This window comes from Flavobacterium piscisymbiosum (genome assembly GCF_020905295.1).
Taxonomy (GTDB): domain Bacteria; phylum Bacteroidota; class Bacteroidia; order Flavobacteriales; family Flavobacteriaceae; genus Flavobacterium; species Flavobacterium piscisymbiosum.
This window is the reverse complement of the sequence record NZ_JAJJMM010000001.1, coordinates 5708871-5766541: the sequence shown is the minus strand read 5'-3', so window position 1 is coordinate 5766541 and position 57671 is coordinate 5708871. Positions and strand designations below refer to the sequence as shown.

Annotated in this window: 43 protein-coding genes (2 of these 43 cut by a window edge); 18 read left to right on the top strand and 25 right to left on the bottom strand. The window is 35.5% G+C overall.

Annotated elements, in window-relative coordinates; all coding sequences use genetic code 11:
• The 12 genes from LNP81_RS24245 to LNP81_RS24190 form a co-directional block, all read right to left on the bottom strand.
• Positions 1–1461, bottom strand: partial view of an arylsulfatase gene (locus LNP81_RS24245; protein WP_230039843.1) — the 5' portion only. Its footprint begins 186 nt before the window's first position; the window shows 1461 of its 1647 coding nt (coding positions 1–1461); the start codon lies at positions 1459–1461; its stop codon lies beyond the left edge, outside the window.
• A gap of 470 nt (positions 1462–1931) precedes the next feature.
• Positions 1932–3194: a YeiH family protein gene (locus tag LNP81_RS24240; protein ID WP_230039841.1), complete on the bottom strand. Its 1263-nt coding sequence runs from the start codon at positions 3192–3194 to the stop codon at positions 1932–1934.
• A 234-nt stretch (positions 3195–3428) separates the two neighbouring features.
• On the bottom strand, positions 3429–5045 hold the full coding sequence (locus LNP81_RS24235; protein ID WP_230039839.1) for a sulfatase-like hydrolase/transferase: 1617 nt from the start codon (positions 5043–5045) through the stop codon (positions 3429–3431).
• Positions 5046–5358: 313 nt separating this feature from the next.
• The gene (locus tag LNP81_RS24230) at positions 5359–6078 is read right to left on the bottom strand and encodes a rhodanese-like domain-containing protein (protein ID WP_230039837.1); all 720 of its coding nucleotides are present in this window, start codon (positions 6076–6078) and stop codon (positions 5359–5361) included.
• A 10-nt stretch (positions 6079–6088) separates the two neighbouring features.
• Positions 6089–8041: an alkyl/aryl-sulfatase gene (locus LNP81_RS24225; RefSeq protein ID WP_230039835.1), complete on the bottom strand. Its 1953-nt coding sequence runs from the start codon at positions 8039–8041 to the stop codon at positions 6089–6091.
• A gap of 8 nt (positions 8042–8049) precedes the next feature.
• Positions 8050–9120: a sterol desaturase family protein gene (locus tag LNP81_RS24220; RefSeq protein ID WP_230039833.1), complete on the bottom strand. Its 1071-nt coding sequence runs from the start codon at positions 9118–9120 to the stop codon at positions 8050–8052.
• Positions 9121–9485: 365 nt separating this feature from the next.
• A complete protein-coding gene (locus LNP81_RS24215) occupies positions 9486–10079 on the bottom strand; it encodes a DUF1214 domain-containing protein (protein WP_230039832.1) in 594 nt (197 codons plus the stop codon).
• Positions 10080–10525: 446 nt separating this feature from the next.
• Positions 10526–11077 (bottom strand): DUF1254 domain-containing protein, encoded by a 552-nt coding sequence (locus LNP81_RS24210; protein ID WP_230039831.1) that lies wholly within the window; start codon positions 11075–11077, stop codon positions 10526–10528.
• Positions 11078–11146: 69 nt separating this feature from the next.
• Positions 11147–13072 carry an arylsulfatase gene (locus LNP81_RS24205; protein WP_230039830.1) on the bottom strand — a complete coding sequence of 642 codons (1926 nt, stop codon included), beginning with the start codon at positions 13070–13072 and terminating at the stop codon, positions 11147–11149.
• Between the two features lie 43 nt (positions 13073–13115).
• Positions 13116–14684 carry an arylsulfatase gene (locus tag LNP81_RS24200; protein WP_230039829.1) on the bottom strand — a complete coding sequence of 523 codons (1569 nt, stop codon included), beginning with the start codon at positions 14682–14684 and terminating at the stop codon, positions 13116–13118.
• A 27-nt stretch (positions 14685–14711) separates the two neighbouring features.
• Positions 14712–16184 carry a RagB/SusD family nutrient uptake outer membrane protein gene (locus LNP81_RS24195; RefSeq protein ID WP_230039828.1) on the bottom strand — a complete coding sequence of 491 codons (1473 nt, stop codon included), beginning with the start codon at positions 16182–16184 and terminating at the stop codon, positions 14712–14714.
• Positions 16185–16200: 16 nt separating this feature from the next.
• Positions 16201–19332 (bottom strand): SusC/RagA family TonB-linked outer membrane protein, encoded by a 3132-nt coding sequence (locus LNP81_RS24190; RefSeq protein WP_230039827.1) that lies wholly within the window; start codon positions 19330–19332, stop codon positions 16201–16203.
• 1291 nt (positions 19333–20623) lie between these two features.
• Here LNP81_RS24190 and LNP81_RS24185 point away from each other — a divergent pair.
• The 16 genes from LNP81_RS24185 (at position 20624) to moaA (ending at position 36281) form a co-directional block, all read left to right on the top strand.
• On the top strand, positions 20624–22099 hold the full coding sequence (locus LNP81_RS24185) for an MFS transporter (RefSeq protein ID WP_230039826.1): 1476 nt from the start codon (positions 20624–20626) through the stop codon (positions 22097–22099).
• Between the two features lie 28 nt (positions 22100–22127).
• Positions 22128–23720 (top strand): magnesium transporter MgtE N-terminal domain-containing protein, encoded by a 1593-nt coding sequence (locus tag LNP81_RS24180; protein WP_230039824.1) that lies wholly within the window; start codon positions 22128–22130, stop codon positions 23718–23720.
• 27 nt (positions 23721–23747) lie between these two features.
• A complete protein-coding gene (locus LNP81_RS24175) occupies positions 23748–24800 on the top strand; it encodes an MFS transporter (protein WP_230039821.1) in 1053 nt (350 codons plus the stop codon).
• 157 nt (positions 24801–24957) lie between these two features.
• Positions 24958–27174 carry a molybdopterin oxidoreductase family protein gene (locus LNP81_RS24170; RefSeq protein WP_230039819.1) on the top strand — a complete coding sequence of 739 codons (2217 nt, stop codon included), beginning with the start codon at positions 24958–24960 and terminating at the stop codon, positions 27172–27174.
• Positions 27175–27193: 19 nt separating this feature from the next.
• A complete protein-coding gene (locus LNP81_RS24165) occupies positions 27194–27763 on the top strand; it encodes a 4Fe-4S dicluster domain-containing protein (RefSeq protein WP_230039817.1) in 570 nt (189 codons plus the stop codon).
• 10 nt (positions 27764–27773) lie between these two features.
• Positions 27774–28292 carry a QcrA and Rieske domain-containing protein gene (locus LNP81_RS24160; protein WP_230039814.1) on the top strand — a complete coding sequence of 173 codons (519 nt, stop codon included), beginning with the start codon at positions 27774–27776 and terminating at the stop codon, positions 28290–28292.
• A gap of 18 nt (positions 28293–28310) precedes the next feature.
• Complete coding sequence (locus tag LNP81_RS24155; protein ID WP_230039812.1) at positions 28311–28568, top strand: DUF6755 family protein; 258 nt, start codon at positions 28311–28313, stop codon at positions 28566–28568.
• A gap of 169 nt (positions 28569–28737) precedes the next feature.
• Complete coding sequence (locus LNP81_RS24150; RefSeq protein ID WP_230039810.1) at positions 28738–29910, top strand: molybdopterin molybdotransferase MoeA; 1173 nt, start codon at positions 28738–28740, stop codon at positions 29908–29910.
• 146 nt (positions 29911–30056) lie between these two features.
• Entirely contained in the window at positions 30057–30803 is a 747-nt protein-coding gene (locus LNP81_RS24145; protein ID WP_230039808.1) for a sulfite exporter TauE/SafE family protein, read from the top strand.
• Between the two features lie 220 nt (positions 30804–31023).
• Positions 31024–31596: a molybdenum cofactor guanylyltransferase gene (locus LNP81_RS24140; protein WP_230039806.1), complete on the top strand. Its 573-nt coding sequence runs from the start codon at positions 31024–31026 to the stop codon at positions 31594–31596.
• Positions 31597–31601: 5 nt separating this feature from the next.
• Positions 31602–32393 carry a uroporphyrinogen-III C-methyltransferase gene (cobA, locus tag LNP81_RS24135; RefSeq protein ID WP_230039804.1) on the top strand — a complete coding sequence of 264 codons (792 nt, stop codon included), beginning with the start codon at positions 31602–31604 and terminating at the stop codon, positions 32391–32393.
• Positions 32393–32629, top strand: a complete 237-nt coding sequence (locus LNP81_RS24130) for a MoaD/ThiS family protein (RefSeq protein WP_230039802.1) — start codon at positions 32393–32395, stop codon at positions 32627–32629. Before cobA ends, LNP81_RS24130 begins: the two co-directional genes overlap by 1 nt.
• A gap of 11 nt (positions 32630–32640) precedes the next feature.
• Positions 32641–33711, top strand: a complete 1071-nt coding sequence (gene moeB, locus LNP81_RS24125) for a HesA/MoeB/ThiF family protein (protein ID WP_230039800.1) — start codon at positions 32641–32643, stop codon at positions 33709–33711.
• 231 nt (positions 33712–33942) lie between these two features.
• Positions 33943–34380 carry a molybdenum cofactor biosynthesis protein MoaE gene (locus tag LNP81_RS24120; RefSeq protein WP_072972525.1) on the top strand — a complete coding sequence of 146 codons (438 nt, stop codon included), beginning with the start codon at positions 33943–33945 and terminating at the stop codon, positions 34378–34380.
• Positions 34373–35287, top strand: a complete 915-nt coding sequence (moaCB, locus tag LNP81_RS24115) for a bifunctional molybdenum cofactor biosynthesis protein MoaC/MoaB (protein ID WP_230039798.1) — start codon at positions 34373–34375, stop codon at positions 35285–35287. Before LNP81_RS24120 ends, moaCB begins: the two co-directional genes overlap by 8 nt.
• A complete protein-coding gene (gene moaA / locus LNP81_RS24110; RefSeq protein WP_230039796.1) occupies positions 35274–36281 on the top strand; it encodes a GTP 3',8-cyclase MoaA in 1008 nt (335 codons plus the stop codon). Before moaCB ends, moaA begins: the two co-directional genes overlap by 14 nt.
• A gap of 184 nt (positions 36282–36465) precedes the next feature.
• Here moaA and LNP81_RS24105 read toward each other — a convergent pair whose 3' ends face one another.
• From LNP81_RS24105 to LNP81_RS24095, 3 genes are all read right to left on the bottom strand, one after another.
• Positions 36466–37104, bottom strand: coding sequence for a hypothetical protein (locus LNP81_RS24105; RefSeq protein WP_230039794.1), 639 nt, complete (start codon positions 37102–37104; stop codon positions 36466–36468).
• A 378-nt stretch (positions 37105–37482) separates the two neighbouring features.
• Positions 37483–38913: a rubredoxin gene (locus tag LNP81_RS24100; protein WP_230039792.1), complete on the bottom strand. Its 1431-nt coding sequence runs from the start codon at positions 38911–38913 to the stop codon at positions 37483–37485.
• A gap of 324 nt (positions 38914–39237) precedes the next feature.
• The gene (locus tag LNP81_RS24095; RefSeq protein WP_230039790.1) at positions 39238–42756 is read right to left on the bottom strand and encodes a nitrate reductase; all 3519 of its coding nucleotides are present in this window, start codon (positions 42754–42756) and stop codon (positions 39238–39240) included.
• Positions 42757–42939: 183 nt separating this feature from the next.
• Between LNP81_RS24095 and LNP81_RS24090 the strand changes: the two genes are divergently transcribed.
• Positions 42940–43650 carry a Crp/Fnr family transcriptional regulator gene (locus LNP81_RS24090; RefSeq protein WP_230039788.1) on the top strand — a complete coding sequence of 237 codons (711 nt, stop codon included), beginning with the start codon at positions 42940–42942 and terminating at the stop codon, positions 43648–43650.
• A gap of 77 nt (positions 43651–43727) precedes the next feature.
• Here the strand turns inward: LNP81_RS24090 and LNP81_RS24085 are convergent, their stop codons facing one another.
• The 9 genes from LNP81_RS24085 to nirB all read right to left on the bottom strand — a co-directional run bounded on the left by LNP81_RS24085 (position 43728) and on the right by nirB (position 55857).
• On the bottom strand, positions 43728–44498 hold the full coding sequence (locus LNP81_RS24085; protein ID WP_230039786.1) for an alpha/beta hydrolase: 771 nt from the start codon (positions 44496–44498) through the stop codon (positions 43728–43730).
• A gap of 257 nt (positions 44499–44755) precedes the next feature.
• Positions 44756–45379 carry a class I SAM-dependent methyltransferase gene (locus tag LNP81_RS24080; RefSeq protein WP_230039784.1) on the bottom strand — a complete coding sequence of 208 codons (624 nt, stop codon included), beginning with the start codon at positions 45377–45379 and terminating at the stop codon, positions 44756–44758.
• 200 nt (positions 45380–45579) lie between these two features.
• A complete protein-coding gene (locus tag LNP81_RS24075; RefSeq protein WP_230039782.1) occupies positions 45580–46842 on the bottom strand; it encodes an alginate export family protein in 1263 nt (420 codons plus the stop codon).
• A gap of 104 nt (positions 46843–46946) precedes the next feature.
• On the bottom strand, positions 46947–48425 hold the full coding sequence (locus LNP81_RS24070) for an MFS transporter (RefSeq protein ID WP_230039781.1): 1479 nt from the start codon (positions 48423–48425) through the stop codon (positions 46947–46949).
• Positions 48426–48520: 95 nt separating this feature from the next.
• Positions 48521–49180: a response regulator transcription factor gene (locus LNP81_RS24065; protein ID WP_230039780.1), complete on the bottom strand. Its 660-nt coding sequence runs from the start codon at positions 49178–49180 to the stop codon at positions 48521–48523.
• Positions 49181–50025: 845 nt separating this feature from the next.
• Positions 50026–51831 (bottom strand): PAS domain-containing sensor histidine kinase, encoded by a 1806-nt coding sequence (locus tag LNP81_RS24060; protein WP_230039779.1) that lies wholly within the window; start codon positions 51829–51831, stop codon positions 50026–50028.
• A gap of 65 nt (positions 51832–51896) precedes the next feature.
• The gene (locus LNP81_RS24055; RefSeq protein WP_230040951.1) at positions 51897–52481 is read right to left on the bottom strand and encodes a DUF4202 domain-containing protein; all 585 of its coding nucleotides are present in this window, start codon (positions 52479–52481) and stop codon (positions 51897–51899) included.
• 220 nt (positions 52482–52701) lie between these two features.
• Positions 52702–53079 (bottom strand): nitrite reductase small subunit NirD, encoded by a 378-nt coding sequence (nirD, locus tag LNP81_RS24050; RefSeq protein WP_230039778.1) that lies wholly within the window; start codon positions 53077–53079, stop codon positions 52702–52704.
• Positions 53080–53343: 264 nt separating this feature from the next.
• A complete protein-coding gene (nirB, locus tag LNP81_RS24045; RefSeq protein ID WP_230039777.1) occupies positions 53344–55857 on the bottom strand; it encodes a nitrite reductase large subunit NirB in 2514 nt (837 codons plus the stop codon).
• A gap of 267 nt (positions 55858–56124) precedes the next feature.
• Here nirB and LNP81_RS24040 point away from each other — a divergent pair, with 267 nt between their 5' ends.
• Complete coding sequence (locus tag LNP81_RS24040; RefSeq protein WP_230039776.1) at positions 56125–56907, top strand: META domain-containing protein; 783 nt, start codon at positions 56125–56127, stop codon at positions 56905–56907.
• Between the two features lie 228 nt (positions 56908–57135).
• Here LNP81_RS24040 and LNP81_RS24035 read toward each other — a convergent pair whose 3' ends face one another.
• Positions 57136–57671: the 3' portion of a DUF2130 domain-containing protein gene (locus LNP81_RS24035; RefSeq protein ID WP_230039775.1), read on the bottom strand. It continues 742 nt past the right edge of the window; only the last 536 of its 1278 coding nucleotides appear in the window; its start codon lies off the right edge, out of view — the gene reads right to left on this strand; its stop codon occupies positions 57136–57138.

Genomic DNA, 57671 nt, shown 5'->3' with positions numbered 1-57671 from the left:
TTCGTACGAAGGATAAGTCGAAACCAGTTTCCATTTGCCATCTCTTACGGCTCTGTTGCCCGCTCTTTCCCAAAATAATGGTGCGCCTCTATCGACCTGTGAAACATTATTAAATAAAACAGGCAACAAACTGCTCCCAACCAAAGGGTTTGTCGTCACACCATTATACTGTTTGGGATATTCAATTCCTGCCAATTCATAAAAAGTAGGAGCAAGGTCAATAATATGTCCCGTTCCTTTATCGATTCGGCCAGCTTTTATTTTTGATGGAAACCACGCAATAAACGGCGAACTGAATCCGCCTTCGTGCATGTTATTTTTGTATTGCTGCAACGGAGTATTCGATAAATAAGCCCAGTTTTGTTCCTGATAATCAAAGGATCCCGAAGTTCCAACTGGCCCATCATTTCTTACTAAACCTCTTCCTAACGGATTATAAGTATTGAAACCGCCTTGAGCACCATTATCCGAAATGCAAATAATCAGCGTGTTTTTGTCTTTCTTCAACGCTTTTAATTTCTCCAAAACTTTCCCCACATTCTGATCCATATTATCGACCAGAGCGGCGTAAACTTCCATTTTGGCTTTCCAGAATTGCTTTTCGTCATACGTTAATTTACTCCATTCCGGCACTTCAGGATCTCGTGCAGAAACCGTTTGATTGGCGGGTAAAATACCGTTTGCTTTTAGTTTTTCAATTCTTTTTTCTCTTAAAATATCCCAGCCTTCATCAAATTTCCCTCTGTATTTGGCAATGTCAACAGGTTTTGCCTGTAATGGCCAATGCGGAGCCGTAAACGCTAAATACAAAAAGAACGGTTTATTTTCTTTATTTTGTTCGTCTAAGAAAGTCACGGCATTATTCCCAATTTCATCTGTAAAATAATACGAATCATCTTTAGGGTGTAACTCTTCATTATTACGAATCAGTTTTACAGGATAAGGTGTTTTCCCAAAAGGCAAAGGTTTGGTATCAAAATAGTTCGATGCTCCTTTCAGGATGCCGTAAAATTTATCAAATCCTCTTTGATTGGGCCACTGCGCCTGATCTTCAGAACCTACGTGCCATTTTCCTGAAAGCAAAGTGCTGTAACCACCGGAACGAAAAACTTCTCCCAATGTCAGAGATTCTTTGTTGAGATAACCCTGATAAGCCGGCAATCCTAAATTAACATCAAAAAATCCCATTCCGGCTTTGTGCTGATATTGCCCAGTAAGCAAAGAACCGCGTGTTGGTGCACAAATCGAGTTATTGTAAAATTCGCGTAAGCGTAAACCTTCACTGGCTAATTTATCGAGATTGGGTGTTTTAATTTCGGAACCATAATTCCCTAAATCAGAATATCCCATATCATCGACCATTATTAAAATGATATTGGGTTTTTCAGCAGTTGTTTTGTTTTGTGCATTTAAAGCCACTACAGCAAGTAGAAGGTTTAGTGTAATAAGTGTTTTTTTCATTATTGTTGATATTTTAAAGTGTCGAAAATTATATTGTAGGGATGGATTTTAATCCATTCTTCTCATTTTTGTCATCCGGGATTTTTATAATAAAACCTAATCTTTTTTTAGGAGCTAATCCCGCTATCCGTTCCAATCTTTTGTGTCCGCCGTGGCGGACACAAAAGGATTTCCACTTCTATCGGGGCTAGGCCAATCATAGTTTGTCATCCCGAAGGAACGAGGGATCTCCGCAAGAAACTCCGCAAAGATTAGCGACAATCGTTGTCGAGCTACTTGTGTGTCCTTCGACTTCGCTCAGGATGACAATGATTGTGGTTACTTTTGTCTAAATCATTGAATTTTAACTTTGACATAGTTCTCGAGTTCAAAATCTGGTTCTACATTCCCATAGCTATGTGTTTTATTACGAGTGAAACGACTTTTTTAAACACTCCAAAAAGCTATGTCTCTATGTGTTTAAAAAAAAATCATTTCCCAAACAGTAAAAAAGCAATAATCAACGTAATAATCACATTGAATAATTGTGCGATTAAAAACGCATACAAAGGTTTTCTGCTATTATTACTCAGTAAATCTTTAAAGTTGGTTTCCAAACCAATACTCGTAAAAGCAAGTGCAAACCAAATTCCCTGAAGATTTTTCAAACTGTCTTTTACAGCATCTCTGGTTTCAGCAGTAAGCAGGAAAGAGAAGAGCAAAGAAGCAGCAATAAAACCAATTACAAACTTTGGAAAACGTTCCCAAATAACACTCAAAGTAGGTTTTGATTCTATGGCTTCCGCCGAATTGTTATGCGTATACGTCCAATAAACGGATATGGCAAAAGCAGCGATTCCTAACAATACATTCTGCGAAAATTTTACAATCGTACTAATCTTCAAAGCCGTTTCGCCAACCAAAGATCCGGAAGCTACAACGGCACCTGATGTATCGATACTTCCGCCTAACCAGGCTCCGGTAACTTCTTCGGGAAAATTGAAATATTTGGCAATTATGGGCATGAAAATCATCATAGGGATTGCAGTTACCAGCACAATCGAGATTACGTAAGACAGTTTTTTCGAATCTCCTTTTATAGCTCCCGAAGTAGCGATTGCTGCAGAAACACCACAAATAGAAACCGCGCTCGAAATCATCATGGTCAATTCATCATCGACTTTTAATTTTTTACACAACCAAAAAGCAAAATACCAAACGGATAAAACAACTACCAAAGCCTGAATTAATCCTAAAGAACCTGCTTTTAGAATATCCGAGAAAATAACACTCGTTCCCAGTAACACCAATCCAATTTTGACAAATACTTCTGTCGAAAGTGCTGATTTGAACCAATCCGGAAGTTTGAAGAAATTCCCAATCGCTAAACCAATTCCCAAACTAAAAATTACAGCTTCGAGATTTAGTCCTTTTACTTCGGTATTTCCGGCAATAATCAGGGCAAGAACAGTCAGGATATAAACAACAGGAAATCCTAATAAAAAGTATTTTACTGATTTACCTATTAAAAAAGCACCTAAAGTTCCGATGGAAATCAGGTATAAAAACTGTAATCTGAGGACTTTTAGGTTTTCAAGATCGAAGACATCATGAAATAAATCGGTTCCTGTTGACCATTTGAAAACGGGAACTTCGGGAAGAAAAACAAAAAGGGAAATCCCGATGATGATAAATCCGAGAATTACGACGGTCCAGTCTTCGTGAATGTTGAATTGTTTGGTTGGGGTTGACATTGTATTATTTTATTATCCTAACAGGTTTTAAATCCCGAGGCTTCGGGACTGCTAGGTTATTGTTGTGTAATTAACATTGGCTTTAGCCGAACTTTTATATTTGGCTAAAGCCCTGAAATATTATTAAATCTAATCTCCAGCTAAAGCTGGAGGCTATTCAAAAAATCGAATTAAAAGATATTCTGAATTAAACCCGACAGGTTTTTAAAACCTGTCGGGTTTGTATGATGTTAACTATAAATCGACAAAATATTTTTGTTTGCCAAAATCGAATTCATAATGGGTTAGATTTGGCCATAAAGGTTTCACCAAACCTTTTTCCCAGTTTTTTAAGGCAACATGTAATTCTTTTACTTTTTCAGGATTTTGTTGAGCCAAATCGGTTGTTTCAGACTTGTCATTTGCTAAATTATAAAGCCATTCTTCGTGCGTTTTTCCGCTGATAATTAGTTTCCAGTCACCGCTTCTGATGGCTTTTGCATCGCCGGAACGCCAATATAAAGTCTTGTGCGCTTCTTTATTTTCATTGACCGTACTTACAAGATCAACGCCATCATAAACGCGGTCTTTTGGTAAATCAGAATGTATGGCTGCGGCAATTGTAGCAAAAATATCCAACGTACTTACGGGAGTTTTATAAATAGTATGCGGTTTGATTTTTCCCTTCCACGAAAGTGCAAACGGAACATTTACGCCGCCTTCGAAATGAGAAAATTTTCCGGCTTTTAATGGTGCGTTTGTGGTAGCAAAAGTATAATCGGCGCCACCGTTGTCGCTGGCAAAAATGATTAGAGTGTTATCTTCCAGACCTTCTTTTTTAACTTTTGCCCTGATTCTTCCCACGGCATCATCTAAGGCGCTGATCATGGCAAAATAAACACGTTTGTTTTCGTCTTTGACATTCGGGAAACGATCGTAGTATTTTTTACGAACCTGAAATGGCGTATGTGGTGCATTAAACGGAACATAAAGTAAGAATGGTTTCTTTTTATTTCGATCAATAAAAGCTTCGGCTTCATCCGCAAATGTTTCGGTTAAATAGGCTTTATTATGAATAATCGTAGTATCACGACGAATTTGCCCTATGCCAACGCGCCCATTTCCCCAAATTGTTTTATCTGTAAAATCTTTGTGATGGTGGTTGATAATATCCGGATTATCATCTTCGGGAGTGTAAAGCGAAAATGCCTGATAAAATCCGTAATGATAATCGAAACCCCGGTCTAAAGGAAAAAATCCTTTGTTATGACCCAAATGCCATTTTCCGATAATTCCTGTGCTGTAACCTTCTCTTTTGGCGAGATCAGCAAACGTAATTTCAGACTGTGGCAAACCTTGCGTGGCGATCGACGCTTCGTTTGGATAATTGATTTTATCATTCAGTCTCCAGTTATTGGTATTGATTAAATATTTGAAACCGTAATATTCGAGATTGTTTTTTGGATAACGATCTCCGGGCTGGTATTCATGCCCAAAACGTTCCTGATAACGACCGGTTAAAATTCCGGCACGCGAAGGCGAACAAATCGAAGCCGAAACATAACCATCCTGAAACGTAACTCCTGACTCTGCAAGAGAATCTATTTGTGGTGTTGGTGTCGATTTTCCTCCGTACAACGAAATATCATATTTCCCTAAATCATCAGCCAAAAGAATGATAATATTTGGTTTTTTGAATGAGGAATCTGTTGGAACTTTTTCAGATAAAAATGCTGTTTTTCCTGCGAGTAGTTTTGCGTCTGGTTTTATTAATGTTCCATCGGTATTGATGGGCCAGAATAAAAAGATAGCCAGAATTGCCACTACAGTAAGAATGGAAAAAAGAATCTTTTTTGTTTTTGATAATGCCATGGTTTTTATTTTTTTATTTTGGATGTTGTTTTGAAACGCATAGAAACTCTTAATTTTTTAGGGCGACAACTTTGTCAAAGTTTTAAACTTTGACAAAGTTTGCACTCAAAGCTATTAAGCGCATTTTTGTCATCCCGAGGAACGAGGGATCTCCGTTAGTAGCTCGACATGCTACATAAACTTTGCGTTAGTTTCTTGCGGAGATCCCTCGTTCCTAGGGATGACAAAATGGCGATTATGATTGCGAAAAACAGATTAAAATAATTAGTAAAATAATAATCTGCCGAATCTGCCGAATCTGCGTGAAAAAAAATTATTTTACAGCCAAAGCCACATCAACATCGTTTTTCAAATCGCCTAAACCATCTTTTTTGAATACAATTTTACCATTTTGATACAAGATCAAAGTAGGGAAGACTTTTACCGTTTTTAAATCGGCAATAACTTGTGGGCTTTCTTCTAACTCAATCTGAACTATTTTAAGTTTCTCTCCGTATTGTGTTCTCAGATTTTCTAAAATTGGTTTTACGGTTTTGCAGGTGGCGCAATATTTAGAACCAATGTCTACTAAAACATACGTATTGTCGGCAATGATTTTTTTGTATTCCGGTGTGGATAATTTGCTTTTTAAATTCGAATAAAAAGGTTTTCCGCCACCAATCCAGGCTGCAATTCCGCCATCAAGAATATAGACTTCAGAGAATCCTTTTTTTATTAATTCAGTAGATAAAAGACCGCTTCTGTAAGCTGCAATAGAATAGATAAATACAGGCTGCGAAGGATTTAAAGCCGCTACAGCTTTCTCGTAATTTTCTGATTTAAGATTGAAATTTAAAGCACCTTCAATATGATTTAACGCAAATTCTTCAGGACCTCTGGCATCAATTATCTGTGGATTTTTCTGGATTTTAATTTTCGCATAAAAAGCATCCAGTAATACAACACTACTGGCGCCTTTATCTTGTGAAAATCCTACTACTGTAAAAATGAAAAATACAGCTGCGAAACTACTTTTTAATATATTGTTTTTCATGATTTTGATTTTATGGAGTTACAATATTCCAATACGGATTTGCCGGTTCGAAAGTGCTCGCCAATTCTCTGAATTTAAACGGATCACCTTCAAAACTAACGCCGTCAGAAGTTAGAATGTCGCGTGCCGTTTCAGGATTGGATAATAAAGCTACAAACTTGGCTTTTGGAATGGTTAAGGTGAATTCGGCTTTATCATTTGGTCGGGTTTGGCTTTGGTGCAAAACGCCGTTTTTAAGATAAACCAGAATGTTTTTATTGAGTTCCGGGAAAATGAAACGCAATTTTACATCTTTTCCGGCTGCTTTAGTTCCGTCAACTGTTACGGATAAATAATCAAAAATAGCTTCGGGAGTTAGTGTAGACAAAAATCCTGCGGCACGATTCACAGGGTTTTTAGGAACAATTACGCCTTCGCGAAGTTCTTTTGCTCCGGATAAATATAAATCTCTCCAAATTCCGGATTCACTTTGATAAGCGATTTGTTCGAAAGCATCGGCTTGTAAATTTTTAGCGGCAACATTTTCAGGATTCGCAAAGATGATATGTTTCAAGACTTCGGCAACCCAACGGTATTCTCCTTTTTGATAGCTTTCGGTTGCTTTTTTCAAGGCAACTTCTTCGCCGCCAAACCATTCAACATATTTTTTAGCCGATTCTACTTGTGGTAGTTTATCATAATCAGCAGGATTTCCGTCCCACCAACCTAAGTAGAATTGATAAGTTGCTTTGGCATTGTGTTTTACCGTTCCGTAAAAATCACGGTTGTACCATTCTTTGCCTAATTCGGCAGGAAGTTTTATTTCTTCGGCAATTTCGTCTTTATTCAAACCTTTGTTGGCCAAATGAACAGTTTGATCGTGCACGTATTTGTATAAATCTCTTTGTTTTTCCAGAAAAGTAATTCCTTTGTCATGTCCGTAAACCGGCCAGGTGTGCGACGGAACTATAAATTCAGTTTTGTCTCCAAATAAATCAATGGCTTCGTCCAGATATCCTGCCCAGGCTTTTGCGTCTCTGGTTTTGGCACCGCGTGGCGTTAGAACATTATGATAGGTATGACTCGCAATTTCGGCAGAAAAGAAAACTTTTTGGGCAGGAGCAAAGACCGTTAATTCGGCTGGAGCTTCAGAATTCGGCGTAAGCTGAAAAATTAAATCCAGGCCATCAATATTGATCGTTTGTCCGGTTTTCTCTACTTCAAAATTAGGCTGCAAAAGAGAGGAAGAACCTCCGCTTAAAAACGGTTTTCCTAATCCCACATCAACCTGACCTGTTGCACTTCTTTCTAAACTTAACCCAAATTGATATCCGGCTCTTCGGCGCATTACGTTTCCTAAAAGCACATTTTCGCTTACAGCTTCTTCGTAGAAACCTTTTGGTGTAATAAATTTTACTTTTCCGGATTTGATATCCTCGGCAGCAACTAAACCTTCAATACCTCCGTAATGATCGCCGTGACTGTGTGTTACAATTACGGCAAGAATTGGTTTATTGGCAACGTGTTTTTTGACCAATTCATAAGCGGCAGCAGAAGCTTCACCAATAGTTAAAGCATCGATGACAACATAACCATTTTTGGTTTCTATGAATGAAATATTGGCAACATCAAAAGAACGAACCTGATAAACGCCATTGGTAATTTTAAACAATCCGTTGATGTTGTTGAGCTGTGCCTGACGCCATAAAGCAGGATTTACCGTTTCAGGAGATTTTCCTTTAATGAAGGCGAAATCGTTCAGGTTTACTGCGATATTTCCGGTTTTAGAAAGAATTTTACCGTCGGCAAGAGTGGCGATAAAACCTCTCTTGGCGTCGGTAAAATCGGCAGTATCATCAAAGTTTAACTTTGAATATACTGCCTCATTTGATTTTTGGGTAAAAGTTGACGCCTGTTTTGGCGCTTGTGCGTTTGCAGCAATGGTAAAGCCTATTAACAGGGTCGTTATTTGATTTTTTTTCATGGTATTTTTTAAGATTGAGCCTGCTCGTAATACACCGGACTCGGAGAAACTGTTTCTATTTTGGCTTTTATTGGGACAGATAAAACTCCTTCTGCCAAAGCACTTCCTTCTTTTTTAGATTTGAATATTGGCCACAAAAATTGCGCGTACCATTCTTCTTGCTTGTACGATTTCATTCCGTATGAAGTTGGATATTTACGGGTGATCAAAGCAGTTCCAAAAATAACATCCCAAAGAAAAAACATGTTCCCAAAGTTGCCTTTAAAGTGCCCAACGCCGTCTCCGCTAGTATCTGCATGATGTGCGTGGTGCGTTGCAGGAGTCGAAATTAAACGTTCAAGAACCCATGCAACTGGATGTAAGATTCTGTATTTGTAAAATGGTTTGTCCCATTTGATGCTTGAATGCGCGCCAAGAGTGATGAAGCTTTTGATCACCAAAACAAACAATGCAGGTAATCCTAAACCTAAATACGTCAAAGTAGCCGTTAAATAAATTTGAGAAAAGAAAACCGTATAAATAAAGTTTTGTCTCGATGCCATCGCCATTCCCATATATGGAGCCGAATGGTGCGTTCTGTGAAATCTCCACAAAAACGGAACCTGATGATGAAGTCTGTGGTACCAGTATTGTGTTAAATCATCGGCGATTGCAATAAGGAAAAATCCTCCCCAAAACGGAACCCATGAAAGTGAGTTGGCCAAATTCGGGATTAAATATGGCAATGCCGTTAAGCTAAAAAATGCGATTACCGGTGGTAAAAGTAATTTTGGAGCCAGGAAACAAATAATATCTATTTTGCGTTCTTCACCCGTCCATTCGTCATCATATAAACCGGCTGTAAATTCTATAATTCCCAGAACCAGCATAAAAACAGTTAATCCCCACGTACGAATGTTTTCGAAAGCGGGTTTTGTAAATTCTAAAAAGGAGGGTAAAGTAAGGTGCGATTGCGTTATAACACCATTTGTTAGTTTGAAATAAAGAAATATTGCCACTACCGGCAGTGAATATATTACGAAACTAATACTTAAATCTCTTATTAATCTGCTTCTTGAATTGTGATCTATTATTGCCATGATATCTTATTTAAAAAAATTACTAATTAATGCTAAACCTCCCGCCAAAATGACTAGCGGAACTAAAAAAACAATCGCTCCCACGATGATTTTTTTTCCTATAATTTCATAGTCTACTCGTTTCATATTTGTGAATTTTATTTTTTAATTGTCAAATATGTAATCGCCATTATTGCTGTTTGTTTTGCACAGATTTTGTTTTAGAGGCGATTTCATGATTTCTAATTTTTATGTTTATAACTGTATTGAAAATCAATGCGTTTTTAATCAATGTAAAAATAAATAAAATACTACTTTAGTTCTATTGAATTAATAGAGTTTTATTTATTGATTTTTTCCAAATTTGTTATAATACGTATTGATTGTTATTTTACTTTTTGAATGGTTGGAAGCGTTTCCACCGTTAAATTTTCTCTGAGTTTTTCAGAAGGCAAGTACAAACGAATGATTAAACTTGCTTTTTGAACATCGTTGATTGGCAGCCAGTTTTCTTTTTTCTCAGTTCCCGAAAGATTGATTTTATACGAAGTACTATCAGCTTCATATTTTACATCTTCAAGATTATAGCTGTATTTATTGATTGGGTTTTTAATTAAAAAACCATTTTCGTCATACGCTGTAATGCTCCAATATTTCGCGTCTAGTTTTTTTCCGCTAATTACATAATCAGCTTTTGGGTCTAATGCGTTTCCTTCGCTATCAGTACTTGTGCTCAGGTAGATAACTTCTTTTTTTGTTAAGGCATAAGGTCCGTAAACTGCCACTTGTGCTATGGTTAGCAAATCGGCTGAGTTGAGGTCTTTGTCTTTATCAACCGTTTGCCAGTTACCAATAATGCGTTGCGAATCGCTTTTGCCGGATTTGATGTTGTAAACACCAACGGCACTCCCAAATACAATAGCCAGAATGATCAATGCTACCGCAAGTCCTATCTTTTTAATTTTTTGATTTAAAGCCATTTTTATTTTTATTTAAATTGAATGTTTTGTTTGGGCAGCTTTGTCAAAGTTTTAAACTTTGACAAAGCTTTCATACGTTTTTTCCATTTCGATTTCTATGTAAAACCGAATCTTTTTCAGAAGCTAATCCCGCTATTCGTTCCAACCTTTTGTTCTTCCCGAAGCCTCGGGACTATCGGGGCTAGATCAATCTTTTTCGAGTTTCGCGTGTGTCCTTCGACTTCGCTCAGGATGACAAACTTTGGGCTTACGATCGCGAATGATGATTAAACTAAAAAATCCGTTTAAATCCGTGTCTTTGCAAAGCAAACCCGTTTCATCCGCGTATCATGACAAAGCTTGTGCGGTTACAATCGCGAGTGATGGATTAAACTAAAAAATCTGTTTAAATCCGCGTCTTTGCAAAGCAAATCCGTGTCATCCGCGTATCATGACAAAGGTTAAGCTTACTTCCCTAATTTCTCTACCGTAACACCATGTTGCAATTCGGCCAATGTTTTTACCGGATATGCTTTCGAAACCAAATAACGAAACAGAATCAATCCTTTATTCGTTGGACTGTAAATGATTTTTTCCTTTGGAATATTTTTCAAGATTTCGGCAGTACTTCCTTCAGGAGCTAAATAATATTCGAATTTGGCTTTTACTTTTTCTTCATTTTCAACAAAAAAATTAGTGGTGTTTTCCTGATAAGCCGAAATGGACCAATAAGTAGAATCGGGAACAATTCCTGAAATTTTCAATACATCATCTTTCAAATCGTAATTGATTGTCGAATATAAAAAGTCAGGATTTGGTAACGGAATTACTCTGCTGTTTTCAGCATTGGGCTGGTCTCCAAATCGGGGAGTATTGACAACGCCTAAGCTTTTTTCTGCAAACTTTTTTTGAACGTAATAAGGAGTTATCCAGATCGTGAGGTAGTAAAAACTTACTGCAATTACTACAAGAATCAAGGCGAAGAAGCCTTTTTTCAAAATTGGTTTTGTTGCTGCCATAATTTACTTGTTTTAATATCAGTACTATTCATGATACTTTACAGCATGATGAATAGTACTGATGGATTTCTATTTATTTTTCTTGTGAACTCGTTGTTTCAAAACATCCTGCCAGTCGATAAAAGGATAGATGTTATTTTTCTTCGCCTGATCATCAAAAGCAGCCTGAAGTTCTTTTAGTTTTTCAGGATTCTTTTTAGCCAGATCAACTCTTTCGTTAAAGTCAGTATTCAGGTTGTATAACTCCCAAACATCATTGTCGTAGGTACTTGGTCCTGTACTTTTTGCCAAAGCGCCATTATCAACAATATCGATAAAATCAGGATGATGAGGTGCCGCAGCTTTCCAGCCGTCTTTGTACAAAGCTCTTGAACCAAAAATATAATAGTATTGAATTTTATGTCTTGAAGGCGCTTTTGCATCAGCATAAGAATAGGCTAATGAAGTTCCCTGAATAGAATCCTGAGCAATACCGCGGATTTCCTTTGGAGCAGTAATGCCAACTGTTTCCAGAGTGGTTGGTAAAATATCGATCACGTGACCGTATTGGTTACGAATTCCCGGAGTTTTTATTCCTTTTGGATAATAAACAATCAACGGATTACGCGTTCCTCCTTCAGAATGAGCATCTTGTTTTAGGTTTTTAAAAGGTGTATTCGCTGCCAAAGCCCATCCATAAGGATAATTTCCTTCGATAGCTTCCGGAGTTCCCAAAAGATCAATTTTAGCCAGGTTTTCTTTTACATCATCTTCTTTAGAACCATTCCCAAATAATTTTTTCAACAACGGCTGATCGATTGTTCCGGATCCTGTTCCTTCTTTACTAGCTCCATTATCACCCAAAACAACGTAGAAAACGGTATTGTCTAACTGATTTATTTCTTTCAGATGATTAACGATTCGGCTTACTTCATAATCCGTATATTCCAGATATCCGGCGTAGATTTCCATGAAACGAGCGTATAGTTTCTTTTCGTCAGGAGATAAAGTATTCCATGCTTTTACATACGAATCACGCGTAGGCAATTTGGCATCAGCCGGAATTAAACCTAACTTCTTTTGATTGGCAATTACTTTATCGCGGTAAACATCCCAGCCTTCATCAAATTTACCTTTGTATTTATCACTCCATTCTTTGGCTACCTGATGCGGAGAATGTGTTGCTCCTGGCGCATAATATAAAAAGAAAGGTTTGTTTGGTGCTGCACTTTTCTGGCGATCGATATAGGTAATGGCTTTGTCTGTGATTAATTCACTTAAGTGTTTTCCTTTTAAATCAGCTGTAAATTGGTTTTTAGATTTATCATTTCCTGCATTATTCAGTCTTGTATTTCCGTTTAACCAGGTTTGATCTTCAACTAAATCCGGATTGTACTGATCTGTTTCTGATCCTAAGAATCCGTAGAAATGATCAAAACCTTTTCCCGTTGGCCATCTGTCAAACGGACCTGCATCTGTAGCATCTTCATCTGGAGTTACACCGTATTTACCGACGGCAAAGGTATTGTATCCGTTGTCGCGTAAAATCTCAGCAATTGTTCCTGCCGAAGACGGAATTCGACCATCATATCCCGGAAAACCGGCTGACATGGCAGTATGCGAAAATCCACCTACGTGAACTGCGTGTGCATTACGACCAGTTAATAATCCGGCACGGGTTGGCGCACAAATCGCAGTAGTATGAAAGTTGGTATAACGCAAACCATTATTGGCCAAACTCTCGAAAGTAGGCGTGTTGATCAAACCTCCAAAAGCACTTGTAGCGCCGTAACCCACATCATCTAATAAAATCCAGACTACGTTTGGCGCACCTTCAGGAGCTTTTACAGGATCTGGCCAATATTCTTTAGAATCGGCTAAGGTTTTACCAATTACACCTTTGTAATTTGGATCAGGTTTTATTTGCGCAAAACCTAATTGCGTCAATATTAATGCAGTAATCAACAGCCCTTTTTGTGGACTTTTGATTTTAGTATTCAATTTTAAATTTTTCATTAGATTAAATTTTTTAATTATTTAATGCGTAATCATTGTTTAGCTATTTTATTTTATTCCAATCTTGTACGCCTACTTTTGCGGACCATTGTTGATGTAATTCAATCAGGTTTTGGAGTAGTTTCGGTTCTGATTTTGCTACGTTTTTTGTTTCGGTTCTGTCAGTAGCAAGATTGTACAATTCCCAAGGCTGATTGTTTTCGGCTACAGCCTTCCATTGTCCTTTTCGTACTGCTTTGCTGCCTTCATGTTCCCAAAACAAAGCTTCATGTGCATCAGATTGTTGTCCTTCAAATTCCTTTTTTAAACTAATTCCTTCTAAAGGTGTTAGCTTTTTTCCCTGAAAAGAATCCGGATATTGAAACCCCGCATACTCGAGAAAAGTTGGAAAAATATCAATCAAATGACTTACTCTGTTGCTTACTGTTCCCGCTTTAATATGCTTAGGATAATAAGCAATAAAAGGGGAAGCAATGCCACCTTCGTGAGTGTTCTTTTTGAATAATTGAAAAGGCGTGTTGCTCACATTTCCCCATGGACTTTCGTAACTGTCAATTGATGCAACTGAACCTGGTGTCCCGTTTTTTTGTGTAACATAATTCCAGTTTTTTACATCATCAGCACTTCCGCCATTATCCGAAAGAAAAAGAACGATCGTATTATCTTCTTCTCCCAACGACTTGACTTTCTGCAGGATTTCTCCAATTCCGGCATCCATTCGGTCGATCATGGCGGCGTAAATTGCCATTCGCGTATCCCATTTGTCTTTTTCTTCGACGCTTAGTTTTTCCCAATCCGGTACTTTTTCAAAGCGATTTGATAAGTCCCAATTTTTATCAATGATGCCTTGTTCTTTCAATTTTTTGAAACGGCTTGCTCTCAATTTATCCCAGCCTTCGAGGTATTTGCCTTTGTATTTTGCAATATCTTCGGGCAATGCCTGAATGGGCCAATGTGGAGCATTATAAGCCACATAAAGAAAAAAAGGCTTTTGCTGATTTCTTTGTTTTTCTAAAGAACTAAGGGCAAAATTGGTTATTTCCTGAGTCAGATAAGTCGAAGTATCCTTGCGAATAATTTCTTTATCTCCTTTCCTAAAAGTGACTTTTCGTCCGTCGTTATATAAAGGTTCTGAGTTGAAATAACTGCTTCCATTATTTTGTAAAGTAAAAGAATCATCAAACCCTCTATTAACTGCCCAGGCTGATGGTACAAGACCCACGTGCCATTTTCCGGAAACAATTGTATTATATCCTGCCTGTTTGAGTGCTTGTCCAATAGTGATGCAATGGTCGTTTAAATATCCCTGATAGGTAGGAAATCCTTTGTCCTGAACCATATCACCAACTCCTGCCTGGTGTGGATATAAACCCGTGAGCAATGAAGCCCGGGAAGGACAACAACGTCCTGCATTGTAAAACTGCTTTATAATAAGCCCGTTTTTAGCGAGCTTATCTAAGTTTGGAGTTTTAATTTCTGACCCAAAAGCACCAATATCTGAGAAACCTAAATCATCTGCCAAAATGACGATGATATTAGGTTGCTTTTTCTGTGCCAATAGCTGAAATTGTGCAATAACCAATAGGGCAATAATGAACAGTTTTTTAATCATTTTATTTATTTGGATGAAAATCGGTTATTAGTATCCAGGGTTTTGTGGCAAACCAACCGGATCAATACTTCTTTCGCTTTGCGGAATAGGGTAAAGGTTATTTCTTTCTGAAACAGAGTTTTTTGCCGTTACTTTTTTCACTTCGGTAACCAGAGTTCCCCAACGAACCAGGTCAAACCAGCGTTGCCCTTCCTGAACAAATTCTTTTTTGCGTTCTTCCTGTATGGCAGCTCTAAAAGTAACCTGAGTTAATCCTGATAAATCTACAGCTGCATCTGGCGTTGTAATTGGTTTTCCAAAAGCTCTTCTTCTCACCTGATTAATCAATTCATAAGCTTCCGGAGTTGGTGTTCCCTGTTCGTTTATCGCTTCCGCTAAAGACAATAAGATATCAGCATATCGAATAATTGGGAAATTAATAGCTACGTTACCTGGAGTTGCCACATTGGTTAAATCCAAATATTTTTTAAAAATGGGTTTAGGGAAAGTGTAAATATTTGCAGTTCCCGGAATTGGTAAGGTCTTAGCATAACTTACATCTCTTCTTGTATCTCCAGGAGCATATATATCATAAAATAAAGCAACATCTGAAATAATATCTGCTGGTTCTGTAGCAGTAAAACCTATAAATGAGGTAGCTTGAAAAGTACTTCCGCTTGATCCGTTTCCTGCCTGATTGGGCTCGAACTGTACAGAGAAAATATGCTCTTTTCCATTCTTTTTTGTTTTAGTAAAAATATCCTGAAAACTTTCAAAAAGAGCATATCCGTAACCGCCATTAATAACTTCTCTCGCTTTTAAAATGGCATTTGGATAGTCTTTTCTGGTCAAATATACTTTTGCTAAAATAGCTTTTGCAGCTCCTGATGTTGCACGTCCTAAATCACTTGCAGGATAAGTTGCCGGTAAGGCTTCGGCAGCATTCAAATCTGAAATAATTTGAGTGTAAACAGCATCGACAGTTTCTCTTCGTGATTTTAAACTTTCTAATTGTATAGAAGTTGGTTCATGCAATTCAATTGGCACTCCTCCCCACAAACGAACTGCCTGAAAGTATAATAATCCTCTAATGAATTTTGCTTCATTAATCAATCTTGTTTTAACAGTTTCGTTTCCTACGACTTTAGGGATATTATCGATAGATACATTGGCCCTGTTGATTCCGGCATAAATCTGACGCCATGCTACCTGAACACGATCAGAAGTGGCATCATGGGTCAAACTGCTTAAAGCTCGTACCTGAGGGTTTGTTGCCGAAACTCCTGCTGCAGCGTAATCAGTAGCCATATCGGTTAAGAAATATAAATTTCTGCCAAATAAACTTTGTTCTCCCGGATCAAGACTTAAAGAGGCATAAACAGCAGTTACACTTGCAACGGCATCATCCTGCGTTTTAAAATATTTATCTTCGGTAACAAAAGAGGTAGGTGTTACCTCCAGATCTGCGCACGATGTAAATAAACCGGCGCTAAATATGATTGTTATAATAATCTTTTTCATTGTGTATATTTTTTGCTTAGAAAGTTATGTTCAGACCCGAAATGAATGTTTTAGAGTTTGGATAAGAACCAAAATCAATTCCGGGATATAAGTTGTTTTGTTCGTATGAACTTACCTCTGGATCATAACCAGTGTATTTTGTCCATGTAATTAAATTTTCAGCAGATACATAGAATTTAATGCTTTTGGCTCCTAATCTTTGAGAAGCGCTTTTAGGCAATGTATATCCTAAAGTGATTAATTTTAATCTTAAAAAAGAAGCATCTTCTACATAACGCTCAGAAACGATTCCGAGAGGAGAACTTGTTGCTCTCGGGACTTCATTGCTTGGATTCGTTGGCGTCCAGCGATCGTCCAGAGTAACATTAGCATTTGTTCCAAGAGTAGAAATCTCTAATTGCTGATTTAAGGCATTAAATATCTTGCCGCCATAAGATCCCTGAAAAGAGAAATTAAGATCAAAATCACGATAAGAAACCGTGTTGCTGAAACTTCCAACAAATTTAGGTTGAGAACTTCCTAAGTTACCTTTGTCAAGTGCAGTGATTACACCATCTCCGTTAGTATCTACATATCTTCGGTCTCCAACTTTTGTGTTGGCTAAACTGTTTATTTTTGGCTGCGTATTAACTTCTTCCTGAGTCTGGAAAATTCCATTTGTTTTGTATCCCCAGAAAGTTCCTAATGGTAGTCCTACTTTTACTGTTACGGGTTGTTGTTGTAGTAAAGATCCGTTTGGCACTACAGGAAAAAACTGATCAACTCCGTTTCCTATCGAAACCACTTTGTTTTTGTTGGCAGAGAACACAACATTTGAGTTCCATGAGAAACTTTCGGTTTTTACATTTTCTGTTGTTAAGCCAATTTCGATACCTTTATTTTCAACCCCTCCAATATTCTGAAGAACTGTGGCATAACCTGAAGTAAGCGGAATAGGGACATTAATTAATAAATCATTTGTTTTCTTGTAATACACATCAAATACAAAATTGATTTTTCTATCTAATAGCGATAAATCTAAACCAACATTATACTGATTTGTTTTTTCCCATTTCAAATCCGGATTTGCCAATCGGGTAGGAGCTAAACCTGTCTGTAATGTTCCTCCAAAGGCATAATTTACAGAACCCATTTGAGCTAAAGAAAGGTAATTACCAATTTCCTGGTTTCCTGTTGTTCCCGCTGTAATTCTAAGTTTAGCTTCGGTTACGCCTTTAATGTTTTTAGCAAAATCTTCGTCGGTAATATTCCATGAAAACCCTGCTGATGGGAAATAACCCCAAAGAGATTCCGATCCAAATCGTGATGAACCATCGGCACGTGCAGATAAAGTAAAGTTGTATTTTCCTTTGTATGAATAATTTATTCTGGTTAACCATGATTTTAATACACTTTCGAATGCATCACTATAAGGTTTTACCGCAACACCATCTTGCAGAGCGTTATACGTATTAGTATCATTTACAAATGTATTGGATCCTGCATTTACTACTTCACCTTGAGTGTATTGAAGTGTATATCCTCCTAAAGCTGAGAATTTATGGTTTTCACCAAAAGTAGTATTGTAATTCAAAGTGTTTTCATTCAATACAGAACTTACCAGACGATCTCCCACAGAAGCCAATCCTTTTGTTCCTGCTCCGGCAGTAGTGGTAGACGAAGCATAATAGTTTTGTTTTGTATCGATAACATCACCACTCACGGCTACTTTTGCAACAAGTTTTTTAGTGATCTTATATTCACCAAATAAGCTGGTCAAAATTCTGTTTATTTTAGTTTCGTTGATCGTACTTACCAAATCATTGATAGGGTTTGGTATAATACCATTTACTGCAGTTGCATAAGGATTATTGGTTAAGTTATAACTTCCGTCTGCATTTTTAATAGGTACTACCGGAGGCTGATACAATGCCACCACTAATGGGTTTGGAGATCTTCCGGCAGCCGCACCGCCATTTGTACCTACACCATTAGAAATCGAATTACTGTAGTTGGCATTTACACCAAATTTAAATTTCTCAGAGTAATTTCTTTCGTAATTGACACGAAGCGAAATCCTTTTAAAATCTGATGCAATCACAATTCCGTCTTGTTGAAAATATCCTGCAGAAATAGCATATCTGGAACGCTCATCTCCGCCAGAGAATGATAACTGATGATTTTGTACAGGCGCTGCAGTTCTAAAAAGAGCATCTTGCCAATCGTAACTTCCAGATGTTTTAAAAGCTTCTATCTGAGCCGGCGTAAAAGATGGAGCCTGACCAATACTTGCCTGAACATCATTGCGCAAGCTTGCCCATTGGCTGGCATTCATTAAGTTTAGTTTTTTCGATACATTCTGGAATCCAAAATAACCTTGGTACGAAATGTTATCCTGTCCTTTTGTTCCCTTTTTGGTAGTAATGATAACGACACCATTTGCACCACGCGATCCGTAAATGGCAGTTGCTGACGCATCTTTTAATACTTCGATAGATTCAATATCAGCTGGGTTTATAGTAGAGAGAACATTGACAGTAGCACCGGCATTCGTAACTCCCGCTGTACTGTTGTTATTATCATTATAGATTAATATTCCGTCTACAACATACAGAGGTTCATTACCGGCCGTAATCGAGTTTCCTCCTCTAATACGTACGCTTGATGAAGCTCCCGGACGACCCGAACTTTGTGTAACTACCACTCCCGGAATCGCACCTCGTAACAGGTTGTCTGCAGATGAAGTGACTTGAGATAAATTTGCTTTAGGAACAGAGGCTACAGAACCTGTAATATCTTTTCTCTTTTGAGAACCGTATCCCACAACAACCAATTCATCTAATTCCTGACGTTCTTCTTTTAAATTAATTGTAATTGGGTTTTTGTCTACAATTATTTCAGCTTTTTTATATCCAATGTAGCTTACGATTAAAGTATAAGGAAATTTTTGACCGGTTTGAAAATAAAATTTTCCTTCAGCATCTGTCTGAACACCGTGAGTTGTTCCTTTAATAACGACAGAAGCTCCAATAACAGGCTGATTTGTAACGTCGTCTACCACAGTTCCGTCGAGTTTAGACTGTATAAGTGGCGTTGTATTTTGGGCATTAATTCCTGCCGTGACAAGCAGGAGAAATAGTAATGAGTTTATTTTTAAAAAATTTTTCATTTCTTTGTACTGGTTTTAAGTAATTAACAAGAAGCCTTGAAAGTTGATTTTTCAACTCTCTAATGGTATTCTTGATTTAGTGATAAATGTTCTTTAAGCCTTGCCATTTCTGTTGCCGCAGAAATGGCTTTTTTTATTTACAGCAACAATTTTGCATCTTTTTCATCTTTGTTTTTTTAGTTATTAGTTATTTTCTTTTTAATTTACAGGTATAGTTTCAACGATCCTTTTGATACAAATTAAAGTATCAAACAGATTTTTGTAATTTCAATAAGTAATCTTTGTGGGTGTATTTTAAATTTCGTCTTTTAAATCGATCGATGAAAAAGAGATCTCGAATGTAAATGAAAAAAATGCTAAGAATTAGCAACAGAAGCACATATAACAGACTGTGTTATAAGTATATTTTTTAGGAAGAATGTAATACGCTATGCTTTCGGTTGTTTTCAAAATATAATTCTTTATGGTTTCAAATATTTTTATACTCTACTAATCCTATAGACAAAGTTAATTTTAATATAATAAAAACCAAAAATTTGTTCATTTTTTTTTTATTGAAACTAAAATAAATAATTTTAAAAGTAATATTTACGAATTAATTTATTGATAATCAAATACTTATTTCTAATTGATAATTTGGAACAAATGTTAATAAAGTAGTCTGTACCAGATTAAAAATGTAGTATTTTATACTTAATTTTCTCGTTTTTAAAAACTTAGTAAATTCAAAAACGCTTCAAAAACGTCTAATACTGACTAATTTACAATCAGATATGTAATTCTCAGATTATAAATGACTTTCTGAAGTTTTAAATTTTATAAGAAAAATGATAGCAATTACGCAGGTAGAAAACAAAAGGCTGAGGATAAAAAAGTAGACTTTGGTAATTTATTTTTTTTAAATTATTAATTGTTAGTTATTTACTACAAAAAAAATCTTATTTTTATTGTGTTGATTTTTGTTATAAAAGTAAAACGGATACTATTTCAGCCACATTCTGTAGAATTTGGCAGAAGAATTAAAAAATGGTCTAGCATTATAAATAGATTAAGATTACTTACAAAGTGCTGTTAATCTGTAAATTCCCCATCTTAAAAAAAAATATCATTACTGTTTTTGATTAAACTATCTGTTAATAAGATAGTTATTGTTTGTTTTGTATTAAAGATAAGAATGTCTTTAATATGATATATGTCATGTTTTGTAAGAATCTAACAATCTAATTTTGCATTGTAATTGAGGAAGTAAGTACTCATTAATAATTAAAATTAGATATTTTAATATTTTTATATGAATAATCTATCTCAATCTCACAAAATTTTATTTTTAAATACACTGGCTTTTTCAGTGTGTTTTGCCTGTTGGACACTAAATGGAGTTCTGGTTACTTATCTGGTTGATAAAGGAATTTTCAACTGGACGGTTGTCGAAACAGGCTGGTTACTTGGAATCCCTATTTTATCAGGTTCTATTTTTAGACTTCCCATTGGTATTTTAACAGATAAATATGGTGGTAAAATTATATTTTCTGTCTTGCTGTTATTATGTTCCATTCCGCTTTTTCTTCTTCCTTTCGCTAACTCTTTTTGGAGTTTTGCTGTTCTAAGTTTTTTCTTTGGCTTAGTAGGTACAAGCTTTGCAGTTGGAATTGGATATACCTCTATCTGGTATCCCAAAAATTGGCAGGGTAGGGCTTTAGGTATTTTTGGAATGGGAAATGCAGGAGCTGCAATTACCACTTTTGTTGCGCCCACTTTATTAAATAATTTTTCAGAAACAGATCCTGTTAATGGATGGAAAATGCTGCCTGTTATTTATGCCTCCGTATTAGTACTTATAGGATTGCTTTTTATTGTTTTTGCTAAAAACAAAGTCAATCCTGGTGTTTCAAAAACAATGAAAGAGTTAATGTCTCCTCTTAAAAACATGAGAGTTTGGAGATTTGGAGCTTATTATTTTTTAATCTTTGGATGCTTTGTAGCGTATTCGCAATGGTTAGTGCCAAATTTCATGAACGTTTATCATACTTCACTAGTAATGGGAGGAATGTTTGCAACCATGTTTAGCTTACCATCCGGAATTGTCAGAGCATTTGGAGGATACTTATCAGACAAGTTTGGAGCAAGAAAAGTAATGTACTGGGTACTGGGATCATCAATAATAATTAGTTTTTTACTAATGTTCCCTAAAATGGAAATCTTTACAGCAGGACCCGGAGTTCTGGCAACTAATAATGGGGTAGTCACTGAAATTGCTGCAGATGCAATAGTTGTAAATGGTAAAGTGCATAAAATCAGTCAAAAAGAAACTTCAGAAGATCACGAAACAGCTATTTTCCCGGTGAAAAACTCCTGGCAGGAAATTGTTGTAAAACAAAATCAGGAAGTAAAAAAGAAAGAACTATTGGCTCAGGGTATTACACAAATTAAGTTTAGTGCAAATCTTTGGGTGTACGTGATATTGGTAATTCTTATTGGTATTTCTTGGGGAATTGGTAAAGCGGCTGTTTACAAACATATACCGGAATATTTTCCTAATGAAGTAGGTGTTGTAGGAGGAATGGTTGGTTTAATAGGTGGTTTGGGCGGATTTGTGGGGCCTATTATCTTTGGTTACTTACTTAATTATACCGGACTCTGGACCAGCTCATGGATATTTATTTTCGTCATTTCTGTTCTTTGTTTGCTTTGGATGCACCGAACAATTATAAATGTAATGCGAACAAAATCTCCCAATTTCAACAGACATATAGAAGACAATCATTAATAACAAATAATTTAATAAATATACAAATATGAAAACTTGGTTAGACAAATGGGACCCCGAAGATGATGTATTTTGGAGTTCTACCGGAAGTAAAATTGCCTGGAAAACATTAACAATAACAACTATAACATTATTATTATCATTCGCCTCTTGGTTTATGATGAGTGTAATAGCAGTTAAATTGCCAGGACTGGGATTTAATTTTTCTAAAGATCAGCTTTTTTGGTTAACAGCAATTCCTGGTTTATCAGCAGGTTTTCTACGAATCATACACACTTTTATATTACCAATTTTTGGTACGCGACATGTAGTTTCTTTTGCTACAGCAATTAAATTAATTCCCGTAATAGGTATTGGTTTTGCAGTAATGGATGTAAATACTCCGTTTTGGGTATTTGCAGTATTAGCTTTTACAACTGGTTTTGGTGGAGGTGATTTCTCATCTTACATGCCAAGTACAAGTTTATTTTTTCCTAAGAGACTTAAAGGTACAGCATTGGGAATACAAGCGGGAATTGGAAATTTTGGGGTTTCAGTAGCTCAATTTGTTACTCCACTTGTTCTTAGTGTTGGTATTTATGGAGCGGCTTCAGTTTTTACAAGCATTGATCCTAAAGAAACAATAACTGTTTTCCAAAATACAAGTATCGAAAAACAAAAACAAGTTTTTGCAGCTCTTAATGCCGAGGTTCAGACTAAGATTTTATCAAACGTAAAGAAAAACGTAATTGATTCAGTTGCAACATCAATACAATCTGATGATAAGGTGGCTCTTTTTACTTCATTACCGGTAAAAGCAAAAGCAAAAGCGATTGCAAATGCTAACCCAAAAATGGCTGAGAAAATATTGAATGATCTTAGCCCGGATAATGGCGCTGTTAAAAACAAAGAAATATACCTGCAGTCTGCCGCATTCTGGTTTGCACCTTTTTTAATAATACTATCTATTATAAGCTGGTTTTACCTAAAAAGTATTCCAATGAAAGCATCTATTAAAGAACAAATGGATATTTTCTCTAATAAACATACTTGGTATTGTACCATTACGTATGTAATGACTTTTGGAACATTTGCAGGTTTATCTGCAGCTTTCCCTTTAATGATTAAGTTTTTATATGGAGATTTCCCTAATGCACCGGATCCTTTAGTGTATGCATTCTATGGTCCTCTTATTGGATCTGCAAGTAGAATTGCTTTTGGTTTTGTTGCCGATAAAGTGGGTGGAGCTATACTTACTACAATTACAGGTCTGGGAATTTTGGCTGGAGCTATATTATTAGTAACTCAGGGATTGGTAGCGCCAACAAGTATGGATCAGTTCCCAATGTTTGTAGCTGTAATTCTTGGAATGTTCTTCTTTACAGGAATTGGAAATGCGGGAACATTTAGACAATACCCAATTATTTTTGCTGAAAACCAACGTCAGGCAGCTGGAGTTATAGGATGGACAGCAGCAATTGCAGCATTTGGTCCGTTTATATTCTCTAAGCTAATTGGAAATAATCTTTCTGCTAATGGTACTGTAAATCAATTCTTTATTGGTGTTGCTATTTTTACTATATTAGCTACAGGTATCAATTGGTGGTTCTATAATCGTAAAGGTTGTGAGAAACCAAGTTAAGGAGTAATCATTAAATAAAAATTAAGGATGAAAAATAAAACATTTAATACCAAAGCTTTACTTGTTACAACCCTCGTATCTGCATTAACTATAGTGCTTGTGTTTTACGGATCCCGACAATTACAAAATTTTGATGCGGCGCTTGTAACTTATCTCTTCGGAACCGTATTCGCTTTCTTCGGAATAGTTTATCGTTACTCTGTGTGGCTGCAGCGTCCGCCAACATGGATGTATTTCAAACGTAGTATTAAATTTCTATTTACGGGAAAAATATTTTCTCATATGTGGTTTTTAGGTAAAGAAACAGTAGGGAATATTGTAGTGCAAAAATTCATTTATCCCAGAAGTAAATACCGTTGGGCGGCACACTTTTGTATTGCGTTAGGCTGTTTATCTGCTTTTGCAATAACAATCCCGCTTACATTTGGATGGATTCATTTTACATTGGCACAAGATTCAATCTCGGTTTATGAAGCTCATTTTTTTGGATTTAAAATGATGGATTTTCAAATTGGATCTGTGATGGCTTTTTTGATTTTTCACGCCTTAAACTGGTCTTCATGGCTGGTAATATTCGGATCTGTTTATTACTTAAGAAGAAGATTGACAAATCCAGGCTTAATTGCAACCCAAACCTTTGAAGGAGATTTATTGCCTCTAATTTTATTGATTGCAATATCAGTTACGGGATTGTGTCTTACTTATTCTTATCAGTTTATGAAAGGATTTGCGTATGACTTCTTAGCTGTAATTCATGCTGTAACGGTAATTATGTTTTTGATCTGGATTCCGTTTGGAAAATTCTTCCACATCATTCAGCGTCCGGCACAGATTGGAGCTCATATTTATAAAAAAGAAGGAATGAAAAAGGGAATGGCAGTTTGTCCGCATACACGAGAAGAATTTGCTACCAAACTTCATATCGATGATTTAAAAATTGTGACCAAACAATTAGGTTTTGATTTTACACATGAAGATGGTACATCGCACCTTGATTTAAGTCCTGAAGGAAAAAGATCACGCTTAGCAAAAGCACACCTAAAAGCAAGATTAGATAGTGGCGGAAGCTTATTTGGATAAAAAAAAAGAGTTTCAGGTTTCAAGTTTAGTTTTTTGTTTCAGGTTACTATAGCATATCTATAAACCAAAGTCTACACAAAGTGTGAACTTGAAACCTGAAACAAAAAACTTGAAACAAAAAAAATAAACCTGAAACAAAATAAAACAAAATAAAGACATGGCAAAATTACCCGTATCAACCGAAAAGATTATTGAAGATTTTGGACCGCATTTAAATTATGCACCAAAAGATGGTTATGTAGGTAGAGATGAACCAGATGATGTAGTAAAAACGCATTGTTGTTTTTGCGGAATGCAATGTGGTATTCAATTATTGGTGAAAGAAAATAAAGTAGTAGGTTTTGAACCCTGGATGGAATTTCCTTTTAATGAAGGACGTTTATGTCCGAAAGGGGTACAGCGTTATTTGCAAAACAATCACCCTGACCGTCTTTTACATCCTTTAAAAAGAGTAGAAGGAAAAGGATTTGAGAAAACTACGTGGGATGAAGCAATGGATAAAACCGTATCTGAAATCAAAAGAATTCAGGAAAAATACGGTAAGCATGCGTTTGGAATGCTATCAGGAGTATCGTTAACAAATGAAAAAAGTTATCTGGTAGGAAAATTTGCCCGTGTTGCATTAAAAACTAGAAATCTGGATTATAACGGAAGACTTTGCATGGTAAGTGCGGGTGCCGGAAATAAAAAAGCTTTTGGTTTAGATCGTGCTTCCAACAATTATTCAGATTTAGAACATGCTGAGGTAATTATAGTTGCCGGAGCAAATATTAGTGAAACTTTTCCAACATTAACACATTGGATTTGGAAAGCCAGAGATCGCGGAGCAAAATTAATTGTTATCGATCCAAGGATGATTCCATTGGCAAGAACTGCTGACATTCACCTTGATGTAAAACCGGGAACAGATTCTGCTTTATATGGTGCTATGCTAAAATATCTCGTAGATCACGATATGCTGGATCACGATTTTATAGACAATTATACTTCAGGTTTTCAGGAAACAATTGATGCTGTAAAAGACAACACTTTAGAATGGGCAGAAGAAATTACGGGTATTGATAAAGAAAAGATTAAAGCTGCTGCCGAATTATGGGGAAAAGCAAAAACGAGTTTCTTACTTCACGCACGCGGAATCGAGCAACATACTAAAGGAGTTGATAATGTAGTAGGCTGTATCAATTTAGTTCTGGCAACAGGCAGATTGGGTAAACCGTATTGCGGATATGCCACAATAACCGGACAAGGAAATGGACAAGGAGGAAGAGAGCACGGACATAAGTGCGATCAATTGCCTGGTAACAGAGATATCGAAAATCCGGAACATCGTAAATACATATCAGAAGTTTGGGGAATCGACGAAAAAGATATGCCTGGAAAAGGCCTGTCGGCTTATGAAATTATTGATGCCATTCATCGAGGAGAAATCAAAGGTTTACTTTCTATTTGTTTCAACCCGTTAGTATCATTACCGAACAACAGTTATGTGCGTGAAGCACTTGAAAAACTGGAATTTTATGTTTGTATTGATTTCTTCTTGAATGAAACTGCCCGCCATGCAGATATTGTTCTTGCAGGATCTTTACAGGAAGAAGAAGAAGGAACCACAACTTCAGCAGAAGGTCGTGTGATTCGAATTCGTCAGGCGGTAACTCCCCCGGGAGATGCAAGAACAGATACCTCTATCTTTTTAGAATTGGCTAAAAGATTGGGTGAAGAAGATAAATTTACATACGAAAATAGTGAAGCGATTTTCAATGAATTACGTGTCGCTTCTAAAGGTGGAACAGCAAATTATTTTGGAATATCTTATAAAAAGATAGAAGATAATATGGGAGTATTCTGGCCATGTCCTACAGACGATCATCCGGGAACACCTAGATTATGGGAAGACAAAGTATTTTGTACTCCGGATAAGAAAGCGCATTTTAATCCGGCACCTTACAGATTGCCTAGTGAGGTTACAGATGACGAATACCCAATAACGCTTACTACGGGACGCGTTGTTTCTCAATATTTAAGCGGAACACAAACCCGAAGAATTGGTAAACTCGTAGATCAGTTTCCTGAACCAATGGTAGAAATTCATCCCGAACTTGCTGCTAAATACGGAATCAAACAACGAGAATTAGTTCGTGTCGCAACAAGAAGAGGTGAAGGGCTTTTTCCAGCCAATATTGTGGAGACTATTAGAAAAGATACCGTTTTTATTCCTTACCACTGGCCAGGGATCAAATCGGCAAATCAACTAACAATAGGCACTTTAGATCCGGTTTCTAAAATGCCGGAATTTAAAGTTTGTGCGTGTGAATTACATCCGCAAGGAACAATAGCACCGCCATCTAATGAATCTGAAGCTTATGCAAGTGTTTAATCTATAAAAAAATGACACGATGAATTTAACTAATTTCAATAAAAACGAAGAGTTTTTTGTAGATCTGCAACGCTGCATTGGCTGCAAAGCCTGTGAAATGGCTTGTGCAGAATGCGAAACGAATGGGCAGGAATCATTAATAAGTGTGAATTATGTAGAACGTTCTTCAACAATTCAGACAACTGTTCAGGTTTGTATGCATTGCGAAGATCCGGTTTGTGCTAATGTTTGTCCAGCTGACGCCATTTCTCAGGACGAATTTGGAGTTGTTCATACTGCAAATACAGAAAGATGTATAGGCTGTTCAAATTGTGTAATGGCATGTCCGTTTGGAGTTCCTAAAAAAATGGAAGAGTACGATTTGATGATGAAATGTACCATGTGTTACGATAGAACAAGTGTGGGTAAAAAACCAATGTGTGCAACTGTTTGTCCTAGTGGCGCTTTGTTTTATGGAACAAGAGCAGAAATCGAAGAAATGAGACCCAATAGTTCGCCTGTCAATACATTTATTTTTGGTAAAGAAACAGTCAATACCAAAGTGAATATTATGATGCCTAAAGGAAGTAAAGAATTAAGAATATATTAAATCTATATCCATGTCAAAAGAAGATAATTTAAATGAAAACTGGAAAAAAGATTTCCCAATAAAAAAACTAGAATCTACTCAGGTAAGCCGACGCGATTTTGCCAAGTTCCTGACCTTTGTTTCAGGAGGATTAATGGTAGGAAGCGGATTCGTGGCTGCCAAAGCCTATTTGTTACCAAAAGAAGATGTTCAGGGAGAACATTTTATTTGTAATAAAGATGAAATTCCGGTAGGAGGAACAAGAGGATTCGTAATCGAAGGAAGTACAATTCCGTACATATTGATTCATTTAGAAAGTGGAGATTTCAGGGCGTATGAGCAAAAATGTACGCATCTTTCCTGTTCTGTATTTTATAAACCCGGAACCGGAATCATTCATTGCCCATGTCATGAAGGTTCATTTGATGCCATGACCGGAGATGTAATTGCCGGGCCGCCGCCAAGAGCGTTACCTCAATTAGAAGTGTTTTTTAAAGATAATGCTGTTTATGTAAAAGCAATGGTAGAAAAAAAAGACATTTATTTATAATCCTAAATTCAATAAGCTATGAGTACTTTTAGAAGAAGTCAGAATCGCGCTAATCCTAATAAGCTTAATAACATACTTTCGACACTCATTTTTGTTTTAATTTTAAATGTGAGTATTCAAATATGGTTACTTTATGCTTCCCTGAATAACGCTTTAGATAATAATAAAGAGATTTTATTACCTGCTTTTATAGCTTCTGCAGTCCTGTTTTTTATCGGATTTGCATGGATGTATTATTTGCCATCCGGAAATTTTAAAAGAAAAATAACGAAATAAAATTTATTATACAGAATAACAAAGCTATTTGTCGTTTTTTCTGGAAGTATATGAAGAATTAAGCTTAAATTTATATTCTTTTAAAATTTTAGATTACTAATGATTTAAACTAAGTAAAAATACTTATATTTGTAATAAGTATTTTTTGCTTATATACAAAATAGCCAACATGATTCAAGTCGAAGAAGCCTTATCAATTATTGTAGAGAATAGCACGAACATGCCAGTTCAGAAAATTCAGGTGAGTAAATCACTGGGATATATTCTGGCAGAAACAGTGTATTCTCCAATTGCAATGCCGCCATTTCGTCAATCGGCAATGGATGGTTATGCATTTATTCATAGCGAAAAACATCAATATGATGTGGTAGGTATTGTACAGGCCGGAGATCATTCAAAAATAAAGCTGAACGAAAATGAAGCAGTGAGGATTTTTACAGGTGCTCATGTACCTGATAATGCCGATACTGTGATCATGCAGGAGCATGTAATGGCTACTGAAAGTTCCATTTTAATTACCAGAATGCCGGAACGATTTACTAATGTTCGGAATAAAGGAGAGCAAATTGGAAAAGAAGAAGTTGTTTTTAAGGCGAATACTTTAATTACACCCGCTGCAATTGGCTTTTTAGCCTGTTTAGGAATAACTGAAGTTGAGGTATATCAAAAGCCCAAAGTGGCAATTTTAGTAACCGGAAACGAATTAGTAAAACCTGGTAAGAAATTATCTAAAGGAAAAATTTACGAAAGTAACTCGGTGATGTTACAGGCTGCACTTCAGACAATCGGAGTGAAGAAAACCAAAGTTTATAAAGTAAAGGACAATCTCAAGGCTACTAAAAAAGCACTAAAAGAAATTTTAAAGAAATACGATATCGTTTTAATATCAGGAGGAATCTCTGTTGGAGATTATGATTTTGTAAAAGAAGCGTTATTAGAAAACGGAGTACAGGAACTTTTCTATAAAATCAACCAGAAACCCGGAAAACCTATGTTTTTTGGATCTAAAAATGATACTTTAGTTTTTGCTTTACCCGGAAATCCGGCTTCATCATTAACTAATTTTTATATTTATGTATATCCGGCAATCAAAAACAGAATGGGATTTTCAGACATTCATTTAAAGAAAATGCTTCGAAAATTGAATGAGAATGTTACCAATACAACCGGAAAAACATTATTTTTAAAAGCTTTGTATGATGAAACCCATGTTACCGTTTTAGACGGTCAGAGTTCAGCAATGCTAAATACTTTTGCAATCGCCAATAGTTTATTAGTGGTTCCGAATGATGTAGAAAGTTTGAAAAAAGGACAATTAGTTACTCTTTTGCCAATAGATTAGGGTTTTGAGAATAGAGTAAAGAGAATAGAATAAAGAAATTGAGTAAAAAGTTTGAAATGCAGTATGTAAATTTAAACATACAGCATAAACCTGAAACAAGGAAAACTTGAAACTTGAAACAAAAAATAAAACCTGAAACAAAAAGTATGAACCTTCTTAGTTCCGAAAATATTGTATTATTCAGCTTCGCTTTGATCGTGATTGCTTTTTTGTATTCTAGTGTAGGACATGGCGGTGCATCGGGTTATTTGGCTTTGATGACCATTTTTGCTTTTCCGGTGGCGATTATGAAACCTTCGGCATTACTGCTGAATTTATTTGTATCCAGTATTTCGTTTTTCTTTTATTACAGAATGAATTATTTCAAGCCAAAGCTATTTTATCCGTTTGCGATTGCCTCAGTTCCAGCGGCATTTATTGGAGGTTTTGTCACTTTGGATAATACCATTTATAAAATTATTTTGGGTCTTGTATTGGTTTTTGCCGCATTCAGATTGTTTGGATTATTTAGTTTTAAAGAAAAAGAAGCAGTTGAGATTAAATTGCCTTTTGCATTGGCAATAGGATTTATAATAGGTTTATTGTCTGGAATGTTAGGAATTGGCGGAGGAATCATCCTGAGCCCAATCTTATTATTTTTAGGTTGGGCAACCGTAAAAGAGTCTGCAGCAATATCAAGTTTATTCATTTTTGTGAATTCATTTGCTGGTATGTTAGGCTTCTTTTTAGGAGGAAAAACGATCCCGACAGAGAGTTTTTATTTGGTTCCAATTGCAGTTATTGGAGGAGTTTTAGGAGGGTTTTACGGTAGTGGCTATTTCTCTAATAAGACATTAAAATTTGTTTTAGGAACCGTGATTTTAATGGCAAGTATAAAATTGATTTTTCCATAAAAAAAAATAAGTAACAATGGTAAAACCTGAAATTTGACAAAAAATTAACCACAAAGTACACAATGTTCTTTTGCCTAAGTAATTTAGTGAAAACAACAAAGTACGCAAGCTTTGTATTGATTCAGCTTTGCGAACTTTATTTTAAACTCAATAGAAAATAAAATCTTGGCGCCCTTTGCGGTAAAATTTTTATCATTTTAACCTGAAACAAAAATTAGTCATGGAAGCTTTAACAGTATTTATTCTTTGTGGAGGAAAAAGTTCCCGAATGCAAGCTGAGAAAGGATTAGTCCTGTTTCAGAATAAACCATTTATTGAGCATATTATTAAAGCAGTTTTACCCATTACATCGACTATAAAATTAATAACGAATAATAAAGAATACGAGTATTTATCGTACCAAAAAATACCCGACATAATAACTGATAAAGGACCTTTGGGAGGAATTTACACAGCGTTGACCAATTCTGAAACAGAATTCAATTTGATTCTGAGTTGTGATATTCCGTTAATTTCTACTGAATTATTATCAGAATTAATTTCGAAACACAATCAGGAAGCTGAAATTACCGTTTTTGCTTCGGAAAGCAGAATGCATCCTTTAATTGGAATTTATTCTAAGAAAGTATTACCCATTATCAAAAGCGCAATTGATAATGACGATTTAAAAATGATGAATTTAATAGCGAAAATTCCGCATCAAATCATCACGATAGAAGAGAGTGAAAATTTTCATTTGACTAATATTAATTCCGTTGACGAATTAAACGACCTGAATATCAATTTAAGTTAAAAATTATGCGAAATTTAAAAACACCAAAATTAACTGTTGTAGGCGCAGGTCCTGGCGATGCCGAATTAATTACATTAAAAGCAATAAAAGCTTTAGAGAATGCTGATGTTGTTTTATATGATGCGCTTGTCAATGAAGAGTTATTACAATATGCAACAAAGGCAGAAATTGTTTTTGTGGGTAAAAGATTAGGCTGCCACGTTTATACGCAGGATCAGATTAACGAATTGATTGTCTCTATGGCAAATCGTTATGGTCATGTAGTACGCTTAAAAGGTGGTGATCCGTTTATTTTTGGCAGAGGGAGTGAAGAAATAGAATTTGCAGAACAATTTGGGTTAGAAACTAATATTGTTCCGGGGATTTCATCTGCTCTTGGAGTTCCGGCTTCGGTTGGAATAAGTTTGACGCAACGACAAATTGCCGAAAGTTTTTGGGTAATTACAGGAACAACTTCTAATCATGAATTATCTAAAGATGTTCATTTAGCTTCAAAATCGAATGCGACGGTGGTTATTTTGATGGGAATGCATAAATTAGAGGAAATCATTGCAATCTATCAGCAAAATAGAGAAGACGATTTGCCTATAGCGATTATTCAGAATGGTACTAAAAATACCGAACAAAAAGTAGTAGGAACGATAAGTTCAATTAGTAAATTAGTAGCTGAAAATAAAATTTCGTCGCCGGCAATTATTGTGATTGGTGAAGTAGTAAAAAATACTTCAAGTCTGACTTCTTATTTTCAGGAACATTTTGAAGATGAATTTATTTTTCAGAATTTAAATTTAAAATAATGATTGAGATTAAATATTTTGGTGCTGTGGCTGAAAAAACGAAATGTAGTTTCGAAAAGATAGTTTCTTCTGAAGTATCACTGCAGGATTTATTGCAGGATTTAGAGGAGAAATATCGATTTGAATCTATCTCTTTTAGCGTGGCAGTAAACCAAAAAATTGTACCAAAAGCAACAGATTACAAGTTACAAACAAGTGATATTGTGGCCTTATTACCGCCTTTTGCAGGAGGATAAATTGAGTTTGTATGAAAACAACAGCACGTTATAACAGACAAATAATTCTTCCTGAAATAGGAGAGGACGGTCAGGATAAATTTTCTAAAGCAAAAGTTCTGGTTATTGGAGCAGGAGGTTTGGGCGCGTCGATATTGCCATATTTGGCTGCAGCCGGTGTTGGCGAAATAGGGATTGTTGATGATGATGTTATCGAAATTTCGAATTTGCATCGTCAGGTAATTTATAAAAGTTCAGCTGTTGGAAAATATAAAGCAGAGGAAGCGAAATTGATGATTACTGAATTGAATCCGCTTGTAAAAGTGAATGCAGTTACAGAGAAGTTATCCGGAAAAAATGCTATTTCCTTATTCGAAAATTATCATATTATTGTTGATGCAACGGATAATATTGCAATTAAATATCTCATAAACGATGCGTGTTTAATAACTAACAAACCAATGGTTTACGGATCTATTTTTAGATTTCAGGGTCAGGTTTCGGTTTTTAATTATCAAAACGGACCCACTTACAGATGTTTGTATCCGGATGAAAATACACAATCAGCCAGTTGTGAAGATGCTGGAGTAATTGGAATAACGGTTGGAATTATCGGAATGCTTCAGGCAAATGAAGTTATCAAAATGATTCTGGAAATTGGAGAAGTTTTGAATGGTAAAATTCTAGTGTATAATATTTTGAATAATGAACAGCAGAAATATGACTTTGATAAAAGCGATGTTCAATTGATGAACAAAGAGATTTTTGATAAAAAATATAAAGAAGAAAATCAGATTGCAGAGGTGAATTTTGATTCGGTTTTAGATGAAATCAATAATGATGAGGTTTTATTTCTAGACGTTAGAAATAGTGATGAATCGCCAAAAATCAATTTGAAGAATCAAATCCAGATTTCTTTAATGAATTTAGAAAATCAAATTGAAAAACTGGATAAAAACCAAACCATTTACATTTTCTGTCAATCCGGAGTCAGAAGTAAACTAGCTGTTGAATTGCTTGATAAACACCAATTTAAAAATATAAAAAGTATTGTTGGCGGAGCTTTGGCAATGAATCAATTACTAAAAGAGATAATAATATAGCCACAGATAAATAAAGATAATTAGTTGTTTCGTCTCGTTTGTCATTCTGAGGAACGAAGAATCTTCGTTAGTAGCCCGACAAAGATTATGGAGTTTCTCGCTAGATTTCTCCTCCATCGAAATGACAAGATTGTGGTTAATTTGCCATGATTTAATTCGAGAAATTAGCGTAATTCGTGGCAGAATGAAAAATCATTTGAATCCTTTAATCTTTGGCAAAAAACATAAAAAATGAGTAAAAATGTATTTGTAGAAGGGCCAATTGCTCCTGAATTTATAGCTGAGTCAATTGCTAAACATCAATCAAAACATACGATTGGGGCGCATAATATTTTTTTAGGACAAGTTCGTGCCGATGTTATTCACGATAATACGGTTGTCGCGATCGATTATTCAGCTTATACTGATATGGCAAACGAAGCTTTACATGCTATTCGCGAAAAAGCTTTTGCAAAATTCGACTTAACCTGCATGCATATTTATCATAGTTTAGGCGTGGTAAAAGCAGGTGAAATTTGTTTATTCGTATTTGTTTCGGCAACGCGACGCAAACAAGTTTATGAAGCGACAGAAGCTATTGTAAACTGGATAAAAACCGATGTGCCAATTTTTGGTAAAGAAATGTTTGAAAACGATACATTCACCTGGAAACAAAATACTAATGGTTGATATTACGCATAAAATAAACACCTTAAGAGCTGCAACAGCAACAGCAATTGTCAAAGTAAGTAAACAAGAAACAATTGATGCTGTGGTGAATAATCTGGTGCCAAAAGGGAATGTGTTCGAAATGGCGAAAACTGCCGGATTATTTGCAGTAAAAAACACGCATTTATCGATTCCGGATTGTCATCCCATTCCAATTGAGTTTACTTCAGTTGAATATAAAATTGAAGGTTTAACGATCGAAATTATCTTTAATGTAAAAACAGTTTACAAAACAGGAGTCGAAGTTGAAGCCATGCATGGAGCATCGATAGTTGCGTTGACGATGTACGACATGCTGAAACCGATTGATAAAGAAATCGAAATTTCGACTATTAAATTAATTAATAAAGATGGTGGAAAATCATCTTTCAAAAATAAGTTTTCGAATGTAATTAAGGCAGCAGTTTTTGTTTGCTCTGATTCTATTTTTGCGGGTGACAAAGAAGATCGTTCCGGAAAAATCATCGTAGAAAAATTGAATGCCTGCGGAGTAGAAACGGCGCATTATGAAATTATTCCTGACGAATTAGATATTATTCAGGAAAAAACTAAGGCTTTCGCCAAAGAACATCAGTTGGTTATTTTTACGGGAGGAACAGGATTATCACCAAGAGATGTTACACCCGAAGCTTTATCGCCATTACTGGAAAGCAGAATTCCGGGAATTGAAGAAGCGATTCGCAATTATGGTCAGCAAAGAATGCCGTATGCGATGTTGTCCAGAACAGTTGCAGGAAGATTAGGAAAAAGTTTGGTTTTGGCTTTGCCGGGATCAACAAACGGTGCCAGAGAATCTATGGACGCGATTTTCCCTCATGTATTGCATGTTTTTCATATTTTAAAAGGAAAAAATCATGATACCCTCTAAAACCATTTTAACGGATGATTTTGGGCGAAAACACAATTATTTGCGTATTTCGCTGTTAGAGAAATGCAATTTGCGTTGTACGTATTGCATGCCTGCTGACGGAATCGCATTATCTCCAAAAGCCAGTTTAATGACGGCCGATGAGATTTTTTCGATCGCCCACACTTTCGTAGAAAATGGTGTTGATAAAATAAGGTTAACAGGAGGAGAACCTCTTTTACGAAAAGATTTTCCTGAGATTGCTTCAAAATTAGCCACGCTTGGAGTTGCTCTTTCGATTACTACAAATGGTATTTTAATCGATCGCCATATTGATGTTTTAAAACAAAACAAAATCAATAAGATCAATTTGAGTCTCGATACCTTGATTTCATCTAAATTTCATTCGATAACGCTTAGAAATCAGTTTGAGAAAGTAGTTGATAATTTGCATTTGCTTTTGAATAATGATTTTAAGGTAAAAGTAAATGTAGTTTTGATGAAAGGTTTTAATGAAAATGAAATTGTAGATTTTGTCAAATTAACGCAGCATTTGCCTTTATCAGTTCGTTTTATCGAATTTATGCCTTTTGCCGGAAACGAGTGGGACAGAAGTAAAATGATTTCTCAAAACGAGATTTTATCAGAACTGGAGAAAACTTTCTCTTCTGAAGAAATTCAGAAACTCGAAGACGAAAAAAACTTCACAGCGAGAACTTATAGAATAAAGGATTTTCAGGGCGATTTTGGAATCATAAGTTCTATTACAAATCCGTTTTGTGATGGCTGCAACAGAATCCGCCTTACGGCAAACGGAAAAATCAAAAATTGTCTTTTCTCTAATTCCGAAACCGATTTACTTACAGCTTTAAGAAATGGTGAATCGATTACTAATTTGATTTCTGAGTCTATAAAAAGTAAAAAGAAAGTCAGAGCAGGAATGGTTACGCTCGAAGAAATCGATGATCCTAAACTTCACTTTGATAATCGTAGTATGATTGCGATTGGAGGTTAATCTCTTTGCTTATTGTCATTTCGATTTCGATGTAATTTTTTTTCAGGAGCTGATCCCGCTATACGTTCCAATCTTTTGTTCCGAACCCCGGAACAAAAGGATTTCCACTTCTATCGGGGCTATTATAGGCCTTTACGACATAAAAAAAAGGTCTAACTTTTTCAAGTCAAACCTTCTTTCTAAATTATTTCTTCTTTTTTGCTTTGTCTTTTTTCTTAGATTTCGCTTTCTTTTTGGCTATTTTTTTAGCTTTTGCTTTTTCCTTAGCTTTTTTAGCTTTTTCTTTTTTCTTAGCAGCAGCTTTTTGTTTTGCTTTTTTAGCTTTTTCTTTCTTTTTGTCTTTTTTAGCCTGATCTTTTTTCTTCGCTAATTTCTTTTTCTCTTTTTCCTTGTCTTTGTCTTTCACTTTTTTCTTCTTTTTATCTGTTGATTTATCTTTTTTACTTTCTCCTTTTGTTGCAACCGCGGCATCAGCTTTACTGTCTGATGATTCTTTTTTTACTGGTTCTTTGATTGTTACTTTTGGAGTTGTTATTTCTTCTGTTTTTTCAATAGCAGCCGGAGTAATTTTTCTTGCAGGAGCTCTTCTGGTTGCAGGTTTTGGTGAAGTTGTTGCTGCAGTTTTTGTTGTCGCTTTTGGCGTTGTAGTTGTTGGAGTAGCAGGTTTTGCAGCCGTTGTTGGTTTAACAGGTGCTGCTCTGCGAACTGGTGTTTTTGTAGCCGGTGTATTTACTGTTTTTTTATTTTCTGTAACAGGCTGTGTATTTTCAGGTGTTGGTGAATCAGTTTTTTCCTGGGTAATTTTTTCGTTCTCGTTTTCCATATTGATGCGTTTTTAGATGAGTAATTGCTACAATGTAACTAAATTGTTAATTAACAGTTAAGTAAAGATAAACATAAAACAAGTCCGCCAATGTTAAGTTTTTATTTAAAAATTAACGATAACGTACTTATTTTTAATAGATTGAGTTTTTGGTAAAAATTTAAAACTAAAATCTCTTAACAATTCTACTTGAGAAATAATGTAAATTACTTTGTAAAGATGAAAGAATGATAAGTGATAGTTTTACTTGATTTTTAGTTTGAAAACGAGTGCCCTAGCCCAGATGGAAGCGGCATCCTTTTACTTTTTTCTTTAAAAAGTAAAAGATATAGCGTACAGCTGGATTAGCTCCTGAAAATACTAATGAAAGAAAGCCGTTTAATTCCCGACAATTTCCAGAATCTTAAAATTACTCTTTGGGGCTTCGCATAAAGAACAACAATAACTTTCTGCTAAATCGGTAAATAAAATCCCTTTAGGAATTCCTTGGCTTTCATCTCCGTATTCAGATTTATAAAGCGTTAAACATTCCTGACATTGGTAAATGTCTAATTGTGGTTTTTCTTTTTTCTGTGGATTTTCTGTTGTTTCAGGAATAGAATTCCCAAGTTCTTCGAAATATTTCCGACTCAGCTCAATTAATATGGTAGGGAGTTCGAGTTTGTCGATATCTTGCGAATGCACCACATATTCGCGTGTATTGGCGTCGAAGTTCTTTGCATACAAAACATTATAGGTATCTCTGATTTTAATGGATTCAAGATCCTTAGGCAACTCATTTTTCTCGACCACAATCGATGTAAAATAATGTCCGTCGCGATTGTATTCTGATATGCCAAAAGTGAGTCCGTAAGTGCTGATATCAAATTGATCAAGTGTTCGAACAAGATATGTTTTAAGATTCAGAGCCCATTCTAGCGCTACAGGCAAATGCCAATTGAGTTCTAATAACGAATGGCGGACATTGATGCCTCGCTTACCCAGGAATTTTTCCCATTCGAGTTTTCGATCTTTCGGAATTCCTTTTACAATAAAAGATTTCCATGGCGTAATACATATTTTTCCTATTTTGCAATCAAAACATAGATCACACATTTCTTTCAGGAAACCCAGATCATATAAATTATTTCTCCAATACAAACCGAGCCAATACTGGTCGATTCCCATTCTATTCATACCTTCATAATAAGGAAATGGATAAAACGGAATATTCAATGGCTTGTCAATTGTTCTATTATTGGTGTCTAAAGCTTCGCTAACAAGCGCAAATATCATATCGATACCAATAGATTCTTCGGCTGTAATTTTTTCGATTTCGTAATAAAATTGTGCAATATCCCAGCTGTAAATCAGGATGGGATAGACTTCCATACGTTCCCAATTGGGCAAACGAATGTATAAATACCAATAATCTTCATGCTCTGAAGCAATAAAATTAAGATGTCCGGTAAACAAAGGTACAAGCTGTTGCTTGGGATCATTGATGTTAACTTTTAATCGTGGCTGCTCTTTAAATTGCTCCAGAATGTACAAAAACTTATTGCCTGTAAGCCAATTAGTATTCCTGAAAATATCTGTAGAAACATAAGAAGAAACAATATTATTTCCGCTTTTTTGCTCTGGAAAAACAAAGTGATGTTTGCCCAGTTTTTCTTTGTCTAAAGTTTTAAATCCTTTTGGAAAAATAATATCCTGCCTTGAACCAAAGGAAATAGAATCTAAACCCTGATCCATCGCCATATTGACTACTTCTCTTAACTCTCCCGGCGAAATAACGCCTCCTTTTACTATTAATCTTGTTAGTTCCATATCTTTATTTTTGTTTCAGGTTTCAGTTTTTTTTTGTTTGCTTTGTCTGTTCGGCTTTCAGCCTCGGGTCAGGTTATTGGATTGTGTTGATTTAACCGCAGAGTTCGCAAAGTTTTTTCGCAAAGTTTCGCAAAGATTTTTTAGTTTGTGTTTAATAAGTAGTCAAAGTTCGCAAAGCTTTGGGTAAAGATTTTAGCATATAGCTTTGTGAACTTTTTTCGATAGAAAAGAAATTCACAACTTAATCCTTTGCGAAACTTTGCGAAAAAACTTTGTGACCTCTGTGGTAAAATTTATGTTCAAAGTAACTTGAAACTTTAAAAACTAAACTTTACACTTTGCCAATATCTCCTTAACCTCAGTTTTACAGCTACCGCAGCCTAATCCTGCACCTGTGTTTTTGCATAAATCCGTAAAATTGTTTACGCCGCTTTTTATCGTTTCTTCTATATTTCCGGCTCCGACCTGACTGCAGGAACAAACTAATTTTCCCAGAACAGGTTTTGCATTTGAGCTTCCTCTTAATAATAAATTTCGCTTGTCTGATAATTCTATTTTGCTTTCGATCATGGTTTTAAACTCGGCAAATTCATTTTTATCTCCCATTAAAATAGCACCAACAAGCAAATCATCCTTTACGATACATTTTTTGTAATAGCGTTTTTTAAGATCGGCAAAAATAATCTCTTCATATGAATCGTCGTTTTCCGGAATTTCGATGTCACCAATGCTACAGAGGTTAATATCTTCCAGTTTCAGAATATTCATTAAAATAGAACCTTTGTAAAAACTGCTAATATCACCTGCTAAAAAGTTAGCCAGAATATCAGCTTGTTCTTCGGCAGCAGAAGTGATTCCGAATAATTTATTGTTGAATTCGGCTATTTCTCCAATAGCAAAAATATCAGGATTAGAGGTTTGCAAATACTGGTTTACTTTTACACCGCGTCCGCAGGCAAGTCCGCTTTCTCGGGCGATTTCGATATTCGGAATTGTTCCAATCGTATAAACAATCGCATTTGCTGTGATGATTCTGCCACTTTTTAGGGCAATTTCGATTTCATTCGGATTATCAGTTTCAAAAACAGTACTTACTTCATTATCAAAATAAATCTGAATATCACGAAGCTGAACTTCCTCTGCTAATAATTTACTCGAAATTCGGTCTAGTTGACGTTCCATTAAACGTGACGCTCTTTGAACAATAGTTGTTTTAACTTTTTTATGCTTTAAAGCAGCAGCCAGTTCTAAACCTAATAAACCTCCGCCAATGATAACAACGTGTTGTTCTTCGGGTGGTAGATTAGTGCTGTCAAGATGTTTTTTTAAACGATCTGCATCTTCTTTGCGTCTTACAGTAAATCTGCCCGGAAGGTGTAGTTGTGCATTTTCAGGAACAAAAGGACGGCTTCCCGTTGCCATAATCAAAGCATCATAAGTATGTATTTCGCCTAAACTATCTGTAATTGTTTTTTTGCTGGAATCAATTTTCGTGATTGCCACATTGGCATTCATGGTGATTTTTAATTTATTTAAAGCCTCACCATCTTTTACTTTTAGCAATTGTTCCCAGCTAAATTCGCCGGTCATATATTCCGGAAGTAAAACCCTGTTGTAGAATGGGTTTACTTCATTAGAAAAAACTACAATCTCATCTGTTTGATTGAACTCACGATAATTCTGAATAAATCTAAAAGAAGCTGCTCCGGCGCCCACAATAGCAATTTTCTGGAACGGTTTTACATATTTGGTAATATTGACCGTTGTGTATTTAAAATCAGGTTCTTTAGAAACGGGATCAACAACCGTATTGGTCAAATTATTAGTTCTGTTCAGGTCATTTTCGAGTTGTTTTCCCCAGTGCATTGGCAGAAAAAGAACTTTTTCTTTGATAGCATCTGTAACTTTTGCTTTTACACGAACTTCTCCGTTTTTGCTCGATACAACTACAATATCGCCATTTTTAATATCATTTTTAAAAGCATCGATTGGGTTTATTTCTAAAACCGGACTTGGCGTATGCGTCATCAATCTCGATACTTTTCCGGTTTTGGTCATCGTATGCCATTGATCGCGAACTCGTCCTGTAGTTAAAATAAACGGAAACTGCGGATTAGGCTGTTCTGATGTATTTTCTATAGCCGTTGGTAAATTGAAAATTGCTTTTTGTGATGGTGTATAGAATTTTTTATCCGTAAAAAGTCGGGGAGTGCCCGGATGTCCGTAATCCGGAACAGGCCATTGAAAAGTACCTTCGGTTTTTAAACGATGATAATTTAAGAATGAAATATCAATATTGGTATTTTTGGTCAGTGCGCAATGTTCTTTATAAATTTCTTCGGCACTATTAAAGTTGAAACCGTTGAAATTCATTTTTTTAGCAAAGCGAATTAAAATCTCAATGTCCGAAAGTGCTTCGCCGGGAGCGTTGATTCCTTTTGGCAAATAAGAAATTCGTCGCTCTGAATTGGTCATTGTTCCTTCTTTTTCTAACCAACCGGCTGCGGGTAATAATAAATCAGCATATTTTGAAGTATCTGCATTATGCGAAATATCCTGAACCACTACAAATTTTGCATTTTGCAATGCTTTTTCGATTCGGCGGGAGTCCGGCAGACTTACTAACGGATTGGTGCAGATAATCCAGACGGCCTTCATTTTTCCAGACTCCAAAGCTTCAAACATTTCGGTTGCGGTTAAACCCGGTTTGTCTGATATTGCATCGACGCCCCAAAAATCAGCGACTTCTTTTCGATGTTCCGGATTCGCAATGTCTTTATGCGCCGCCAGAAGTGTCGCCATTCCGCCAACTTCTCGTCCGCCCATTGCGTTAGGTTGTCCTGTTAACGAAAATGGGCCTGAACCCGGTTTGCCTATTTGTCCCGTTAATAAAGATAAATTCAATAAAGCGGTATTTTTATCTACACCAACAGCGCTTTGGTTCAGTCCCATTGCCCAAAGCGAAATAAAACCTTTGGCTTTGCCAATAATATCGGCAGCAAGTTTAATATCATTAACCGAAATACCACAAATTTTGGAAGCTTTTTCTAAAGAAGTACTTAAAACTAAGTCTTTGTATTGTTTAAAATTCTCGGCATTGTTTTTTACAAAATCATGATCTACGTAGCCTTTTTCGATGATACGTTTGGCGATGGCATGGTATAAAATAATATCAGATCCGGGAATAATTTGTAAATGTAAATCGGCAAAAGCGGCTGTATCCGTGCGTCTTGGATCAATAACAATGATTTTTATTTTAGGATTTTTCTCTTTGTGTTTTTCTATTCTTCGAAATAAAATAGGATGACACCAAGCGGGGTTTGCGCCCGTAATAAGGAAGGTATCGGCCAATTCGATATCATCATAAGCAATGGGTACAGAATCTTCGCCAAAAGTTTTTTTATACCCCACAACGGCTGAACTCATGCACAAACGCGAATTTGTATCGATGTTATTGGTTTTCAAAAAGCCTTTTACGAGTTTGTTTACCAGATAATATTCTTCGGTTAAACATTGACCTGAAATGTAAAATCCAACGCTGTCAGGACCGTGTTTTTTTATGATAGAAGTAAATACAGCTGCGGCGCGATCAAGTGCAGTATCCCAACTTACACGTTCCAGCGGATAGGATTTACTGCCACGCATTTCTGGATATAAAATTCGGTCTGATGTGTCATTGACTACGTAGTGCAAATTCATTCCTTTAGAACATAACATTCCTTTATTGACAGGATGGTCTTTGTCGCCCGTAACCATTACGCCATTTTTGGCATCCTTGGTTACGATTATGCCACAGCCAACGCCACAATACGAACACGTAGTTTTGATTTTGGTATTTTGCATCACAGCTTTTTTTAAGTAATAACTAATGAAATCTGTTTAAATCTAAATAATTCACTTATTTATTCTTAAACAAAAATAAGTATTTTTACGTATAAATACTTATTTTTATAATTTATTTTTCTACTTTTGATTCAAATAAAAGAGGAACAACAATTTAGTGTACCATGCATAAAATTTGAACTCATGAAAGAAGAGCAACCTATTTGTTATACCTGTATCAACGAAAATTGTTTTATTAAGAAACATTTGCATTTAGAACAGATGAAAGAATATGTTTTAAGGAAAGAAACTTTTGTTTGTAAAAAATCGAATTCTTTTATTAAAGAAGGTGATCTCATAAAAGGGTTGTATTTTATTTGTTCAGGTAAAGTCAAAACAATAAAAACCGGAATAAACGGAAGGGAACAAATTGTTCGGTTAACAAAAAACGGAGACACAATAGGTTTTCGTGGATTTGGAACGAGCAGTAGATATTTAATTGGTGCCTCTGCTTTGGAAGATACTGTTTTATGCAATTTTAGTAACGAAACGATGTTAGAAATTCTTCAGAAGATTCCTGAATTTACCTATGCTTTAATGTTATTTTATGCCGATGAACTCAATAAAAGTGAGAACAACATTCGTAAAATTGCCCATATGAATGTGCGCGAACGTGTAATCGATTTGTTGCTGTACATCCATCGTAAATTTGGTCTAATTGACGGTTTAATAGATATTGAACTTTCCAGAAAAGAGATTGCTGATTTTGCAGGAACTACAGAAGAGCAGGCTATTCGTGTACTTTCGAATCTGAAAAAAGAAATGCTCATTAAAACCATTGGTAAAAAAATAGGGATTTTGGCTGTTCCTAAATTGCGATCTGAAATTATGGAACATAAATATTTTACTATTTAAGTGGATTAAGTACTATTACTTATAATTTTAGAGACGCACAATAATGTATTTCTTTTGTACGTCTCTTTTGATGAGATTTATAAATTAGAATACCAATTTAATATATAATCTGCTATTTCTTCCCAGCCTTTTTCGCCACAAATAAAATGACTTTTGGTATCATAAATTTTTACATCAACTCTGCTGTTGGGATCTTTGTATTGAGTAGCAATTTTTTTGGTTAAGGCTGGCGGAAATATATTGTCATTTCCTCCGCCAATAAATAAAATTGGCTGATGCGGTTTTTTGAAATCGGCATTTGAAAAAGATTTCAAAAGGGTTTCTCTACCAATTTTTCTACTTTCGGGAACAGCAATCAGATCGTAAGCTTTGTCTTGTTCAGGTTTGGGAAGTGTATTAAAAAAGGCACGATTGTACCAGTCTCTTGATCCTAAATAATAACCTTTACTGGAAAAGAAGTTTACTGCCGGCCATACAATTTTTACTGTTGAAAATGGAGGTAAAACATTTTTGGGAGGTGCTCCATTGATGCTTACTGCGGCATCGGCTTTGCCTAAATCAATCAGTTTTTGTACCGCTAATCCCGCCATCGAGTGCCCAATTACAAGCGGTTTCTCGGGTAAGGTATCGATCAGTTTTGCAATATTCTCTACTACATCTATAAAGCCTGTATCTACAAGTTCCGGATGTATATTTTCCCGAAGTGCTGCAGGATCGCCATCGTGTCCCGGATTTGCAGGAGCATACACCGTATATCCTTTTTGCTCATAGTAATTTTTCCATTCTGACCAGGTACTATCATTCACGAACATCCCGTGTACTAACACAATTGTTTTTGATTTTGCCATTATTAAGGTTATTTAAAATTGATACTAATTTTAGAATAGGGCAATGCAAAATGAGAAACAACCTTTTAATTGAGGTTGCCGCTTGTAGATAGTTTCTTTTTTTTTGTACTAAAATACAAATAAAAGTTTTTATTTTAACAATTGATTTTAATTTAAATAACTGTATTGTAGTTAGTTATTGTTTTTGAAAGGGAAATGGTGTAGAGATGTACACTAGTAATTTTTTTATACATCTCTACGAAACGTTTTTAGGAAGCTTATTTTTTCTTTCCAACAAATCGAATAACAGAACCTTTTCCGTTATGGAACAAACCTTCGTTTAATTCGATTTCTTTTTCTTCTAACTGAATGATTTCATAATCAGGAAAATCAGATTGTATTTCTTCAATAGAAAATAGGGATTCAATATCTTTTGGTCCGCCAACTTTATCGTTTATAGCCAGATATTCTAAATGTTTTTTGCTGAAAGCTTCAAAAATGATGTATCCATCTTTACGCAAATAAGTTTCTAATGTTTTATGAATGGATGATTTAATCGCTGCAGGAAAGTGTGCATAAATTAATGCAATCGCATCAAATTGTTCAGCCTGATAATTAAGGGTTTCCAGTTCTCCAACTTGGTAATCAATTACAATATTATTTGCTTCGGCTAGTTTAAGGGCTTTGTTTTTCCCTTCGGCACTAATATCAAATGCGGAGACTTTCCAACCTATTTGGGCTGCGAAAACAGCATTTCTACCTTCGCCTTCAGCCGGAAAAAGAATACTTCCGGGGTTTAGTTTCTCTAATTGTTCTTTTAAAAAATTGTTGGGTGCTGTTCCGTAAGCAAACTCTTCGCTGCTGTAACGGTCGTTCCATCTGTCTGTCCAGGTGTTGTTCATGGTTTTTTGTTATTGAGATTTAAGATTGCATCAAGAGATGCTTTACTGATTATTCTTTCAGGTAAATAAGAAAGATTTAGTTTTTTGTACATCAAATATACCCAATTATAAGAGTAAATGCCCTTAATATAGAAAACAAAAAAATACCCTTTTTCTAAAAGAGAAAAAGGGTAAATTGTCTTGTTGTTATTAGAGTTTAACTATTTCTTCCAGCTAAAAATTCTAGGGTTTACAGAAATCATTAACCATGCCCAGTTGTTGGTATGTCCTGCATATCCAGGAGTTTTTAGAACTTCTAAAGTTTTAGTACCAAACATTTGAGAATATCCTCCTGTAAGTGTAATATCTTTTTTGAAATTGAATCCGGCTGTAAAGTCAACCTCAGTTCCTAAATAAGAATCCATTTTTTTGTTTGCTACCACTACATCAGCAGCAGATAAGAATACGTGTGGCATTAATGCAAATTGCCATTTTTTTACATTGTAATTGAATTTCAAAGAAGCGTCTTGTAAACCAACACTGTTTTGATGACCTCCACCAACATAGAAATAATCCATGTAACCGTTGAATGCGTGGTTAGTACCAAAAATAGGATTGAATGATTTGATTACTGTACTTCCGTCATTTGTATCTTTTCCTGATAAATATTCGTAACCAACACCTGCTTTAAATGAATCTGTTATAGCATATGCAAAGTTTACTGCTCCATCCCATGCACTAACCTGATTGTCTGTACTTTTTCCGGTTTGACCGTAGAAACTTAAGTTACCGTCAATTTTTTTGGTTTTGTAAGTCAGGTAAGTTCCAAAAGTTTGTTTGTAATCAACTAGTAGTTTTTGTGCAGGATTAGCATATTCATAACCCGTATTCAAAACTAATAAACTAATACCTAATTTGTCTACATTAGTATGGTACCATGCGTATTGCATCGCTTTGTAATTACCTACTTTATAAGGAGTTTGAAAATTGTTTTCGGCATCAGAGTTATACGCTAATCCCATATCAAGCTGGTGATTTTTTGGGTGGAAAGAGACCATTAAGGCATCGTGGCTTTGTCCTTGTTGTAACCAGTCAATTTCTCCCATAATACGTTGGTTGTCATAAGAAAGTACTTGGCGACCAGCTCTTGCGCTCCATTTTTCACTGATGTCATATTGTGCCCAAGCTTCAAAAACGGCAATGCCATTTTTATCAGAAGTTGCAGTTGTACCTACATCTCCCCATGTTCTAACATTCTGTAGAGTTAATTTTGCAGATAATTGATCTTGTTTGTAATTAAAATTTAATCTTGAACGTTGTGAGATTTGAGAAGTTGCTTCTGTACCTTCAGGTATAAGTGTTTTGTATCCGTTACGATATTCAAAACGGGGTCTTAATTGTAAATTTACATCTAATTCCTGTGCCTGAATATCAAGACTAATTCCTACTAATAATAAGAATAGAATTACTTTAAGTTTTTTCATAATTGGTTTCTTTAAATATCAGCAAAATTATAAGAAAAATAGCTCATTGTATATGATAAAAATCATATTAATGCTTATTTTTTGCTCTAAAAGTTTTGTTTAATCTATTGTCTGTCAATTACTTTTGCAAAAATAGGTGATTTTTCTTTCATAATTTTGCTTATGGTATAATGCATCCAAATCAGGCAGATAGCAGAAAAAATGAGAATAAAAATCCATGAACTGGACCAGATTCCGGTTGCTGTTAAAAGATATCCAAAAATGATTGGCCCAAAGAAACCGCCCAAACCGCCAATCATGCCCACCATACCGCCAACAACGCCAACCTCGCTAGGGAAATATTCCGGAATATGTTTGTAAACTGCCGCTTTTCCTATTCCCCACGAAATACCAATTAGTATTACTAAAACCAGAAAAACCCACATGTTAGCATCGAATTTAATCACTGTAATTCCTTTAGCAAGAAGTTCTTTTTTCTTCACCGTTTGGTTTTGCTCGACCACGACTTGCTGCCAGGATGTACTGGTTGGAAAGATCGAGCTTTCGCTTGCATCTTCTTTCTTTTGTGCGACCGCAAAATCTGTTTTTCCAATCGTGATATTATTATTTGAAACCGAAGTTATAGTACCTTTTTTAGTAGCTAAAACGCCTGGGCCTGTAGTGGTGATTTCCATTTTGGGGATCATCAATAAAGCACTTAAAATTACTGATGAACTCAAAACCCAATACATCACTTTTCTGGCTCCGAATTTATCTGATAAATATCCTCCAAAAGCACGAATCACGCCAGATGGCAAACTAAAAAGCGTTGCAAATAAACCGCCCATAACTAAACTGGTTTGATAGACATTCATGAAATTGGGTAATAACCATTGCGAATAAGCCACAAAACATCCGAATACTAAAAAGTAATAGGCTCCAAAACGCCAGACTCTGGCTGATTTTAAAGAACCCAGCATTTGAGAAACGCTTTTTGTATTATTTTCTATTTTTTTATTTTTGGCAAAAATCAAAAAGGCGACTCCAATTACCAATAATGAAATGGCATAAATAACAGGCAATATTTTCCAGCCATTTTGAGGATCATCAACAGAGAAATGATTTAATAAGGAAGGTGCCAAAAAAGTAGTTATTGCGGCTCCGGCGTTCCCCATCCCGAAGATTCCCAGGGCACGTCCTTGCCATTCTTTTGGATACCAAATCGAGGTATATCCAATCCCGACAGCAAAACTTGTTCCGACCATTCCGAAGAAAAAACTCAATAAAGCAAACATAAAAAAACTGTCGGCATAAGGAAGCAGAAATAAAGGAATCGAGCAGAGGAGGAGTAAAAGTGAAAAAACGTATTTTCCGCCATATTTGTCGGTTAGAATTCCAATTGGCAGACGCATTATAGAACCTGTTAATATAGGAATACCCAGAAGCCATCCCACCTGAACAACGCTCCAGTGAAAAATTCCGTTATCGACTAAAAAAGTTACTAAAACACCGTTTAGTGTCCAGCAGGCAAAACACACTGTAAATGCCAATGTGTTCAAAATTAAAATTTTGTGAGATTGAGATAATGGGTTTGTAGTTTTCATAGCACTTATAATTTTTGATAAAAATAAGTACTATAACTTAGTTAAAAACTGCTAAAACGCAGTTATTGAAAAATAATTACGTATTTATACGTAATTTATAGTAACGAATACTCAGTCGCCTTATTCGAAAGTTCCATTAAATTTTTAACTTTTAACTTTTTCATTAAGTTAAAACGATGTACTTCGGCAGTACGCTTACTGATATCAAGTGCTTCAGCGATTTCTTTGTTTCCTTTTCCGGACAATAAAAGTGTGAGGATTTCTTTTTCTCTTTTGGTAATCATCATTTCTTCGGACAAGCTTTGTTTCGGTTCTAATGATGTTGAAGAGTTGGTCAATTGGCTAATTAAGATAGACGAAATATCGCCGCTAAAATATTTCCCGCCGGCAGCAACGGTATGCAGTGCTTTTAGGAATTCTTCTTTGCTTGAACCTTTTAATAAATAACCATCGGCTCCGGCTTTTATAGACTTTAATACGTATTCTTCAGACTCGTGCATAGAAAGCATGATGATTTTTACGTTATTATTTTCGCCTCTAAGTTTTTCTACTACCTCGATACCGGTTAAGTTAGGCATACGAATATCTACTATAAGTAAATCAGGTTTGCTGGCTGCAACCACTTCAAGAGCATCTGCACCATCGATTGCTTCTCCTACAACCTCGATGTTTGCTTCGTTTTCAAGTAATGATTTAATTCCATCTCTTACAAAAACATGATCATCTGCCAGTACTACACGAATGATATTACTCATAATTTACTTAAATTTTATTTTGGATTTTTACGTATATTCATCTACAAAGAAGACGCTAATATACGTAATTTTTAGATTTTAATTTCTAATTTTTTAAAATTGCAAATTCTAATATTAAAGCCAACATTAAAATATCATTAAAAAATGAATCATATTATAAGTTATATGTTGCTATTTGAGAATGGTCTTAGGTTGAACTTTGTCAAAGTTTAAGACCAAGGCTGTAAGGAACTTTTATTGTTTTTTTATAAGAACTTACTCGATTAATTTACAACCAATTAAATTGCCTTAATTTACAAAATTCAATGATAGACAGAGCGTTTTTCTTAGATTTTTAAGGTAAATTTTAGGTATTAAATACTTTTATTTAATGCACTGGAACGCGCATATTACAACGAGATTTTAGAATTGAATAGCCTCCAGCTTTAGCTGGAGATTAAAGCGGATTACATTAGATTGGAGGCTTTAGCCAAATAAGTTGTAGTTTTAAGCATCTGTACAAAAATTTGGCTAAAGCCTTTTTTTAGCTTCTATTTTGAACTCCAGCTAAAGCTGGAGGCTATTCAATTACAACAGAACGAAATTATAAACAATTGTTTATTAATGTATTTGCAGATAAAAAGTATGCAAAAAATATGAAGTTTTAAAGTTTGTTATAGTCTTGGTTTCAAACTTTGACAAAGTTTGCTGCGAATTACATTATTCATTTATCAAAGATTGGTGATTAAGATTGTGTTCCTTCGACTTCGCTCAGCCTGACAAGATTGTCTAAGAATTGGAATTTGGAATTTATTTTGTGAAGATTCCTATTGGTTTGGAATTTTAAAATTCGGAATTTCCTTTTTCTAAATCGGAATATTAAAAGTAATTCTCGTTCCTTCGCCAGGAATAGAATTAATAAATACGCGACCGTTTACGTATTGAATTCGCTCTTTCATAAACAATAATCCCATTCCGGATTCGCTGTTGCGTTTTTTGTCTACGGCGTGAATGTCAAAGCCTTTTCCGTTGTCGTCTACGATAATGCTTAACAAAGTATTACTGTGCGAAAGCTGGACGATTATATGCGATGATTCGGCATATTTTATGGCATTATTGATGGCTTCCTGCGTTAGTCGGTAAATGTTGATTTCGATTAGAGAATCTAAACGCTGATTAAAGTCGGTTTTGTTGTAAAACAGAATTTCTTTTCCGGTTAGTTTAGAAAGTTCCTGGGTAAGTTTTGCCAAAGAGGAAACGATGCCGTGATCGCTCAGTTCCGGAGGCATCAGGTTGAAAGTGGCGGTACGAACGCCTTTTATAATATCGAGTGATAGTTTCTTTAGGTATTCTATTTTTTGAGCTGATTTCTCTTTGTCGTCGAGATTGATACTTTCGAGACTAAATTTTAATCCGGTAAGCATTTGTCCAATTCCGTCGTGAATTTCTTTTGCGATTCGGTTTTGTTCGTTTTCCTGATTTTCAACAATTTTACTCGAAATAATCTTTTGCTGATTGATTTTTTCAGTACTGTTTTCGATATTCAGGCGTTCGACTTCGCGTTGTGCTTTTTTACGCTCGGTAATATTGAAACAGATTATTAAAAGTTCTGATTCTTCTTTTTTGATCGTTACGGGAACCATGGATAAATCAAGCCAAAAAGTCTGCGCTTCTTTATTGATTATTTTAATTTCGCCTTGCCAGCCACTTCTGTGTTTTTCAAAGATGATTCGGTCAATATTAAGTTGTTCTTTCTCATCGGTTGTTAGTACTTCAGAGAATTTTTTATCAGAGGAGAATCGGGTGTAATTTAAGAGTTTGGCAAATTTTTCTCCAATATGAATGATCGAACCATCTGGCGCAATACGGCAATACAGCAACGTATTTTCCATGGCGTAATTCAGCGACTTTAATTCTTTTACTGAGTTTTCTTTTATTTCGCTAATGATTTCAGTGTCGTAAGCGAGTTTTAAAGCTTTCTTTTCAGACGATAAAAGTTTGGCAATCAGTTTTTCTATTTTTTTGTTGGTAGGTTTGAAGATGAAGAAAAACTCCATTAGTAAAACGAAAAGTGTAAAGGCAAAAATCCAATATTCTATTTTGCGTTGTTCTGTAACTTTTTCGTGCGCTTCGAGATCGTACTGACTTACAATTCGATTCATTTTTGAAAGGAAAACGCCTTCGTTTTTCAGGATGGTCTGAACCAGTGTTTGATTCTGGGCTAAGTTGCTTTTTTGTTTTAAGTTTAATAGAAAAGAATCGGTTGATTGACTGATAGTACTGAAAACCGGATTGATTTCGGCATACAATTTATTGAGAGTTTCGCTTTTTTCTCTGGGAAAAGCCAAACTGTCGTTGCCATTTTCAAGCGCGTTTTGAGTGGTTTTCCAGAGTTCGAGAACATCTTTTAAATGCGAAATCTGTTTTTGGGAAACGGTGTCTGAAACATAATTTAAAATCAAAACCTCTTTTACAATTTTCTGGCTCAGCATTCGCTGTTTGCCTGAAATATTGATAATTTTAGAATCGCTTAATTGTTGTTTTAAATTGTACTGAACGAGGATCTGACTTAGAATGACGGTTATAGCAATAGTCCAGAGTGCAAAAAAATACCAACGGCGTAAATTTTTGAAATTGATTTTATCTGCAGCTTCCTGATTGCTTTTTTTCATTCGAAGTGAATATTTGTCTTTTATCTTAAAATGAAATTTGTTTTAAATGTATTCCATCTATCAGATTACAATCCTAAAGAGGCTTTTATTAAGTTGAGATTTTCTTGAGAATAATTAATTTTTAAGGCTTCCTGATGTCCTTTTTCAGACATTTTATCCCAGGTTTTTTTAATGATGTTTTTTAGTTTTTCATCGTCGTGTTTGTGCACAAACGGATCCAGATAATATTCTAAAAATACCAGACAAATAATATCTTCGAGCAATTGTGTTTCGGCATCTTTTTTCAATAATTTCTTTTCGATTAAAAAAGAAACACGATCGATAAAATCCTGATTGTATCCTGCTTTTTCTAAAATTTCGGCAGTAGTTTTAGCATGAAATTTTTTCAGGTCTTCTCGCCATCTTAAATAGCCCACACGATCCATTGGGTAGGATTCGCGCGCGACTTTCCATCGGCAAATGTGTTGTGCTTTTGAGGCAATCTGAATTTGCTCCGAAGCTTCGGGTTCAAACTGCATCAGTCTTTCGTACATTCTGTTCGAATATAATAATTCCTTTGGGTATTCGGTATTTTGATCGATTTCGATATTAGGATCCTGTGCGTTTTCAGCATCAATCCACTCGCTTGCTTTTTGAAAAGGTGTAGTCATTGTTGGTAAGATAATAGATTTCAAAGATACATAATTAACTAATAAAGCTTAATTTTTAAACACATAGAAACATAGGTTTTTGGCTTTTTAGAAAAAAGAAAATTGGAAAGAAACTGGTTTCTAACACATAGCTATGTTTGTTAATGCAAGTGAAACGCCTTCTTAGGGTTTCTAAAAGCTATGTTCCTATGTGTTTAAATTGTTTTAGAGCAGAAATTTATTAATCCACAAAACCAACAAATACTTCATCTTCAATAACTTTAATTGGATAAGTTGCAATTTTAAAATCATCGCCGTTTAGGTTAGAACCATCAACCAGCGAAAAAGTCTTCTTGTGCATTGGGCAGGCAATTTTTGGGATATCATCTGTAGAACCTGTCATTCCTCTTGCGAGAACCATTTCCATTTTATGCGGACAGGCGTTTTGGCAAGCGTACCATTGGTTGCGGCGTGCGAAATTGAAAATGGCAATTTGTTTGTTTTTGTATTTGATGCAGCCGCCACGATTGGTAGGGAAATCTTCTACTTTTCCGGCTTTGAACCAAATTGTTGCATCGTTTGGATGAACTGTTTCGTATTGATTTAAGATTTCTTCCATTTTGATAAGTTTTGTGTTCCTGTTCTTATCCCTCTTTTTACAATCAAGAGAGTTTGATGGCGCAGTAAAAAAGAGGGTAAGAGGACAGCAAACGTTTTTGTGATATTTTTTTCTTTTTTTTGGAGCTGAATTGTTTAATTAAAAATTGAGAATTAAAAATTAAAAATCTTTGAAAGCTATGTGTGTTTAAATTAAGTGAAATGCCTTTTTTATTCACTCTTAAAAGCTATGTCTCTATGTGTTTAAATAATTATGTATAAAGCTTTATGTCCATGCTTTTGGCGCTTTTTGATCTCTTAACGGGACAAAAACAACATTGTCATCTTTCTCTTCAGAGTTTACAAAGTGATTGAAACGTTTTAATAATCTTGGTTTTTCTAATACTTGTTTCCATTCGCATTCAAAAGTATTTACCAGAGTCTGCATTTCGGCTTCAAGGGTTTCGCAGATTCCTAAACTGTCTTCGATGATTACTTCTTTTAAATATTCTAAACCTCCATCTAGTTTATCCAACCAGGTTGCAGTTCTAATTAGCGGACCGGCAGTACGGATGTAATACATTAAAAAACGATCGAGATATTTAATAACAGTTTCTTTATCAATTTTTTCAGCCAATAAAACGGCGTGTTTTGGGTTGGCACCGCCATTTCCTGCGATGTATAAATTCCAGCCGCCTTCAACAGCGATTAATCCGAAATCTTTTCCCCGGGCTTCGGCGCATTCGCGAATACAGGCCGAAACGCCACCTTTTAGTTTGTGCGGAGAACGAATTCCTTTGTATCTGTTTTCGAGTTCGATGGCAAATCCGGCGCTGTCATCCATTCCGTAACGACACCAGGCATTTCCAACGCAGCTTTTTACGGCGCGAAGCGATTTTCCGTAAGCGTGACCACTTTCGAAACCATTATCGATTAAGATTTTCCAGATTTTTGGCAAGTCACTCAAATGCGCTCCAAATAAATCGACACGTTGCGCTCCGGTAATTTTAGTATATAAATCAAATTGTTTGGCTACTTCGCCAATTACAATTAATTTTTCGGCAGTAATTTCACCTCCAGCAACTCTTGGAACAACAGAATAAGTTCCGTTACGTTGAATATTGGCTAGAAATCTGTCGTTTGTATCTTGAGTTGTTACGTGTTTATTGGCAGTATCATTATAAATACTGGAGAAAATAGAAGCTACGACAGGTTTACAAACTTCGCAACCATCGCCTTTGCCATGATGATCGATTACTTCATAAAAATTCTCGTATTTATTGATTTTAACCAAATCGTATAATTCCTGACGTGTGTAGCTAAAGTGTTCACAAATAACATCTTTGACTTCTTTACCAAGTGATTTTTGAATGGCTTTTACCAAATCAGAAACCATTGGTTTACAGCCTCCACAACCCGAAGTTGCTTTGGTATGTTTGACAACATCCGAAAAGTTAGAACAGGTTTCGTCTAAAAGTGAACAGCAAATAGCACCTTTGGTAACATTTTCGCAAGAACAAATTACTGCAGTATCAGGTAAATCCAGAACGCTACCTAAACTAGAACCTTCAGAACCATCGCGAGAACCTAAAATTAAATCTTCAGGATTTTTTGGCAGTGCCATGGCATTACTAAAAATTTGAAAAAGAGAATTGTAATCGCTGGAATCTCCAACTAAAATCCCGCCCAATAAGGTTTTAGAATCTTTGGTCACGTTGATTCTTTTGTAAATTCCGCTTAATTTATTTTCATAAATAATGGCAGTTACATCATTATTTTCTACGAAAGGATCACCAAAACTCGCTACTTCAACACCAATTAATTTTAATTGAGTCGACATATCGATGGTTTCTCTCATGGTTTTAGAACCATTTAAGATTTGCTCAGCGGCAACATCGGCCATTTCGTAACCCGGAGCAACAAGTCCGTAAATGTTTTGGTTATAAAGTGCTACTTCGCCAATTGCAAAAATCGAAGGATCTGATGTCTGCATTTGATTGTTTACCACAACGCCGCCTCGTAAACCCACTTCAAGTCCTGAAACTCTAGCCAGTTCATCACGAGGTTTTATTCCGGCAGAAATAACCAACATGTCAACTTTTAACAATTCGTTTTCTGCAAACATCATTCCCGTTATACATGTTTCTCCGTCAATATATTGTGTTGCTTTGTTTAGGTGAATGCCAATATTTAATTCTTCGATTTTAGATTGCAGCATATCGCTTGCACCTTTGTCTAATTGTCTTGGCATCAAACGGGGAGCAAATTCTACAACATGCGGATTTAAGCCTAAATCACGAACGGCTTTCGCAGCTTCAAGTCCTAATAATCCTCCGCCTAAAACCGCAGCTTCTGTTGCCCCTTTTTGCTTTATTTTTTTGGCGTAAGCCATAATTGCATCCAGATCTTCGATAGTTCTGTAAACAAAAACACCTTCTTTTTCGACGCCGTCAATAGGAGGAACGAATGCCGAAGATCCTGTTGCCAAAACTAAGTAATCGTACGTATGAGTTTTTTCTAAATGGGTGTGTATTGTTTTTTCTGAGCGATTAATATCTGTAATTAATTCAGAAGTGTTTAGAGTAATATTATTTTCTAAGTACCATTCGGTTGTTGAGAGTGATAAATCGTCTGCAGTTTTTCCTCCAAAGTATTCACTTAAGTGAACACGATCGTAGGCACGTCGTGGTTCTTCACCAAAAACGGTTATCTGATACTTTTCCTGTCCTGATTTTGCAATGAATTTTTCGCAAAATTTATAACCAACCATGCCGTTTCCAACTACTATTACTCTTATCATGATTTCTTTAATTAAGTATTACTACGCAAATATAAGTATTTATACGTATTGAAATACGTAATATTTTTATTTTTTATAATTAAAAGTGGATTGTTTATTACGTATTTTATCGTAATCTTTTACGTAGCGCGGGTTTTGAAAGAATTCAGGAAGTTATAGTTTTATAAATTTGAAAAGATTCTAAATAAGCATTTCAAAAAAATGTTGTAAATTCATAAGAATTTTATATATGTTTTATTTAAATAGAATATTCTTAACATAAAGTCTATGAAAAAATCACTTTCGTTTTTGCTATTACTTTTATTAATAGTAGGTTGTAAATCTACAACAGGCAAAACTTCAGATACAAAAAGCACTACTTCTGAATATGGAACTCAGGAAGATCAAATGAAATATTACTTTACTGGAACCGGAAACGAACCTTTTTGGGGTATAAAAATGGGAACTGAGAATATTGAGTTCACCTCTTTAATTTCCGGAAAAGAAAAACTTACTTTCCCTGCAACCGAAGTCATAAAAGCAATGGATGCTAATATAAAAATGTATAAAGTAACTAATGAAACATCAACTGCGACAATTACGATTCAGCAATTAGAATGTCAAAATTCGATGTCGGGCGCAATTTCTCCTTATAAAGTTTCAGTTGAAATTAAAAATAACAGCGAACTTACTGATACAAAATTAAGCGGATGCGGAAATTATAATACTGATTATCGTCTGCACGATATTTGGGTGCTCGAAGAATTAAACGGATTCAAGGTTTTTATAACCGATTTTCAAAAGGAATTACCAAGAATTGAAATCAATTCGTCAGAAAATAAATTTATGGGTTACGGAGGCTGTAATGCGATTAGTGGCAGTATTTTTTATGAAAAAGATTTACTCCGATTTTCTAAGGTAGTGGCTACGATGATGGCTTGTGCGCCGGGAAATAAAGAAGATCAATTTACAAAAGCGCTGCAAAGTACGACTACGTATTCTATTGGAGATAATAGATTAACGCTTTCTAATCCGTCTGGAAAACTTTTGGTGTTTAGAAAAGTAGATTAATTTTGGATATAAATATGTCTTTCAAAAAAAAAGTTAAGTGAGAAGATTTTAGTTAAAAATAAAAAGGCTTCACTATTATTAGTGAAGCCTTTTTACTATAGTTTTGTGTGAATTCTGTACATAGTTTTTGCTTCGTTCCTTGCAATGAACATTACAAAAAAAAAAATCCGTGCAAATCTGCGTTTTCGCGTTAGCGAATCCGTTTAATCCGCGTGCCATTTCGCATTGTTATTCCAATTCTTTAAGATCTTCTTTATCCTCTTCAATAAAATCTAATTCTAAAGCTCTCACGGTCTGAACCGCATTTCCGGCAATACCACGAATAGAACCGTACATTCCTAATGTATTATGAACCACTTTTTCAATTTGTTTTTCGCGTTGTTTCCAGATACGCTGCATCGCTCTTTTTTCGGCATCAAGATCGCCTTGCATTTGCGTAAAGCCTTCTACAATTCCTTCAATCTGTAAACGGAATTCGTTACTGGTTAAGAAATCATACAACATCGACATTTTATCGCCTTTGTTTTCCTGCGCCTGAACAGCCTGACTAATCTGAATTAACGATTGACGTAAAACAGCGCTTAAACCTTTAAATTCTTCATAGGTACAAATCCAGATCCCGTCGCGCATTCCCATTCTGTCCATTCCGGCAGGCATTACTTCGGTCACCAAAACGCCAATATTTGCTCTTTTTGTTCTAATATCATTTTTGAATTTCTCAATCCACGCTGGTTGAAAGGCTTTTGTACGCTTGCTTTCGTAAT

What these genes read in the sequence shown, in the direction of transcription:
- LNP81_RS24240 (WP_230039841.1), bottom strand. Translation starts at nt 3,194, where the DNA reads ATGTCAACCCCAACCAAACAATTCAACATTCACGAAGACTGGACCGTC.
- LNP81_RS24235 (WP_230039839.1), bottom strand. Translation starts at nt 5,045, where the DNA reads ATGGCATTATCAAAAACAAAAAAGATTCTTTTTTCCATTCTTACTGTA.
- LNP81_RS24230 (WP_230039837.1), bottom strand. Translation starts at nt 6,078, where the DNA reads ATGAAAAACAATATATTAAAAAGTAGTTTCGCAGCTGTATTTTTCATT.
- LNP81_RS24225 (WP_230039835.1), bottom strand. Translation starts at nt 8,041, where the DNA reads ATGAAAAAAAATCAAATAACGACCCTGTTAATAGGCTTTACCATTGCT.
- LNP81_RS24220 (WP_230039833.1), bottom strand. Translation starts at nt 9,120, where the DNA reads ATGGCAATAATAGATCACAATTCAAGAAGCAGATTAATAAGAGATTTA.
- LNP81_RS24215 (WP_230039832.1), bottom strand. Translation starts at nt 10,079, where the DNA reads ATGGCTTTAAATCAAAAAATTAAAAAGATAGGACTTGCGGTAGCATTG.
- LNP81_RS24210 (WP_230039831.1), bottom strand. Translation starts at nt 11,077, where the DNA reads ATGGCAGCAACAAAACCAATTTTGAAAAAAGGCTTCTTCGCCTTGATT.
- LNP81_RS24205 (WP_230039830.1), bottom strand. Translation starts at nt 13,072, where the DNA reads ATGAAAAATTTAAAATTGAATACTAAAATCAAAAGTCCACAAAAAGGG.
- LNP81_RS24200 (WP_230039829.1), bottom strand. Translation starts at nt 14,684, where the DNA reads ATGATTAAAAAACTGTTCATTATTGCCCTATTGGTTATTGCACAATTT.
- LNP81_RS24195 (WP_230039828.1), bottom strand. Translation starts at nt 16,184, where the DNA reads ATGAAAAAGATTATTATAACAATCATATTTAGCGCCGGTTTATTTACA.
- LNP81_RS24190 (WP_230039827.1), bottom strand. Translation starts at nt 19,332, where the DNA reads ATGAAAAATTTTTTAAAAATAAACTCATTACTATTTCTCCTGCTTGTC.
- LNP81_RS24185 (WP_230039826.1), top strand. Translation starts at nt 20,624, where the DNA reads ATGAATAATCTATCTCAATCTCACAAAATTTTATTTTTAAATACACTG.
- LNP81_RS24180 (WP_230039824.1), top strand. Translation starts at nt 22,128, where the DNA reads ATGAAAACTTGGTTAGACAAATGGGACCCCGAAGATGATGTATTTTGG.
- LNP81_RS24175 (WP_230039821.1), top strand. Translation starts at nt 23,748, where the DNA reads ATGAAAAATAAAACATTTAATACCAAAGCTTTACTTGTTACAACCCTC.
- LNP81_RS24170 (WP_230039819.1), top strand. Translation starts at nt 24,958, where the DNA reads ATGGCAAAATTACCCGTATCAACCGAAAAGATTATTGAAGATTTTGGA.
- LNP81_RS24165 (WP_230039817.1), top strand. Translation starts at nt 27,194, where the DNA reads ATGAATTTAACTAATTTCAATAAAAACGAAGAGTTTTTTGTAGATCTG.
- LNP81_RS24160 (WP_230039814.1), top strand. Translation starts at nt 27,774, where the DNA reads ATGTCAAAAGAAGATAATTTAAATGAAAACTGGAAAAAAGATTTCCCA.
- LNP81_RS24155 (WP_230039812.1), top strand. Translation starts at nt 28,311, where the DNA reads ATGAGTACTTTTAGAAGAAGTCAGAATCGCGCTAATCCTAATAAGCTT.
- LNP81_RS24150 (WP_230039810.1), top strand. Translation starts at nt 28,738, where the DNA reads ATGATTCAAGTCGAAGAAGCCTTATCAATTATTGTAGAGAATAGCACG.
- LNP81_RS24145 (WP_230039808.1), top strand. Translation starts at nt 30,057, where the DNA reads ATGAACCTTCTTAGTTCCGAAAATATTGTATTATTCAGCTTCGCTTTG.
- LNP81_RS24140 (WP_230039806.1), top strand. Translation starts at nt 31,024, where the DNA reads ATGGAAGCTTTAACAGTATTTATTCTTTGTGGAGGAAAAAGTTCCCGA.
- cobA (WP_230039804.1), top strand. Translation starts at nt 31,602, where the DNA reads ATGCGAAATTTAAAAACACCAAAATTAACTGTTGTAGGCGCAGGTCCT.
- LNP81_RS24130 (WP_230039802.1), top strand. Translation starts at nt 32,393, where the DNA reads ATGATTGAGATTAAATATTTTGGTGCTGTGGCTGAAAAAACGAAATGT.
- moeB (WP_230039800.1), top strand. Translation starts at nt 32,641, where the DNA reads ATGAAAACAACAGCACGTTATAACAGACAAATAATTCTTCCTGAAATA.
- LNP81_RS24120 (WP_072972525.1), top strand. Translation starts at nt 33,943, where the DNA reads ATGAGTAAAAATGTATTTGTAGAAGGGCCAATTGCTCCTGAATTTATA.
- moaCB (WP_230039798.1), top strand. Translation starts at nt 34,373, where the DNA reads ATGGTTGATATTACGCATAAAATAAACACCTTAAGAGCTGCAACAGCA.
- moaA (WP_230039796.1), top strand. Translation starts at nt 35,274, where the DNA reads ATGATACCCTCTAAAACCATTTTAACGGATGATTTTGGGCGAAAACAC.
- LNP81_RS24105 (WP_230039794.1), bottom strand. Translation starts at nt 37,104, where the DNA reads ATGGAAAACGAGAACGAAAAAATTACCCAGGAAAAAACTGATTCACCA.
- LNP81_RS24100 (WP_230039792.1), bottom strand. Translation starts at nt 38,913, where the DNA reads ATGGAACTAACAAGATTAATAGTAAAAGGAGGCGTTATTTCGCCGGGA.
- LNP81_RS24095 (WP_230039790.1), bottom strand. Translation starts at nt 42,756, where the DNA reads ATGCAAAATACCAAAATCAAAACTACGTGTTCGTATTGTGGCGTTGGC.
- LNP81_RS24090 (WP_230039788.1), top strand. Translation starts at nt 42,940, where the DNA reads ATGAAAGAAGAGCAACCTATTTGTTATACCTGTATCAACGAAAATTGT.
- LNP81_RS24085 (WP_230039786.1), bottom strand. Translation starts at nt 44,498, where the DNA reads ATGGCAAAATCAAAAACAATTGTGTTAGTACACGGGATGTTCGTGAAT.
- LNP81_RS24080 (WP_230039784.1), bottom strand. Translation starts at nt 45,379, where the DNA reads ATGAACAACACCTGGACAGACAGATGGAACGACCGTTACAGCAGCGAA.
- LNP81_RS24075 (WP_230039782.1), bottom strand. Translation starts at nt 46,842, where the DNA reads ATGAAAAAACTTAAAGTAATTCTATTCTTATTATTAGTAGGAATTAGT.
- LNP81_RS24070 (WP_230039781.1), bottom strand. Translation starts at nt 48,425, where the DNA reads ATGAAAACTACAAACCCATTATCTCAATCTCACAAAATTTTAATTTTG.
- LNP81_RS24065 (WP_230039780.1), bottom strand. Translation starts at nt 49,180, where the DNA reads ATGAGTAATATCATTCGTGTAGTACTGGCAGATGATCATGTTTTTGTA.
- LNP81_RS24060 (WP_230039779.1), bottom strand. Translation starts at nt 51,831, where the DNA reads ATGAAAAAAAGCAATCAGGAAGCTGCAGATAAAATCAATTTCAAAAAT.
- LNP81_RS24055 (WP_230040951.1), bottom strand. Translation starts at nt 52,481, where the DNA reads ATGACTACACCTTTTCAAAAAGCAAGCGAGTGGATTGATGCTGAAAAC.
- nirD (WP_230039778.1), bottom strand. Translation starts at nt 53,079, where the DNA reads ATGGAAGAAATCTTAAATCAATACGAAACAGTTCATCCAAACGATGCA.
- nirB (WP_230039777.1), bottom strand. Translation starts at nt 55,857, where the DNA reads ATGATAAGAGTAATAGTAGTTGGAAACGGCATGGTTGGTTATAAATTT.
- LNP81_RS24040 (WP_230039776.1), top strand. Translation starts at nt 56,125, where the DNA reads ATGAAAAAATCACTTTCGTTTTTGCTATTACTTTTATTAATAGTAGGT.